The 56563-nt window shown below is 75.0% G+C and carries 53 protein-coding genes, 1 pseudogene and 1 riboswitch (2 of these 55 only partly in view); of the genes and pseudogenes, 32 read left to right on the top strand and 22 right to left on the bottom strand.

The window, feature by feature from the left end:
- Positions 1-943, top strand: partial view of an aminotransferase class V-fold PLP-dependent enzyme gene (locus QQY24_RS22630; RefSeq protein ID WP_301974534.1) — the 3' portion only. It extends 422 nt beyond the left edge of the window; only the last 943 of its 1365 coding nucleotides appear in the window; its start codon lies beyond the left edge, outside the window; it ends in the stop codon at positions 941-943.
- Between the two features lie 22 nt (positions 944-965).
- On the opposite strand, the gene QQY24_RS22635 is transcribed toward QQY24_RS22630, so the two are convergent.
- Together QQY24_RS22635 and QQY24_RS22640 are read right to left on the bottom strand one after the other, a co-directional pair.
- On the bottom strand, positions 966-1247 hold the full coding sequence (locus QQY24_RS22635) for an Lrp/AsnC family transcriptional regulator (protein WP_301974535.1): 282 nt from the start codon (positions 1245-1247) through the stop codon (positions 966-968).
- Positions 1244-1984: a rhomboid family intramembrane serine protease gene (locus QQY24_RS22640; protein ID WP_301974536.1), complete on the bottom strand. Its 741-nt coding sequence runs from the start codon at positions 1982-1984 to the stop codon at positions 1244-1246. The genes QQY24_RS22635 and QQY24_RS22640 overlap by 4 nt, the downstream gene beginning before the upstream one ends.
- A gap of 153 nt (positions 1985-2137) precedes the next feature.
- Here QQY24_RS22640 and QQY24_RS22645 point away from each other — a divergent pair, with 153 nt between their 5' ends.
- The 5 genes from QQY24_RS22645 to QQY24_RS22665 all read left to right on the top strand — a co-directional run bounded on the left by QQY24_RS22645 (position 2138) and on the right by QQY24_RS22665 (position 7523).
- Positions 2138-2377: a hypothetical protein gene (locus QQY24_RS22645; RefSeq protein WP_301974537.1), complete on the top strand. Its 240-nt coding sequence runs from the start codon at positions 2138-2140 to the stop codon at positions 2375-2377.
- A gap of 47 nt (positions 2378-2424) precedes the next feature.
- Complete coding sequence (locus QQY24_RS22650) at positions 2425-3768, top strand: NYN domain-containing protein (RefSeq protein ID WP_301974538.1); 1344 nt, start codon at positions 2425-2427, stop codon at positions 3766-3768.
- Between the two features lie 212 nt (positions 3769-3980).
- Positions 3981-5012, top strand: coding sequence for an NlpC/P60 family protein (locus QQY24_RS22655; protein ID WP_301974539.1), 1032 nt, complete (start codon positions 3981-3983; stop codon positions 5010-5012).
- A 262-nt stretch (positions 5013-5274) separates the two neighbouring features.
- Positions 5275-6285, top strand: coding sequence for an NlpC/P60 family protein (locus QQY24_RS22660; protein WP_301974540.1), 1011 nt, complete (start codon positions 5275-5277; stop codon positions 6283-6285).
- 77 nt (positions 6286-6362) lie between these two features.
- Positions 6363-7523 carry a hypothetical protein gene (locus QQY24_RS22665; RefSeq protein ID WP_301976329.1) on the top strand — a complete coding sequence of 387 codons (1161 nt, stop codon included), beginning with the start codon at positions 6363-6365 and terminating at the stop codon, positions 7521-7523.
- Positions 7524-7532: 9 nt separating this feature from the next.
- On the opposite strand, the gene QQY24_RS22670 is transcribed toward QQY24_RS22665, so the two are convergent.
- Entirely contained in the window at positions 7533-8765 is a 1233-nt protein-coding gene (locus tag QQY24_RS22670) for a glycosyltransferase 87 family protein (RefSeq protein ID WP_301974541.1), read from the bottom strand.
- A 121-nt stretch (positions 8766-8886) separates the two neighbouring features.
- On the opposite strand from QQY24_RS22670, the gene QQY24_RS22675 reads away from it, so the two are divergent.
- Positions 8887-10029, top strand: coding sequence for a glycosyltransferase family 4 protein (locus QQY24_RS22675; RefSeq protein ID WP_301974542.1), 1143 nt, complete (start codon positions 8887-8889; stop codon positions 10027-10029).
- Between the two features lie 79 nt (positions 10030-10108).
- Here the strand turns inward: QQY24_RS22675 and QQY24_RS22680 are convergent, their stop codons facing one another.
- The gene (locus QQY24_RS22680; RefSeq protein WP_301974543.1) at positions 10109-11905 is read right to left on the bottom strand and encodes a long-chain fatty acid--CoA ligase; all 1797 of its coding nucleotides are present in this window, start codon (positions 11903-11905) and stop codon (positions 10109-10111) included.
- A gap of 297 nt (positions 11906-12202) precedes the next feature.
- On the opposite strand from QQY24_RS22680, the gene QQY24_RS22685 reads away from it, so the two are divergent.
- The 6 genes from QQY24_RS22685 to QQY24_RS22710 all read left to right on the top strand — a co-directional run bounded on the left by QQY24_RS22685 (position 12203) and on the right by QQY24_RS22710 (position 17245).
- Positions 12203-13000 carry a metallophosphoesterase gene (locus QQY24_RS22685; protein WP_301974544.1) on the top strand — a complete coding sequence of 266 codons (798 nt, stop codon included), beginning with the start codon at positions 12203-12205 and terminating at the stop codon, positions 12998-13000.
- A gap of 128 nt (positions 13001-13128) precedes the next feature.
- Positions 13129-13572 (top strand): SRPBCC family protein, encoded by a 444-nt coding sequence (locus QQY24_RS22690; RefSeq protein ID WP_301974545.1) that lies wholly within the window; start codon positions 13129-13131, stop codon positions 13570-13572.
- Positions 13573-13613: 41 nt separating this feature from the next.
- Entirely contained in the window at positions 13614-14783 is a 1170-nt protein-coding gene (locus QQY24_RS22695) for an ArsA family ATPase (RefSeq protein ID WP_301974546.1), read from the top strand.
- Positions 14784-14840: 57 nt separating this feature from the next.
- The gene (locus QQY24_RS22700; RefSeq protein WP_301974547.1) at positions 14841-15344 is read left to right on the top strand and encodes a DUF5304 domain-containing protein; all 504 of its coding nucleotides are present in this window, start codon (positions 14841-14843) and stop codon (positions 15342-15344) included.
- 67 nt (positions 15345-15411) lie between these two features.
- Positions 15412-16365, top strand: a complete 954-nt coding sequence (locus tag QQY24_RS22705; RefSeq protein WP_301974548.1) for an ROK family glucokinase — start codon at positions 15412-15414, stop codon at positions 16363-16365.
- Between the two features lie 121 nt (positions 16366-16486).
- Positions 16487-17245: an endonuclease/exonuclease/phosphatase family protein gene (locus tag QQY24_RS22710; RefSeq protein ID WP_301974549.1), complete on the top strand. Its 759-nt coding sequence runs from the start codon at positions 16487-16489 to the stop codon at positions 17243-17245.
- A gap of 12 nt (positions 17246-17257) precedes the next feature.
- Here the strand turns inward: QQY24_RS22710 and QQY24_RS22715 are convergent, their stop codons facing one another.
- The gene (locus QQY24_RS22715) at positions 17258-17845 is read right to left on the bottom strand and encodes a hypothetical protein (protein ID WP_301974550.1); all 588 of its coding nucleotides are present in this window, start codon (positions 17843-17845) and stop codon (positions 17258-17260) included.
- On the bottom strand, positions 17838-18617 hold the full coding sequence (locus tag QQY24_RS22720; protein ID WP_301974551.1) for a carboxylesterase: 780 nt from the start codon (positions 18615-18617) through the stop codon (positions 17838-17840). Before QQY24_RS22720 ends, QQY24_RS22715 begins: the two co-directional genes overlap by 8 nt.
- 182 nt (positions 18618-18799) lie before the next feature.
- On the opposite strand from QQY24_RS22720, the gene QQY24_RS22725 reads away from it, so the two are divergent.
- Genes QQY24_RS22725 through QQY24_RS22735 form a run of 3 tightly spaced genes read left to right on the top strand, consistent with a single transcriptional unit; the run spans position 18800 to position 21457 of the window.
- Positions 18800-19522, top strand: a complete 723-nt coding sequence (locus tag QQY24_RS22725; RefSeq protein WP_301976330.1) for a 1-acyl-sn-glycerol-3-phosphate acyltransferase — start codon at positions 18800-18802, stop codon at positions 19520-19522.
- 37 nt (positions 19523-19559) lie between these two features.
- Entirely contained in the window at positions 19560-20780 is a 1221-nt protein-coding gene (locus tag QQY24_RS22730) for a MacS family sensor histidine kinase (RefSeq protein WP_301974552.1), read from the top strand.
- Positions 20780-21457, top strand: a complete 678-nt coding sequence (locus tag QQY24_RS22735) for a response regulator transcription factor (protein ID WP_301974553.1) — start codon at positions 20780-20782, stop codon at positions 21455-21457. The genes QQY24_RS22730 and QQY24_RS22735 overlap by 1 nt, the downstream gene beginning before the upstream one ends.
- Before the next feature lie 48 nt (positions 21458-21505).
- Here the strand turns inward: QQY24_RS22735 and QQY24_RS22740 are convergent.
- Positions 21506-22521, bottom strand: a pseudogene (locus QQY24_RS22740) (anthranilate synthase family protein); the annotation flags it as partial.
- Positions 22522-22755: 234 nt separating this feature from the next.
- Here QQY24_RS22740 and QQY24_RS22745 point away from each other — a divergent pair.
- Complete coding sequence (locus QQY24_RS22745) at positions 22756-24108, top strand: class II 3-deoxy-7-phosphoheptulonate synthase (RefSeq protein ID WP_301974554.1); 1353 nt, start codon at positions 22756-22758, stop codon at positions 24106-24108.
- A 138-nt stretch (positions 24109-24246) separates the two neighbouring features.
- Complete coding sequence (locus QQY24_RS22750) at positions 24247-24495, top strand: bacterioferritin-associated ferredoxin (protein ID WP_301974555.1); 249 nt, start codon at positions 24247-24249, stop codon at positions 24493-24495.
- 9 nt (positions 24496-24504) lie between these two features.
- Here QQY24_RS22750 and bfr read toward each other — a convergent pair whose 3' ends face one another.
- On the bottom strand, positions 24505-24984 hold the full coding sequence (gene bfr, locus QQY24_RS22755) for a bacterioferritin (protein WP_301974556.1): 480 nt from the start codon (positions 24982-24984) through the stop codon (positions 24505-24507).
- A 175-nt stretch (positions 24985-25159) separates the two neighbouring features.
- On the opposite strand from bfr, the gene QQY24_RS22760 reads away from it, so the two are divergent.
- Complete coding sequence (locus tag QQY24_RS22760; protein ID WP_301974557.1) at positions 25160-25792, top strand: sulfite oxidase-like oxidoreductase; 633 nt, start codon at positions 25160-25162, stop codon at positions 25790-25792.
- 28 nt (positions 25793-25820) lie between these two features.
- On the opposite strand, the gene QQY24_RS22765 is transcribed toward QQY24_RS22760, so the two are convergent.
- The 5 genes from QQY24_RS22765 to thiO all read right to left on the bottom strand — a co-directional run bounded on the left by QQY24_RS22765 (position 25821) and on the right by thiO (position 30981).
- Complete coding sequence (locus QQY24_RS22765) at positions 25821-26690, bottom strand: deoxyribonuclease IV (RefSeq protein WP_301976331.1); 870 nt, start codon at positions 26688-26690, stop codon at positions 25821-25823.
- Between the two features lie 90 nt (positions 26691-26780).
- Positions 26781-28709, bottom strand: coding sequence for a Stk1 family PASTA domain-containing Ser/Thr kinase (gene pknB / locus QQY24_RS22770; RefSeq protein ID WP_301974558.1), 1929 nt, complete (start codon positions 28707-28709; stop codon positions 26781-26783).
- A 116-nt stretch (positions 28710-28825) separates the two neighbouring features.
- Positions 28826-29620, bottom strand: coding sequence for a thiazole synthase (locus QQY24_RS22775; protein ID WP_301974559.1), 795 nt, complete (start codon positions 29618-29620; stop codon positions 28826-28828).
- A 3-nt stretch (positions 29621-29623) separates the two neighbouring features.
- A complete protein-coding gene (gene thiS, locus QQY24_RS22780) occupies positions 29624-29824 on the bottom strand; it encodes a sulfur carrier protein ThiS (RefSeq protein WP_301974560.1) in 201 nt (66 codons plus the stop codon).
- Positions 29821-30981: a glycine oxidase ThiO gene (gene thiO, locus QQY24_RS22785; RefSeq protein WP_301974561.1), complete on the bottom strand. Its 1161-nt coding sequence runs from the start codon at positions 30979-30981 to the stop codon at positions 29821-29823. The genes thiS and thiO overlap by 4 nt, the downstream gene beginning before the upstream one ends.
- Positions 30979-31090, bottom strand: a riboswitch (TPP riboswitch). It overlaps the preceding gene by 3 nt.
- 150 nt (positions 31091-31240) lie before the next feature.
- Here thiO and QQY24_RS22790 point away from each other — a divergent pair.
- The 5 genes from QQY24_RS22790 to QQY24_RS22810 all read left to right on the top strand — a co-directional run bounded on the left by QQY24_RS22790 (position 31241) and on the right by QQY24_RS22810 (position 35805).
- Positions 31241-32482, top strand: coding sequence for an NAD(P)/FAD-dependent oxidoreductase (locus QQY24_RS22790; protein WP_301974562.1), 1242 nt, complete (start codon positions 31241-31243; stop codon positions 32480-32482).
- A gap of 108 nt (positions 32483-32590) precedes the next feature.
- A complete protein-coding gene (locus tag QQY24_RS22795; RefSeq protein WP_301974563.1) occupies positions 32591-32956 on the top strand; it encodes an Rv2175c family DNA-binding protein in 366 nt (121 codons plus the stop codon).
- A 73-nt stretch (positions 32957-33029) separates the two neighbouring features.
- Positions 33030-33677: a thiamine phosphate synthase gene (thiE, locus tag QQY24_RS22800; RefSeq protein ID WP_301974564.1), complete on the top strand. Its 648-nt coding sequence runs from the start codon at positions 33030-33032 to the stop codon at positions 33675-33677.
- A 193-nt stretch (positions 33678-33870) separates the two neighbouring features.
- Positions 33871-34794 (top strand): methylenetetrahydrofolate reductase [NAD(P)H], encoded by a 924-nt coding sequence (metF, locus tag QQY24_RS22805; protein WP_301974565.1) that lies wholly within the window; start codon positions 33871-33873, stop codon positions 34792-34794.
- Between the two features lie 54 nt (positions 34795-34848).
- Positions 34849-35805 carry a hypothetical protein gene (locus QQY24_RS22810; RefSeq protein ID WP_301974566.1) on the top strand — a complete coding sequence of 319 codons (957 nt, stop codon included), beginning with the start codon at positions 34849-34851 and terminating at the stop codon, positions 35803-35805.
- 13 nt (positions 35806-35818) lie between these two features.
- On the opposite strand, the gene QQY24_RS22815 is transcribed toward QQY24_RS22810, so the two are convergent.
- The 5 genes from QQY24_RS22815 to QQY24_RS22835 form a co-directional block, all read right to left on the bottom strand.
- A complete protein-coding gene (locus QQY24_RS22815) occupies positions 35819-37357 on the bottom strand; it encodes an NAD(P)/FAD-dependent oxidoreductase (protein WP_301974567.1) in 1539 nt (512 codons plus the stop codon).
- A 66-nt stretch (positions 37358-37423) separates the two neighbouring features.
- Positions 37424-38029 carry a DUF4126 domain-containing protein gene (locus QQY24_RS22820; protein ID WP_301974568.1) on the bottom strand — a complete coding sequence of 202 codons (606 nt, stop codon included), beginning with the start codon at positions 38027-38029 and terminating at the stop codon, positions 37424-37426.
- A 368-nt stretch (positions 38030-38397) separates the two neighbouring features.
- Positions 38398-39027: a TetR/AcrR family transcriptional regulator gene (locus tag QQY24_RS22825; protein ID WP_301974569.1), complete on the bottom strand. Its 630-nt coding sequence runs from the start codon at positions 39025-39027 to the stop codon at positions 38398-38400.
- A 47-nt stretch (positions 39028-39074) separates the two neighbouring features.
- A complete protein-coding gene (locus tag QQY24_RS22830; protein WP_301974570.1) occupies positions 39075-41159 on the bottom strand; it encodes a YhgE/Pip domain-containing protein in 2085 nt (694 codons plus the stop codon).
- Complete coding sequence (locus QQY24_RS22835) at positions 41131-41877, bottom strand: ATP-binding cassette domain-containing protein (RefSeq protein WP_301974571.1); 747 nt, start codon at positions 41875-41877, stop codon at positions 41131-41133. Before QQY24_RS22835 ends, QQY24_RS22830 begins: the two co-directional genes overlap by 29 nt.
- 165 nt (positions 41878-42042) lie before the next feature.
- Here QQY24_RS22835 and QQY24_RS22840 point away from each other — a divergent pair, with 165 nt between their 5' ends.
- The 3 genes from QQY24_RS22840 (at position 42043) to QQY24_RS22850 (ending at position 44217) form a co-directional block, all read left to right on the top strand.
- Entirely contained in the window at positions 42043-42606 is a 564-nt protein-coding gene (locus tag QQY24_RS22840; protein ID WP_301974572.1) for an SAV_6107 family HEPN domain-containing protein, read from the top strand.
- Between the two features lie 183 nt (positions 42607-42789).
- A complete protein-coding gene (locus QQY24_RS22845) occupies positions 42790-43560 on the top strand; it encodes a methyltransferase (protein WP_301974573.1) in 771 nt (256 codons plus the stop codon).
- 276 nt (positions 43561-43836) lie between these two features.
- Positions 43837-44217 (top strand): DUF3040 domain-containing protein, encoded by a 381-nt coding sequence (locus QQY24_RS22850; protein ID WP_301974574.1) that lies wholly within the window; start codon positions 43837-43839, stop codon positions 44215-44217.
- 100 nt (positions 44218-44317) lie between these two features.
- Here QQY24_RS22850 and QQY24_RS22855 read toward each other — a convergent pair whose 3' ends face one another.
- The 4 genes from QQY24_RS22855 to QQY24_RS22870 form a co-directional block, all read right to left on the bottom strand.
- Positions 44318-46705, bottom strand: coding sequence for a DUF3488 and transglutaminase-like domain-containing protein (locus QQY24_RS22855; protein WP_301974575.1), 2388 nt, complete (start codon positions 46703-46705; stop codon positions 44318-44320).
- Positions 46702-48060 (bottom strand): DUF58 domain-containing protein, encoded by a 1359-nt coding sequence (locus QQY24_RS22860; protein WP_301974576.1) that lies wholly within the window; start codon positions 48058-48060, stop codon positions 46702-46704. The genes QQY24_RS22855 and QQY24_RS22860 overlap by 4 nt, the downstream gene beginning before the upstream one ends.
- Positions 48057-49097, bottom strand: a complete 1041-nt coding sequence (locus tag QQY24_RS22865) for a MoxR family ATPase (protein WP_301974577.1) — start codon at positions 49095-49097, stop codon at positions 48057-48059. The genes QQY24_RS22860 and QQY24_RS22865 overlap by 4 nt, the downstream gene beginning before the upstream one ends.
- Positions 49098-49339: 242 nt before the next feature.
- A complete protein-coding gene (locus QQY24_RS22870; protein WP_301974578.1) occupies positions 49340-49888 on the bottom strand; it encodes a carbonic anhydrase in 549 nt (182 codons plus the stop codon).
- 419 nt (positions 49889-50307) lie between these two features.
- On the opposite strand from QQY24_RS22870, the gene rsmH reads away from it, so the two are divergent.
- The 5 genes from rsmH to murF all read left to right on the top strand — a co-directional run.
- Complete coding sequence (gene rsmH / locus QQY24_RS22875) at positions 50308-51264, top strand: 16S rRNA (cytosine(1402)-N(4))-methyltransferase RsmH (protein ID WP_301974579.1); 957 nt, start codon at positions 50308-50310, stop codon at positions 51262-51264.
- A gap of 97 nt (positions 51265-51361) precedes the next feature.
- Positions 51362-51967 carry a septum formation initiator family protein gene (locus QQY24_RS22880; RefSeq protein WP_301974580.1) on the top strand — a complete coding sequence of 202 codons (606 nt, stop codon included), beginning with the start codon at positions 51362-51364 and terminating at the stop codon, positions 51965-51967.
- A gap of 5 nt (positions 51968-51972) precedes the next feature.
- Positions 51973-53937: a penicillin-binding protein 2 gene (locus QQY24_RS22885; RefSeq protein WP_301974581.1), complete on the top strand. Its 1965-nt coding sequence runs from the start codon at positions 51973-51975 to the stop codon at positions 53935-53937.
- 180 nt (positions 53938-54117) lie between these two features.
- Positions 54118-55638 carry a UDP-N-acetylmuramoyl-L-alanyl-D-glutamate--2,6-diaminopimelate ligase gene (locus QQY24_RS22890; protein WP_301974582.1) on the top strand — a complete coding sequence of 507 codons (1521 nt, stop codon included), beginning with the start codon at positions 54118-54120 and terminating at the stop codon, positions 55636-55638.
- Between the two features lie 28 nt (positions 55639-55666).
- Positions 55667-56563, top strand: partial view of a UDP-N-acetylmuramoyl-tripeptide--D-alanyl-D-alanine ligase gene (murF, locus tag QQY24_RS22895; protein WP_301974583.1) — the 5' portion only. 510 nt of this gene lie beyond the right edge of the window; 897 of the gene's 1407 nt are visible here — the first part of the coding sequence; the start codon lies at positions 55667-55669; the stop codon falls past the right edge of the window.

Genomic DNA, 56563 nt, shown 5'->3' on the forward strand with positions numbered 1-56563 from the left:
GACCTGCCTCGACGCCCCGCGCAGCCCCGGGCAGGCCGTGCGGACCCTGGAGCGGGCGCTGGCCGGCCGCGACGCCCACGGCCCGGCCCTGGTCTGCGTCACCGGCGCCTCCAACGTCACCGGCGAACTGTGGCCGGTCCGCGAGCTGGCCGCCGCCGCGCACGCCCACGGCGCCCGCATCGTCCTCGACGCCGCCCAGCTGGCCCCGCACCACCCGGTCGGCGTCCGCGAGCTGGACGTCGACTGGGTCGCCTTCTCCGGTCACAAGCTGTACGCCCCCTTCGGCTCCGGCGTGCTGGCCGGCCGCGCCGACTGGCTGCGCGCGGCCGGGCCGTACCTGGCCGGCGGCGGCGCCAGCCGCAGGGTCACCCGGCGCGCGGACGGGGGGGTGGACGTGGAGTGGCACGACGGCGCCGCCCGTCATGAGGCCGGCTCCCCGAACGTGATCGGCGCCCACTCCATCGCCTCGGCCTGCAAGGCCCTCACCGAGGCCGGCTTCGACGCGCTCGTGGCCCGCGAACAGCACCTCCTCCGCACGGTCCGCGCGGGCCTCGCCGAGGTGCCCGGGGTGCGGGTGCTGTCCCTCTTCGGCGACGACGCCCCGCGCGTCGGCGTGCTCTCCTTCGTGGTCGAGGGCTGGAACAGCTCCCACTTCGCCGCCGCCCTGTCCGCCGAGTACGGCATCGGGGTGCGCGACGGCCTCTTCTGCGCCCACCCGCTCGTGCGCGTCCTGCTGGGCGGCGCCCCCGGGACGCGGGGCGAGTGCGGCGCCTCCGGGGCCGCACCCGGCGAGGAGTCCCTCGACGCCGTCCGCGTCAGCTTCGGCGCGGGCACCCCCGACGAGCACGTCACCCGCTTCCTCGCGGCGGTCGGGGAACTGGTGTCCGGGGGCGCCAAGTGGCGGTACCGCACGGAGGACGGCCGCTGCGTGCCCGTGGTCTGACCCGCGCCCGCTCAGGCGGCCCTCACGAGTCCAGCCCGATCGCGAAGGCCGCCTCCAGGTCGTGCTGGGAGTACGTCCGGAACGCGACGTGCGTGTCCGTGCCCTCCACCCCGGGGATCTTGCTGATCCGCCCCGGGATGACCTCGGCCAGGTCCTCGTGCCGCCGCACCCGCACCATCGCGATCAGGTCGTAGGTTCCCGTGACGGAGAAGACCTCGCTCACCGACTCCAGCGAGGCGATCCGCTCGGCGATCTCCGGAATCCGGTCCACGCTGGTCTTGATCAGAACGATCGCGGTGATCACGGCTGTGTCTCTCCCTCGGGGGCCGGAGCAGGGGCGTCTTTCACTGTAGTCGTACGGAATCGGACCCACGCGTACCCGAAGCCGAGCCCGAAGCCGACCAGGTGGGCGAGGTAGGCCACCCCCGGTCCCCCGGTGGCCCGGCCCGCCGCCAGCCACTGCAGGGCCGCCCAGAAGGGCAGCACCACCCACGCGGGGAACCGCACCGGCAGGAAGAACAGGAAGGGCAGGAGACTGGTCACCCGGGCGCGGGGGAAAAGGTAGAGGAAGGCGCCGAGGACCGCCGAGACCGCTCCCGAGGCACCCACCAGCGACTGCCCGGAGGCGGCGTTGGCGACCGCGTAGCCCAGCAGGGCGAGGTAGCCGCAGCCGACGTAGAACAGGGTGAACTCCGCCCGGCCCATCCGCTCCTCGGTCATGGCCCCGAAGACCAGGAGGAAGAGCATGTTGCCGAGCAGGTGCACCCAGCCGCCGTGCACGAACAGGGCCGTGACCGGGGTGAGGGCCTCCTGGGCCGGCACGGCGAAGAGGTCGGCCGGGACGACCCCCCAGCGCCGGAAGTACGCGCGCCGGGCGGCGAACAGCGCGTCCCCGGAGCCGTACGCCGTGGTGAGCCCCGAGGCCGGGCCCAGGGCGAAGACCAGGCAGCACAGGCCCATGAGGAGGTAGGTCATCGGTGCCGAGGTGCCGCGCAGCGCCCTGGGGGTCCGGCCGGCCGACGTGCTCCAGTTCCCGGTCATGACTACAGAGCATGACGTAACCGGACGCATCGTCACAGACCGCCTCGCCGCCGTGAACGGACGGGCGGCGGGGACCCCCCAGGCCGTAGGGTTACGAGCCACACGCGCCGGGGAGCGGCGCGCACCGACCCGAGAAGGAAGCGGACAGTCACGATGACGGTTCCCCTGCCGACCGCCACGACACGGTGGCGCTGCACCCTCTGCGGCAACCTCACCCGTTTCGACGTGACCCGCTCGTCGAGGGTCGTCGAGTACGTCCACCTCGATCTCGCCGGTGAGCCGGTGGTCGAGGAGCGCGAGGTGGTCAGTGAGACCATCGAATCGGTGCGCTGCCGCTGGTGCAACGCGGTGGACCAGGTGGAACTCGTGGACAGGCCGGGCGCCGGCTCCTGAGCGGAGCGGCCCGGCGGAGGCATCTTCTCGGCATTGGGGTGTGACGGATGGCGGAGACCGCAGGCGGGGAGCCGGGCGACGGCGCCGCCGAGGTGCTTGACCGTCCGCTGCCCGACGGTGTGCGCCGGCGGGTCGTGCAGATCGTCTCGGACGGCTTCGGCCGGCTGACCGTGGCGGAACTGCCCGCCCAGCTCAGGCAGTACGCGCGGTTCGCGGCGAACCGGCGGGCCAAGTTCGCCGGGAACGCGATGGCGGCCGCGCTGGAGACCGACCCGCTGTTCCGGCAGCGGATCGGGGACCGGCTCAGAGAGGCGCAGCCGGAACTCGCCGGCGCCCTCGACTCCGGCTCCCCGACCCCGGCCGCGGACCCGCTCGACGTGGCGGCCGCGGCCTACGTGCTGCGCCCCGCGGGCTGGGTGAAGCTGGTCACCGCGGCCGGCGAGGAGGCCCAGCGCGCGGACGCCGAGCGGGCCGAGGAGGAGAGCCGGGCCGAGGTGGAGCGGCTGCGCGAGGAGCTGGCCCGCGCCCGCGAGCAGACCCGCTCGGAGACCGAACGGCTGCGCGTCGAGCTGGAGTCCGCCAAGCGGGAGGCGGAGTCGCTGCACCGCAAGCTCCGGGCCGCGCACAGCGACGTCAAGCGCGGGGAGGCCGCCCTGCGCAAGGTGCAGGGCGAGATGGAGGCCGTGCGCGCGGAGGGGCAGGCGCAGGTGTCGGCCGCCGAGAGCGAGTCCCGGCGGCTCAAGGCCCGCCTCGCCGAGGCCGAGGCGGCGCTGGAGTCGACCCGTCGGGCGGCCCGCGAGGGGCGCAGCGTCGAGGACATGCGGGTGCGGCTGCTGCTCGACACCCTGCTGGACGCCACCCAGGGGCTGCGGCGTGAGCTGGCCCTGCCGCCGGTGTCCGTGCGCCCCGCGGAGACCGTGGACGCGGTCGAACCGGGCCGGATGACCCCGAAGGACATCGCGGCCCGCGCCCTGTCCGAGCACGACCCCGCGATCCTGGACCAGCTGCTCGCGCTGCCGCAGGCACACCTGGTCGTCGACGGCTACAACGTCACCAAGACCGGTTATCCGCAGATGCCGCTGGAGAAGCAGCGGCTCAGGCTGCTCGGGCAGCTCTCGGCGCTCGCCGCGCAGACCGGCGCCGAGGTCACGTGCGTCTTCGACGGCGCCGAGCTGGTCGCCCCGGTGCTGCTCGCGCCGCCGCGCGGGGTGCGGGTGCTGTTCTCCAAGCCGGGGGTCACGGCCGACGAGCTGATCCGCCAGCTCGTGCGCGCGGAGCCGCCCGGCCGTCCGGTCATCGTCGCCTCCACCGACCGGGAGGTGGCCGACGGGGTCGCCCGGGCCGGTGCCCGACCGGTCGCCTCTGCGGTGCTTCTGAAGCGACTGTCCTGAAGGTCCTGCGGGCAGGCGTAATGCCCCAATTGGCCGTGTTGTTGCGCAACGTAGTGTCAATTGAGCATCACCGCACGTGTATTGAGTGCAAAGAATGCATGGAGTGACCGTCTTTTTTGGCGTCAGGATTTGAACTGATCACAGCCAGGTCACTAGGGTCAGGGCTCGAACCTCCGAACGGGTGATCACTCATAAGAAGGAGTTCATCCTCCGTGGCGTCCCACCGTCGACCCAAGCAGCCGAGCCGCACGCGTGTGACCGTGCTGACCACCGCAGCCGCCGCTGCCGTCGCGCTGAGCGCGAACGCCGCCAACGCCGCTCCCAGCGAGAAGCTGAACAAGGACGAGGTGAAGGCGAAGGTCGACAAGCTCTACGAACAGGCCGAGCAGGCCACCGAGAAGTACAACGGTGCCAAGGAGAAGCAGGAGAAGCTCCAGAAGGAGATCTCCACCATCCAGGACAACGTCGCCCGGGGCCAGCAGGACCTCAACAAGCTGCGTGACGGCCTGGGTTCGCTGGCCACCGCCCAGTACCGCTCCGGCGGCATCGACCCCTCGGTCCAGCTCTTCCTGTCCTCCGACCCGGACGACTACCTCGACAAGGCCTCCACGCTCGACCAGTTGAGCGGACAGCAGGTCGAGGCGCTGAAGAAGATCCAGGACAAGCAGCGCGAACTGGCCCAGGAGCGGGCCGAGGCCACCGAGAAGCTCCAGGACCTCGCTTCCACCCGCACCGAGCTGGGCAAGAAGAAGAAGGAGGTCCAGGGCAAGCTCGCCGAGGCGCAGAAGCTCCTCAACACCCTGACCGCCAAGGAGAAGGCCGCGCTCGCCGCCGAGCAGTCACGGGCCAGCCGCTCCTCCACCGAGCGCGTCGACCTGGGCAACGACAGCTCCGCCTCCGGCCGGGCCGCCGCCGCCTTCGCCGCCGCCCAGAGCGTGATGGGCTCGCCGTACGTGTACGGCGCCTCCGGCCCGTCCTCCTTCGACTGCTCGGGCCTGACCTCCTGGGCCTACGCCCAGGCCGGCGTCGCCATCCCGCGCACCTCCGAGGCGCAGGCCACCATCGGCGCCCACCTCTCGCTGAGCCAGCTCCAGGTCGGCGACCTCGTGTTCTTCTACGGCGACCTGCACCACGTCGGCCTGTACGCCGGCAACGGCCAGGTGCTGCACGCCCCGCACACCGGTGCGGTCGTGCGCTACGAGGCGATCGGCAACATGCCGTTCCAGTTCGGCGTCCGGGTCTGACCCCGGCCCCCGGCGGACCGCTCCGATCCCGCCGGAACACGGTCACCGGAGCGCCCGAACGGGCGAATCCCGGCGACCGGAACTGACTCCGCGCCCCGCCGGTGACCTGCGTCAGCGGCGGGGCGCCGCGGTGCGCGGCCACCGGAGGCCTTTGGCCGCGGCCCTTCCGCACGGCTACTGTCTGCCGCGTTTCCCCGGCGCGGGGGTTCCCCCGTCCCCGGCGCCGGGGGAGCGGTACCCGTCCGTCAGCAGAAGGACCGCCGTGGGGCTTCACCGCCGCCTTGCACCGCCCGGACTCGACCGGGGCGCCGCCTCCCTGTGCCTGGTGTCGGCCGCCGTCGCCGCGCTCGGCGCCGTACCGGCGCACGCGGCACCGCACGACGACACCCGGGCGGAGGTGGACCGCCTGTACGCACAGGCCGAGAAGGCCACCGAGGCCTACGACCGGGCCGGCGAGCGGGCCGGGGTGCTGCGCCGGGAGATCCGGGACGCGCAGGACCGGATCGCCCGGCAGCAGCAGCGCGTCAACGCCCTGCGCGAGCGGCTCGGCGCGCAGGCCGGTGCCCAGTACCGCGCCGGCGGCGTCGACCCGGCCGTCGCCCTGCTCTTCTCCGACGACCCGGACGACTACCTCGACAGGGCCGCCACCCTCGACCGCATCGGCGCCCGGCAGACCGGACAGCTGCGGCAGCTGCGGTCGGTGATGCGCGAACTCGCCCAGGAGCGCGCCGAGGCCGGCGGCAAGCTCGCCGAACTGGAGCGCAGCCGCAGGGCGGTCGCCGCGCACAAGCGGGCCGTGGAGGGCAAGCTCGCCCGGGCCCGGCTGCTGCTCGGCTCCCTGCCGGCCGCCGAGCGCGCCGCCTACGGCCGGGCCTCCCGCTCCGGCCGCACCGGCCTGCCCGGTCCGGCCTGGGCCGCCGTCCCCGACGCCCGCGCCGCGGCCGCGGTGGCCGCCGCCCGCTCCGCCCTCGGCCGCCCCTACGTGTGGGGCGCCAACGGTCCCTCCGGCTTCGACTGCTCGGGCCTGATGCAGTGGTCGTACGGGCACGCCGGCATCCACCTGCCGCGCACCTCGCAGGAGCAGCGGTACGCCGGCCGGCGCGTCCCGCTGTCCCAGGCGCGCCCGGGCGACCTGGTCGTCTACCGCTCCGACGCCGGCCACGTGGCGATGTACGTCGGCAACGGCCAGGTCATCCACGCCCCCCACCCGGGGGCCCCGGTGCGCTACGACCCGGTCGGCATGATGCCCGTCTCCTCCGTCACCCGGCCCTGACCCGCCGCACGCCGTACGATCGGCGGGTGACTGATCACCGGCGGGCGCGACGGACGCGGGGCGGACGGCGCACCGCGGTGGCGGGCCTCTGCCTGCTGCTCGTACCGCCCCTGTCCGGGTGCGGCGGGCCCACGGCGGCGGACCCGGCGAAGGCCCAGGTGCAACGGGTCCTCGACCGGCGGGCGGCCGCCCTGCTCCGGCACGACGCGGCGGCGTACGGCGCGACCGGCACCCGCGCCGCCTACGTCCGGCTGCGCGCGCTGCCGCTGGCGGCCTGGGCCTACCGGGTCACCTCCGTGCACCGCGACGGCTCCGGCGCCACCGCCGACGCGGACCTGCGCTACCGCGTCGCCGGCTACGACACGGCCCCGGTCGGCGTCCGCCGCACCCTCACCCTGAGCCGCTCGGCCGACGGCGGGTGGTACGTCACCGCCGACGCGCCCGCGAAGGGGGCGGGGCAGCAGTTGTGGGACCAGGGCGCGGTGACCGTCGTGCGCGGGGCCCACAGCATCGTCCTCGGGACCGGGCGCGGCCCCGGCGAACTGCGCGGGTTCGGCCGGCTCGCCGACCGCGCGGTCCCGGCCGTCTCCGGCGCGTGGGGCACCGACTGGGCGCGCCGGGTCGTCGTCCTCGTCCCGCCGTCCCTGGACGGCATGGCGCGCCTGCTGGGCTCGCCGGCCTCCGACTACCGCGGCATCGCCGCGGTCACCACCGGCGAGGCGGGCGGCGCCGGCCGGGCGCCCGCGGACCGGGTGGTCGTCAACCCGGAGGCGTACGCGCTCCTCGGCGACGTCGGCAAGCAGGTCGTGCTCACCCACGAGACGGCCCACGTGGCCACCCGCGCGCACACCACCGCCGCCACCCCGCTGTGGCTCTCCGAGGGCTACGCCGACTGGACCGGCTACCTCGCCACCGGCCGCGCGCCCGCCGCGGTCGCGCCGGAACTGGCCCGCGCGGTCCGGGACGGCCGGGTGCCGGCGGAACTGCCGGCCGACGGCGACTTCGGCTTCACCGGCGACCCGGCCCGGCTCGCCCGGGCCTACGAGGGCGGCTGGCTGGCCTGCCGGATGATCGCCGACCGGTGGGGCGGGGCCCGCCTCGGCGCCTTCTACCGGGCCGTCGGCGCCCACGCGCAGCGGGCGGGCGCGGTCCGGGAGGCGCTGCACGAGGTGCTCGGCACCACTCCGCGGGAGTTCACCGCGCGGTGGCGCGCCTACCTCCGCGCCCGGCTCGGCTGACCGGGCGCCTCAGGGGACCGGGGACCGCCCGGTGCGGGCCGGCCGCGGCGGGAAGGGGGCGGGCGGCCGGGGGACGGTGGAGCGCCACAGGGCGCGGGCCGCCAGGAGCGCGGCGGCGACGAGCAGCCCGTTGCGCACGAGCAGCAGCGTCACGCCGTACCCGTCGCTGGCCACCACGTGGGCGAAGCCGAGCGGGAACTCCAGGACAGTGACGAAGGACGCCAGCACCACCAGCACGGCGGGCGCGGTCATGCGGGTGGCGCGGAAGCACAGGCAGACGGCGGCCAGGCCGACCAGCCAGACCAGGTACTGCGGGCTGATGACCCGGCTGGTGACCGTGAACAGCAGCACCGCCGTGAAGGCCGCCTCGGCCGGGGCGGGCGGCGTGAACCGGGTCGCCCGCAGCCGCCACAGGAGCAGCCAGCCGAACGCGGCCCCGGTCAGCGCCAGCGCGGCGGTGCTGACCAGGCCGACGTACGGGCCGAGGAACTCGATCGACCCGTAGTTCAGCAGCACCTGCCCCCGCCAGCCGAAGTGCCGGGCCGCGTGGAAGACCAGGGCGCCCAGTGACTCCACCTCGGTGCCCCGCTCCCGCTGGAAGGCGAGGAAGGCGAAGGCACCGGGCATGGACACCGCGAACAGTGCCGCGAGCCCGGCCGCGGTCACCGCGGCCGACGCCCACGCCCGGCGCCGGACGGCACCCACCAGCAGCAGCGCCGGCCACACCTTCAGCAGCGCCCCCAGGGCCGCCAGCGCGCCCATCGCCCGCGGGTGCTGGGCCCCCGCGAGCAGCGCCGCCACGGCCACCGCGGTCACCATCATGTCGTAGCGGGCGTACACCGTCGGGCCGAGCAGCGGCACGCCCGCCACCCACACCCAGGCACCGCGCGGGGACCGGTCCGCACGCCGGCCCGTGTACCACCCGAGCAGGACCAGCACGGCCAGGTCGGCGAGGAACGCCAGGACGTAGAAGGCGTGCGCGTACCCCAGGAAGGGCAGGGCGGCGGGGGAGAGGACCGCGAGCGCGGCGCCGGGCGGGTACTGCCAGGTCACGTCGTCCAGCGGGAACGTCCCCGTGCGCAGCACCTCGTACCAGCCCCGGTAGGTCACCGACACGTCCGTGGTGACGTCCGGGCCGGGGAAGACGTACACCCGGAACACGAACAGCAGCAGCACCAGCCGGGTGACGGCCCAGGTGGCCGGCAGCCACGCCGCCCGGCGCCCGGCGCCCGTCGTCTCCACCTGGTCCCCCTGCCGTTCGATTCCCGCGTCGAGACCCCCATGATGTCCTGCCCGGCCGTGCGCCCGCCACGGGCCCGGCCCCGCCGGACGGCCCGGACCCCGTTCGGTAGGGTCGGCGGTGATGCACAAGACCCTGATCGTCACCAACGACTTCCCGCCCCGGCCGGGCGGCATCCAGGCCTTCCTGCACAACATGGCGCTCCGGCTGGACCCCGGCCGGGTCGTCGTCTACGCCTCCACCTGGAAGCGCGGCCGGGAGGGTGCCGGGGCCACGGCCGCCTTCGACGCCGAGCAGCCCTTCACCGTCGTCCGCGACCGCACGACGATGCTGCTGCCCACCCCCGCGGCGACCCGGCGGGCCGCCGGGCTGCTGCGCGAGCACGGCTGCACCTCGGTGTGGTTCGGCGCGGCCGCGCCGCTCGGCCTGATGGCGCCCGCGCTCCGCAGGGCGGGCGCCGAGCGGCTGGTGGCCACCACCCACGGGCACGAGGCCGGCTGGGCCCAGCTGCCCGCCGCCCGCGGGCTGCTGCGCCGCGTCGGGGAGTCCACGGACACCCTCACCTACCTCGGCGAGTACACCCGCTCCCGGATCGCCGCCGCCCTGACCCCCGAGGCGGCCCGCCGGATGGTGCAGCTGCCGCCCGGTGTCGACGAGAAGACCTTCCACCCGGACTCCGGCGGCGACGAGGTGCGCGCCCGGCTCGGGCTCACCGGGCGGCCGGTCGTGGTCTGCGTCTCCCGGCTGGTGCCGCGCAAGGGCCAGGACACGCTCATCCGGGCTCTGCCCCGCGTCCTCGCCGCCGAACCGGACACGGTCCTGCTCGTCGTCGGCGGCGGCCCCTACGAGCGGGACCTGCGCCGCCTGGCCCGGGAGACCGGGGTCGAGGCCTCCGTGCGCTTCACCGGTGCCGTGCCCTGGTCCGAGCTGCCCGCGCACTACGGCGCCGGCGACGTCTTCGCCATGCCGTGCCGCACCCGGCGCGGCGGCCTGGACGTCGAGGGCCTCGGGATCGTCTACCTGGAGGCCTCCGCCACCGGCCTGCCCGTCGTCGCCGGCGACTCGGGCGGCGCGCCCGACGCGGTCCTGGACGGCGAGACCGGCTGGGTCGTGCGCGGCGGCCGTGCCGAGGAGGCCGCCGACCGCATCGTCGTCCTCCTCCGGGACCCGGAGCTGCGGCGCCGCATGGGCGAGCGGGGACGGCGCTGGGTCGAGGAGAAGTGGCGCTGGGACCTCCTCGCCCAGAAGCTGACGGCACTGCTGTGAGCCCGCACCGCGGCGGCGCGGCACCGGTCCGCGCCCGGCCGGGGCCCGCGCCCGGGCGCTCCGTCACGCGGGCGGGCGGCTACTTCGCGTAGAGCGCCTCGATCTCGTCCGCGTAGTCCTTCGCCACCACGTTCCGCTTGAGCTTCAGCGACGGGGTGAGGTGGCCCGACTCCTCCGTGAACTGGTCGGACAGGACGCGGAACTTGCGCACCGACTCCGCCTTCGACACCGCGGCGTTGCCGTCGTCCACGGCCGCCTGGATCGCCGCGCACAGGTCCGGGTCCTCGCGCAGCGACGCCGCGGTGGAGCCCGCCGGCTTGCCGTGCTCGGCGGCCCAGCGGCCCAGGAACTCGTCGTCCAGGGTCACCAGCGCGCCCACGAACGGCCGCCCGTCGCCCACCACCATGCACTCGGCGACCAGCGCGTGCGCCCGGATCCGGTCCTCGATGACCGCCGGGGCCACGTTCTTGCCGCCGGCGGTGACGATGATCTCCTTCTTGCGGCCGGTGATCCGGAGGTAGCCGTCCTCGTCCAGGGTGCCGAGGTCACCGGTGTGGAACCAGCCGTCGGCCAGCGCCTCGGCGGTCGCGGCCGGGTTGTTCCAGTACTCCTTGAACAGGTGCTCGCCGTGCAGCAGCACCTCGCCGTCGTCCGCTATCCGGATCACCGAGCCGGGCAGCGGCTGGCCGACCGTGCCGATCTTCTGCCGGTCCCAGGGGTTGAACGCGGTCGCCGCACAGGACTCGGTCAGACCGTAGCCCTCCAGCACCGTGAAGCCGATGCCCCGGAAGAAGTGGCCCAGCCGCTCGCCCAGCGGGGCGCCGCCGGAGATGGCGTACTCGCCCCGCCCGCCGAGCACCGCGCGCAGCTTGCCGTAGACCAGCCGGTCGAAGACCCGGTGCTTGATCCGCAGGCCCAGCGACGGGCCCGACGGGGTGTCCAGCGCCTTGCTGTAGGCGATCGCGGTGTCCGCCGCCCTGTCGAAGACCGCGCCCTTGCCGTCCGCCTGCGCCTTGGCCCGGGCCGCGTTGTAGACCTTCTCGAAGACGCGCGGGACGCCGAGGACCAGCGTCGGCCGGAAGGCGGCGAGCTCGTCGGTGAGGTGCTTGATGTCCGGGACGCAGCCCAGCTTGATCGGCGCCATCATCGGTGCGATCTGCACGAGGCGGCCGAAGACGTGCGCGAGTGGCAGGAAGAGCAGGACGGAGCACTCGCCCGTGCGGAACAGCGGGCGCAGCCGCTCGACGATGTTGCCGCACTCGGCGAAGAAGCTGCGGTGGGTCAGCACGCAGCCCTTGGGGCGGCCGGTCGTCCCGCTCGTGTACACGATGGTCGCCGGGTCGTCCGCCCGGGCGAGCGAGCCGCGCTCCTCCACGGTCGCGTCGGCCACGTCCTGCCCGAGCCGGCCCAGTTCCTCCATGCCGCCGGCCTCGATCTGCCACACGTGCTTGAGGGCGGGCAGCGACTCGCGCACCGCGTCCACCGCGGCCGCGTGGGCGTCCAGTTCCACGACGCAGGCGGTCGCGCCCGAGTCCGACAGGATCCACCCGACCTGCTCGGGCGAGCTGGTCTCGTACACCGGCACGGTCACCGCGCCCGCGCTCCAGATCGCGAAGTCCAGCAGCGTCCACTCGTAGCGCGTGCGCGACATCAGGCCGACCCGGTCGCCCGGCTGCACCCCGGCGGCGACGAGGCCCTTGGCCGCGGTGTGCACCTCGGCCAGGAACTCCCGGGCCGTGACGTCCTGCCAGGCGCCGTCCACCTTGCGGGCGACGACCGCGACGTCGGGGTGCTGCGCGGCGTTTCTGCGGACGATGTCGGTCAGGTTGCCGTCCGCAGGGACCTCGTACAAAGCCGGAAGGCTGAACTCGCGCAAAACTGCTGCTCCTCATAGGGCGCCGGCGCCACGACACTGTGTGATGCGACGGTGCGGTCCAAGGCTCGGGCGAGTGCTCGGGGATCCACCTGCTGGAATCCAGAGCACGACTGGACTGCCCGGACGTTACCCGCCGGTATGGCTTCTACGACAGGGGGTCCCGGCGAGATGTTCGCTGCGTCACACAGGCCGGCGTTCCTTCGCGCACAGTAGTCCACGGCCCCGCCGACCGGCGAGTAGCCGCAGGTTGGACCGCCACTGTTCACGGCGGCCGGGCCCGTCCTACCCTTGATCGTCATGGCGCCCACATCCACCGGCAAGCGAAGCACGCGCGTCCACGTGGTCAGCGACGTGCACGGCAACGCCCGCGACCTGGCGCGGGCCGGGGAGGGGGCCGACGCGCTGATCTGCCTCGGCGACCTGGTCCTCTTCCTCGACTACGCCGACCACGCGCGCGGCATCTTCCCCGACCTGTTCGGCAAGGAGAACGCCGACCGCATCGTCGAACTGCGCACCGCCCGCCGCTTCGAGGAGGCCCGCGCCTTCGGCTCCCGGCTGTGGGCCGGCCTCGGCGCCGACCCGGCCACCGCCATCGAGGGCGCGGTGCGCAGGCAGTACGCCGAGCTGTTCGCCGCCTTCCCGGCACCGACGTACGCCACCTACGGCAACGTCGACATGCCGCCCCTGTGGCGGGAGTACGCCCGCCCGGGCACCACCGTCCTGGACGGCGAGCGGGTGGAGATCGGCGGCTGGACCTTCGGCTTCGTCGGCGGCGGCCTGCGCACGCCGATGCGGACGCCGTACGAGATCGACGACGAGGAGTACGCGGCGAAGATCGAGGCGGTCGGCGAGGTCGACGTCCTGTGCACGCACATCCCGCCGGAGGTGCCCGAACTGGTCTACGACACCGTGGCGCGCCGCTTCGAGCGGGGCAGCGGGGCGCTGCTCGACGCGATCCGCCGCACCCGCCCCCGGTACGCCCTCTTCGGCCACGTCCACCAGCCGCTGGCGCGCCGGATGCGGATCGGCGCGACCGAGTGCGTGAACGTGGGGCACTTCGCCGGGACCGGCAGGCCGTTCGCGCTGGAATGGTGACGCGGTGCCGCGGCGGGCGGGATGAAGGCGGCAGGTCGGCGGCGCGGTAGCCTTCACGCTGCACACACGTGCGCACCCGGTGCGCACGCAGACCTGTCCACCGGTCCGCACCTGGAGGAGCCACGGCGATGGCGGAACACACCAGTTCGAGCATCACGATCGAGGCCGCTCCGGCCGACGTCATGGCGGTGATCGCCGACTTCGCCCGCTACCCGGACTGGACCGGCGAGGTGAAGGAGGCGGAGGTCCTCGCGGCCGACGAACGGGGCCGCGCCGAGCAGGTCCGCCTGGTCATGGACGCCGGCGCCATCAAGGACGACCAGACCCTGGCCTACACCTGGACCGGCGACCACGAGGTCTCCTGGACCCTGGTGAAGTCCCAGATGCTCCGCTCCCTGGACGGCTCCTACCTCCTCAGGCCGGCCGGCGGGGGCGCCACCGAGGTGACCTACCGGCTCACGGTGGACGTCAAGATCCCGATGCTCGGCATGATCAAGCGCAAGGCGGAGAAGGTCATCATCGACCGCGCGCTGGCGGGCCTGAAGAAGCGCGTGGAGTCCGGGGAGAAGTAGGAGCCGCCGGGGAGCGGTACCCGGAGGTAGCGTTCACCCTCATGCGCACCCTCCTGATCACGGGCCCCGGCGGCAGCGGGCGTACCACCGTGGCCGCCGCCACCGCGTTCGAGGCCGCCCGCGGGGGCGTCCGCACCCTCGTCCTCGGCGCCGACCGCACGGACACGCTCGGCAGGGCCCTGGGATCCGCGACGGGACCGGTCCCCACCGAGGTCGCCGAGCACCTCACCGCCTGGCGGCCCGACGCCACCGAACGCTTCCGGCAGGACCTCACCGCCTTCCAGGCCCGCGCCGCCGGCGTCCTCGACCTCCTCGGCGCCACGCGCCTGGACGCCGAGGAGGCCACCCCGCTGCCCGGTGCCGAGGAACTGTCCCTCCTGCGTGCCCTGCGGGACGCCGCCCTCTCCGGGCGCCACGACCTCCTCGTCGTCGACCTCCCGCCCCTCGCGCAGGCCCTCGCCCTGCTCGCCCTGCCCGGGGAACTGCGCCGCTACCTGAGCCGCCTGCTCCCGCCCGAGCGGCAGGCGGCCCGGGCCCTGCGTCCCGTCCTCGGCCGCCTGGCCGGCGTCCCCATGCCCGCCGAGTGGCTGTACGAGACGGCGGCCCGCTGGGACGCCGGCCTGGCCGCCGTGGAAGCGGTCCTCGCCGACCGGCACACCGCCGTGCGCCTCGTCGCCGAACCCGGCCCGGCCGGCGCCGACGCCGTGCGCACCGCCGCCCTCGGCCTCGCCCTGCGCGGCCTGCGCACCGAGGCCCTGATCGCCAACCGGGTCCTGCCCGACACCGCCCCGGACACCTGGCTCGCCGGACTCCTCGCCCAGCAGCGCAAGGCGCTCGCCGAGTGGCAGCCGCACGGCGTCCGCCCCGTGCCCCACCTCGGCCGCGACCCGCACGGCACCGACGACCTCGCCGCCCTCGCCGTGCCCGGCGCCGGATCCGCGCCCGCCCCGGTCCGGTGGCCCGTCACCGACCGGCTCGCCGAGGACGGCGTCCTGGTCTGGCACATCCCGCTGCCCGGCGCCGTGCGCGAGGAGCTGGACCTGATCCGGCGCGGCGACGAACTCGTCATCACCGCCGGTCCGTTCCGCCGGATCGTCCCCCTCCCCGGTGCCCTGCGCCGCTGCACCGTCGCCGGCGCCGCCCTGCGGGAGGCCGAACTGCGCATCCGCTTCGCCCCCGACCCGCGGCTGTGGCCGGGCACCGGGGGATGAACCGGTCATCCCGGTTCGGGTAACGTCTGAGGGGCGAACCGTAGTCAGGAGTCCGCCATGAGCGAAGAGCGCCCCGCACCCGACCCCTTCGAGGACGCCGGACGAGAGCGGGCGACCGACGCCGACGCCTGGGCCACGGCCTGCGCCGAGGACCTCGACGCCGAGAAGGCCCGCCGCCGCGCCGAGCAGGGCCCGCCCCCGGGCTCCGCCGCCGAGGAACTGAGGAAACTGGTGGACACGGTGGCCGACCGGCTGTCCGGCCTGCGCTCCCCGCTCCTCGGCGCCGTCGCCGGACCCGCCGCCCAGCAGGCCGTGCGCCAGGCCGTCCAGCAGGCGAAGGCCGCCGTGGAGCCCGTCGTGGAGCGCAACCCGGAGGTCTTCGGCCACCTCGCCGCCGCCGGCACCGAGCTGCTGGCCGCCTACCGCCTGGCCGTCCGGGCCCAGGAGCGCCGCTGGACCGCCGGCGCGGCCGGCCCGGCGGACGCCGGCACCGGCGGGGGGAGCGACGACCGCGACCGCGGTGAGGGAACCGGTCCGGGAGAACGCATCGACCTGGACTGAAGCCCTTTGACGGCGGGGCCTCGGGTACGGTTGGCCGTAGCGGGGCTCGACCGAAACTGAGGGATTCATGGGACTCACCATCGGCGTCGACATCGGCGGCACGAAGATCGCGGCCGGCGTGGTCGACGAGGAAGGCAACATCCTCTCGACCTTCAAGGTGCCGACGCCCGTCACGCCCGAGGCCATCGTGGACGCCATCGCCGCGGCGGTGGCGGGGGCGCGCGCCGGGCACGAGATCGTCGGCGTGGGCATCGGTGCCGCCGGTTACGTCAACCGGCAGCGCTCCACGGTGTACTTCGCGCCCAACATCGACTGGCGCCAGGAGCCGCTGAAGGAGAAGGTCGAGGCCCGCGTGGGCCTGCCGGTCGTGGTCGAGAACGACGCCAACGCCGCCGCCTGGGGCGAGTACAGGTTCGGTGCCGGCAAGGGCCACCGCAACGTCATCTGCATCACGCTCGGCACCGGCCTCGGCGGCGGCATCATCATCGGCAACAAGCTGCGCCGCGGCCACTTCGGCGTGGCCGCCGAGTTCGGCCACATCCGGATGGTCCCCGACGGCCTGCTGTGCGGCTGCGGTTCGCAGGGCTGCTGGGAGCAGTACGCCTCCGGCCGCGCCCTGGTCCGCTACGCCAAGCAGCGCGCCAACGCCACCCCCGAGCGGGCCGAGGTGCTGCTGGCGCTCGGCGACGGCACGCCCGACGGCATCGAGGGCAAGCACATCTCCGTGGCCGCCCGCCAGGGCTGCCCGGTCGCCGTGGACTCCTACCGCGAGCTGGCCCGCTGGGCCGGTGCCGGCCTCGCCGACCTGGCCTCGCTCTTCGACCCGTCCGCGTTCATCGTCGGCGGCGGCCTCTCCGACGAGGGCGACCTCGTCCTCGACCCGATCCGCAAGTCCTACAAGCGCTGGCTGGTGGGCGGCAACTGGCGCCCGGTGGCCGACGTGATCGCCGCCCAGCTCGGCAACAAGGCGGGCCTGGTGGGCGCGGCCGACCTGGCCCGGGAGCCCGACCCGATCATGTAGGGGCGTCGCCGTCCCGGGGGCGCGGGGAACGGTGCGACGAGCCGCGCAGCGGCGTCGGCCGCGCACGCACCCCGCGCCCCACCCCTCGGGCGCCCCGGCCCCCGCGCGTAAATTGACGGGCATGGCAACCCCCGTGCTTCCGCTTCCCGACTCCCGCACCGAGCCCGACGGTTCGGCGGTGGTCCGCGTCCTCGGCTACAACGTCCGCTCGATGCGGGACGACACCGAAGCCCTGGCCAGGGTCATCACCGCGTGCGCCCCCGACCTGGTCCTCGTGCAGGAAGCCCCCCGCTTCTTCCGCTGGCGCAAGAAGCTCGCCCGCCTCGCGGCGGCCTCCGGCCAGGTGGTCCTCACCGGCGGGGGCACCGCGGCCGGCCCGGCGATCCTCTGCTCCCTGCGGGCCACCGTGGAGCGCACGGAGGACGTCCTGCTCCCGCTCACCCCCGGCGAGCACCGGCGCGGCCTCGCCACCGCCGTCGTCCGCTTCGGCGCGGTCCGCCTCGGTGTGATCAGCTGCCACCTCGGCCTGCGCGAGGACGAGCGCCACGCCCAGGCCGGCCTGCTCCTCGACCGCCTGGCCGGACTGGGCGCGGACCACGTCGTCGCGGGCGGCGACCTGAACGAGCGCCCCGGCGGCCGTGCGTTCGACCGCCTGGCCGCCGGCCTCCAGGACTGCCGGGCCACGGCTCCCTGGGGCGGCGAGCACACCTTCAGCGCCACCGAGCCCCGCCGGCGCATCGACGCCCTCTTCGCCACGAAGGGCATCGAGGTCCTCGGCTGCGGGGTGCCGCTGGACCAGCCGGGGGTCACGCGGGCGGACCTGGGGGCGGCCACGGACCACCTCCCGGTGCTGGCCGCCCTCAGAATCCCGGCGTCCTGACGGGCGCACGGCTCAGACCACCGCGCCGCGCCCGGGGTCGTCGTCCTGGTCCTCGTCCGTGCGCATCCGCGTGACCAGCGTGACGAACCCGCCGAGGAACCCGCCGATCCCGAGCGTCGTCAGCCACCAGGTCATCTGCCAGCCGAGCACCACGGCCAGCAGGAGCAGCACCGGGCCGCCGACGACGCCCAGCCAGGCGAACCGGGCGGTGGTGTCGGCCGCCGGCAGCGGCGGCGGCTCGGGCGGTACGAAGTGGCCCTCGTCGTCCTCCCCGAAGTCGTCCTCGGAGGGCTCCGGGGGCCGGTGGTCGCGCGGCCCCACACCGGGCGCGAACGAGACCGAACTGCCCAGCGGCCGGGGGGTCGGCCGGGCCGGAGGACCGTCCGTGGCGTCCGTGCCGTCCGCGGTGTCCGTGGTGCTCTCGGGGTTCTTTTCCAGCAGCGCGAGGTCCTCGACCGGCTTGAAGGGCTTGGCGCCCGGCGGGTCCGGCGGCTCCTCGCCGTATCCGGCGACGATGGCGCGCCAGACGGCGTCCTCGTCGAACGGCACCCCCTGCTCGTCCGGCTCGCGGTCCTCCCGGTCGGAGTCGTGCTCAGCCAACTGCGGCCGTCCCTTCCTTGCCGACACTGGGTGCGAGCCGGCCGATGAAGGCGAGGCTCTCCTCGAAGATCCGGTCCGCGTCATGGTCCAACGTCGCGACGTGGTAGCTCTGTTCCAGCACGACCTCCTTCACGTCCGTGGACGACACCCGGCTCAGCACCCGCGCCGGGTCGGCCGCGGGGACCACGTGGTCGTGGGCGCTGCGCAGCAGCAGCAACGGCTGGGTGACCCGGGGCAGCTCGCCGTCCAGCCGGCGCAGGAACACCCGCAGGGAGTGCGCCGCGTGCAGCGGCACCCGGTCGTACCCCAGTTCCACCGCCCCGCTCCTGGCGATGTCGCTGGTGATGCCCCTCGTCGTGCGCACCAGGTGCCGGGCCACCGGGAGGGCGTGGGCCGACAGGCCGTGCACACGGTTGGCCGGGTTGACGGCCACCACGCCCGCGACCCGGTCGCCGTGCCGGGCCGCCAGCCTCAGGGCCAGCGCCCCGCCCATCGACAGGCCCGCCACGAACACCCGCGAGCAGCGGTCGCCGAGCAGCCGCAGTTCGCGGTCCACCTCCGCGTACCAGTCCTGCCAGCCGGTGACCTGCATGTCCTCCCAGCGGGTTCCGTGGCCGGGCAGCAGCGGCAGGGAGACGGTGAGGCCGTGCGCCGCGTGGTGCTCCGCCCAGGGGCGCAGTGACTGGGGCGAGCCGGTGAAGCCGTGACAGAGGAGGACGCCCACCTCCGCGCCCTCGTGGCGGTACGGCTCGGCTCCGGGGAGAACCGGCACCTTCGGGCTCCTGTTCCTGGAAGGGCCCCTCCCGTCCCCGGGAGCGGCGCGCAGAACTGACGGATGTGGTTCACCGTACGCGACCGCACTGACACCGACCAGGGTCGTCGGCCCCCCGGGCGGTGGTCCGGGTTATGGTCTGACCGACGGACACGGGAGGCACGCGGGTGTTGTACGGCACGATGAAGGTCGCCATCGGGGGGCCGCTCAAGGTCGCCTTCAGGCCCTGGGTGGAGGGACTGGAGAACATTCCGGCCGAGGGCCCCGCCATCCTGGCGAGCAACCACCTGTCCTTCTCGGACTCGTTCTTCCTGCCCGCGGTCCTCGACCGCAAGGTCACCTTCATCGCGAAGGCCGAGTACTTCACCACCCCCGGTCTGAAGGGCCGCCTCACCGCGGCCTTCTTCAAGGGTGTCGGGCAGCTCCCGGTGGACCGCTCCGGGGCGCGCGGCGCCGGCGAGGCGGCGATCAGGAGCGGCATGGAGGTGCTGGAGCGCGGTGAGCTGTTCGGGATCTACCCGGAGGGCACCCGTTCGCCCGACGGACGCCTGTACCGGGGCAAGCCCGGCGGCCTGGCGCGCGTGGCGCTCGCCACCGGCGCCCCGGTCGTCCCGGTCGCGATGATCGACACCGAGAAGATCCAGCCGCCCGGCAAGGTGGTGCCGAAGCTGATGCGGCCGGGCATCCGGATCGGCAAGGCGCTGGACTTCGGCCGCTACCAGGGCATGGAGCACGACCGGTTCGTGCTGCGCGCGGTGACCGACGAGGTCATGTACGAGATCATGAAGCTCTCCGGCCAGGAGTACGTCGACATGTACGCGACCGCCGCCAAGCGGCAGCTCGCGGAGGCGGCGAAGGCGGCCAGGGAGAGCGAGAAGGCCGAGAAGGCCCAGGCCGGGGGCTAGGGGCCCGCGGGCGGGAGCGGGGGATCGGGGGCGGGGCGTGCCCAGGGGCGAGCGGGTCGTGAGGATGTCGGTCGAACTGCCGCTGTGGCGTGCGCTGGCCGGCTACCGGGTGCTGGCGATGCTCTACGCCATCGGCCTGTGCGCCACCGCGTACGGCCACTTCGTGCGCCCCTGGATCGCCGTCGCCTACTACGCCGTCCTGGTCGTGTGGACCCTGGCCACGCTGCCCAGGGTGGCGGACGCGGCCAGGTGCACCAGGGGCCTCCTCGCCGCCGACCTGGCCGTGGCCCTCGCCGGTGTCCTGCTGACCCCGCTCGCCGACGACCACGAGCGGATCGCGGGCGGCGGCCCCACCCTGCCGTCGATATGGACCGCGGGCTCGGTGCTGGCCTTCGCCGTCAAGGGCGGCTGGCGCTGGGCCGCCGTCGCCTCCACGGCCGTCGCCGCCGCCAACCTGGTCGAGCGCGGCGGCCCCGCCCGGGACACCGTGCACAACGTCGTCCTGGTCTGGGTGGCGTCCATCGCCATCGGCTACGTCGTGGAGGTCGCCCGGGCCTCCGAGCGCACGCTCGCCCGTGCCCTGGAGATCGAGGCCGCGACCCGGGAGCGGGAGCGGCTGGCCCGCGACATCCACGACGGCGTGCTGCAGGTGCTGGCGATGGTGCAGCGGCGCGGCGCGGTCCTCGGCGGCGAGGCGGCCGAGCTGGGACGGCTGGCCGGGGAGCAGGAGGTGGCGCTGCGCACGCTGGTCTCCGGCGGGCTGCTGCCCGTCCCCCGCCCGCCGCGGGGGACGGGCGCCGCGGCGGCCGCCCGCGCGGCCGGGGAGCCGGACGACGACGGCCCGCTCGACCTGCGCACCCTGCTCGCCCCTCACGCGGGCGCCCGGGTCGCCCTGGCCGAGCCCGGAGCGCCGGTGCCGCTGCCGCCGGCGACGGCCCGGGAGCTGGCCGCGGCGGTGACGGCGGCGCTGGACAACGTGCGCCGGCACGCGGGGCCGGGCGCGCGGGCCTGGATCCTGATCGAGGACGAGCCGGACGCCGTCGTCGTCACCGTCCGCGACGACGGGCCCGGCATCCCGGAGGGCCGGCTCGCCCAGGCCGAGGGCGAGGGCCGGCTGGGCGTGGCCCAGTCGATCCGGGGGCGCCTGCGCGACCTGGGCGGCAGTGCCGAGCTGGTCTCGGTCCCCGGCCAGGGCACGGAAGTCGAGCTGACGGTACCGAGGAGCGCCGAGCGGGCGCGGGGGAGGGCGGAGCGCTGATGACACAGCGGCAGGACCCGATCAGGGTCATGGTGGTCGACGACCACCCGATGTGGCGCGACGCGGTCGCGCGGGACCTGGCCGAGTCCGGTTTCGAGGTGGTCGCCACCGCCGGCGACGGCGAGCAGGCGGTCCGCCGGGCCGGGGCGGCGGCCCCCGACGTCCTCGTGCTGGACCTCAACCTGCCGGCCAGGCCCGGTGTCCAGGTGTGCAAGGAACTGGTCGCCCGCAACCCCGCCCTGCGCGTCCTGGTGCTGTCCGCGAGCGGCGAGCACGCCGACGTCCTGGAGGCGGTGAAGTCCGGCGCGACGGGCTACCTGCTGAAGTCGGCGTCCACGGAGGAACTGCTCGACGCGGTGCGCCGCACGGCCGCCGGCGACCCGGTGTTCACGCCGGGGCTGGCCGGACTGGTGCTCGGCGAGTACCGGCGCCTGGCCTGCGAGCCCGCGCCGGCGCCCGGCGCCGGCGGTCCGGGGGCGCCCCGGCTCACCGGGCGGGAGACGGAGGTGCTGCGGCTGGTGGCCAAGGGCCTGAGCTACAAGCAGATCGCCGAACGCCTCGTCATCTCCCACCGCACGGTCCAGAACCACGTGCAGAACACCCTCGGCAAACTCCAGCTGCACAACCGGGTGGAGCTGGTCCGGTACGTGATCGAACGCGGCCTCGACGACGAGTAGCGCGGGGGGCGCCGTGCCCGCGGCGGGCACGGCCGCCGGGGCCCCCGGTCACCCCGCCGTGCGCGCCCCGCGCAGCGCGCCGATCAGTTCCCGCACGACCGCCGCCCCGTTCAGGGTCAGCACCGACTCCGGGTGGAACCGCACCCGGCGAACCCGGGACCCCGCAGGGCGTGCACCTCGCCGTTCCCCGCCCGGCTCACCTCCACCCCGCGCGCGGCCAGTTCCAGGGCCGCCTCCTCGTCGCAGCGCGCCACGAAGCTGGGGTAGAAGCCGACGGTCTCCGCCCGCCCGAACAGGCCGACCGGGACCTGCGCCCCCTGGTACGGCACCTGCTTGCGGACGATTCCCAGCCCCAGCTCGGCCGCGATCAGCTCGTGCCCGAGGCAGACCCCGAGCACCCCGTGCCGGTGCTCGCGCACCACCGCGGCGGTCAGGTCCCGCAGGAGGCGCATCCTCGGGTCGGCGGGGTCCGAGGGGTCCCCCGGGCCGGGGCCGAGCACGACCGGCCCCTCGTGCCCCAGTGCCGCGCGCCGCAGCCCCGGCTCGTCGTACCGCCGCACGGTCACGTCCAGCCCGCCCGAGCGCAGCACGTGCGCCAGCATCGCCGTGAACGTGTCCTCGCCGTCCACGACCAGGGCGTGTCCGGCCGGTCCGGGCGCCGGCTCCCGCATCCGCAGCCAGAACGGCGCGAGCCGGGCGCGCCGCCCGTCCAGCGCGGCCCGCACCCGGGGATCACCGGCGAGGCGGGGGCGCTCCCGCTCCGCGCGCGGCCGGGACGGCCGCACCCCGAGCGCGGCCGGGACGCCCACCGCCTTCGCGTGGGTCTCGGCCACCTCGCCCGCCGGGTCCGAGCCGCGCACGAGGGTCGCGCCGACCGGGACGCGCAGCCGGCCGTCGGCGAGGATGTCGGCGGTGCGGATCAGGATGGGGGAGTCCAGGGTCTGCGCGCCCCCGGGGCCGCGCCCGAGCAGCGCCAGCGCGCCCGCGTAGTAGCCGCGCCCGCCGGTCTCGTGCCGCTCGATCACCCGGCAGGCGTTCTGCACCGGCGACCCGGTGACGGTAGAGGGACGGGACTTCCGAGAACGCCGAAGGCCGCCCCTCGGGCGGCCTTCGCGAAGTCTTGGGTACGCGCAGTCAGCGGGCCGCCGGAGAAGCGGTCCACCACCAGGTGTTCTGGAGCGGCTGCGTGAACATGGCGCGAACCCTACCCCACCGCACGCCGTCCACCGGACCATCACGTCGTCTCACCTTTCGGGCCGGGCCGAAATCGGACGACACGACCCCGTAGTGTTTACGGGGTGACCGTGAACGCTAAGACCAGCCCGAGCGCTGGCAACACCTGGCGAGACCTGCCCGCGGCGCAGCAGCCCGAGTACCCCGACCCCGAGGCTCTGCGCGCAGTGATCGCGGAGCTCGAGTCGTATCCGCCGCTCGTCTTCGCGGGCGAGTGCGACCAGCTGCGCGCCCGGATGGCGGCCGTCGCCCAGGGAGAGGCGTTCCTCCTCCAGGGCGGCGACTGCGCGGAGGCCTTCGACGCGGTGTCCGCCGACCAGATCCGCAACAAGCTCAAGACGTTGCTCCAGATGGGCGCCGTCCTCACCTACGCGGCCTCGGTGCCGGTGGTGAAGGTGGGCCGGATCGCCGGCCAGTACTCCAAGCCGCGGTCCAAGCCGACCGAGACCCGTGACGGCGTGACGCTGCCGGTGTACCGGGGCGACTCCGTCAACGGCTTCGACTTCACCCCCGGGTCCCGCATCCCGGACCCGGAGCGGCTCAAGCGGATGTACCACGCCTCGGCCTCCACGCTGAACCTGGTGCGCGCCTTCACCACCGGCGGCTACGCCGACCTGCGCCAGGTGCACGCCTGGAACCAGGACTTCGTGAAGTCCTCGCCCTCGGGCCAGCGCTACGAGCAGCTCGCGCGGGAGATCGACAACGCGCTGCACTTCATGCGGGCCTGCGGCACCGACCCGGAGGAGTTCAAGACCGTCGAGTTCTTCTCCTCGCACGAGGCGCTGCTGCTGGACTACGAGTCGGCCCTCACCCGCGTCGACTCCCGCACGGGGCAGCTGTACGACGTCTCGGCGCACATGGTGTGGATCGGCGAGCGCACCCGGCAGCTGGACCACGCGCACGTCGAGTTCGCCTCCCGGATCCGCAACCCGATCGGCATCAAGCTCGGCCCGTCCACGACGGCCGAGGAGGCGCTGCAGTACGTCGAGCGCCTCGACCCCGGCCGCGAGCCGGGCCGGCTGACCTTCATCGTCCGCATGGGCGCCGACAAGATCCGCGACAAGCTCCCCGAGCTGGTCGAGAAGGTCACGGCGTCCGGCGCGGTGGTGGCCTGGGTGGCCGACCCGATGCACGGCAACACCTTCGAGGCGGCCTCCGGGCACAAGACCCGCCGCTTCGACGACGTGCTGGACGAGGTCAAGGGCTTCTTCGAGGTCCACAAGGGCCTGGGCACCCACCCGGGCGGCATCCACGTGGAGCTGACCGGCGACGACGTCACCGAATGCGTGGGCGGCGGCGACGAGATCTTCGTCGACGACCTGCACCAGCGCTACGAGACGGCCTGTGACCCGCGGCTGAACCGCAGCCAGTCCCTCGACCTGGCGTTCCTCGTCGCGGAGATGTACCGGGACCAGTGACGGCACCCCGGGGCGCGGATCACACCCGGTCCGCGCCCCTCGTGCTGTCGTGCTCCCCGAACGGCGGGTAAGGTTAGGTTTGCCTCACCGGGAATGGGGTGGCAGTGACCGGGCGACCCCGTCGGGAGGTGGATCCGCATGTTCGTCTGCAGCTGTTTCGGCGTCACCGAGGCGCAGGTCGAGCAGCTCGCGCGGGACGGTGCCCGCACCCCCCGCCAGATCGCCTCCGCCTGCAAGGCGGGCACCGACTGCGGCTCGTGCGTCCGCCGCATCCAGGCCGTCCTCGGCCGGGGCTCGTGCCCGCACCGGGAGCCGGCCGGCCGGGACCGGCCGGTTCTCGCGGCGCTCGACGCGCGGTCCGGCACCGCGGCCGGCGAAGCCGCCTAGGGGTGGGCGTCAGCCCTCCGGCTGCTCGATCACCTGGGCGAGGTAGAGCGCCTCGCCGAGCTTGTCCACCAGCTCCAGCTGCGTGTCGAGGTAGTCGATGTGCAGCTCCTCGTCGGCGAGGATGCCCTCGAAGACGTTCGCCGACGTGATGTCGCCCTTCTCGCGCATCACCCTGACCCCCCGCCTGAGCCGGTCGATCGCCTCGACCTCGACCAGCCGGTCGGCCTCGAACATCTCCCGGACGGTCTGCCCCACGCGCACGTGGAACAACCGCTGGTAGTTGGGCGGCCCCTCCAGGAGCAGGATCCGGTCGGTGAGCGCCTCGGCGTGCTTCATCTCGTCGAACGACTCGTGCCGCGTGTACCTGGCGAGTTTCGTCCAGCCGAAGTTCTCCTGCATCTTCGCGTGCAGGAAGTACTGGTTGATCGCGGTCAGCTCGCCGGTGAGCTGCTCGTTGAGCAGTTCGATGACCTCGGGGTCGCCCTGCATCGCAGCGGCTCCTTCCACACGGGAAAACGGGAGGGGTACGCGGCGGCATGATCGCACCGGTGGTGAGGATCGTCCAGTAAGTGCGTACTCGGTGCGTACGTCACGGACTGCCGCCGTTCGTCCCGTTCGCGGGAGGGGGGCCGGGGCACCGCCCGGGGTCTGTCAGGATGGATACATGGGGCATCCGGTGGAGCGCGCGTCTGGGGCAGCGGCAGGATCCGGGCTTCCGCCGGGGCAGCGGCTCCAGCGCGGCTGGCCGGTCACGCACTACGGGCCCGTGCCGAAGTTCCGGTCCGAACGCTGGGAGTTCCGGGTCTTCGGCGCCACCGCCGACGGGGACAAGCACACCTGGAACCACGAGGCGTTCACGGCCCTGCCCTACACCACCGTGGTGGCCGACCTGCACTGCGTGACCAAGTTCAGCATGCTCGGCGCCGAGTGGGGCGGCGTCCCGGCGCGCGCCGTCCTGGACCTGGCACCGCCGGCGCCCGGCGTCACCCACGTGATGGTCTGGGCGGAGTACGGATTCAGCGCCAACCTCCGCCTGTCGGACTTCGCCTCCGACCGGACGATCTTCGCCACCCACAGGGACGGCGAACTGCTCACCGCCGAGCACGGCTTCCCGGTCCGCCTCGTCGTCCCCCACCTGTACGCCTGGAAGGGCCCCAAGTGGGTCCGCGGGGTCGAGTACATGACCACCGACCGCCGGGGCTTCTGGGAGGAGCGCGGCTACCACAACATCGGCGACCCCTGGAAGGAGCAGCGCTACTCCTACCAGGAGGAGCCCGGGGAGGGACCCGAACTCTGAGGCCGGGACCGCTCTGGCCGCGGCCCGCTCAGCCGTCCCGGAGCTTCTTCAGCCGGTCCACGTCCGCCGCGTGGCCCTCCTCGCCGCCGGGCGTCTCGATGACCAGCGGGACGCCGTCGGTCGCCGGGTGGGACATCAGCGCACGGAACGGGTCCTCACCGATGTGACCGGTGCCGATGTTCTCGTGCCGGTCCTTGTGCGCACCGGCCACGTCCTTGGAGTCGTTGGCGTGGATCAGCTTCAGCCGGCCCGCGCCGACCGTGTCCACCAGCAGGTTGAGGGTCCGGTGCATCCCGGCCGGACCGGTCAGGTCGTGCCCGGCGGCGAAGACGTGGCAGGTGTCGAGGCACACGCCGAGCTTCGGGTGGGCGTCCAGCGCCGCGAAGTACGGCCCGAAGTCCCAGGTGCGCGAGCACAGCGAGGCACCCTGCCCGGCGGTCGACTCCAGCAGCAGGAACGGGTCGTCGTCGCAGGTCAGCTCGTCCAGCAGTGGCAGCAGACGCTCCCGCACCTGCCGCAGCGCCACCTCCCGCGCCCGCCCGCCGGTGGCGCTGCCGGTGTGCACGACCACGCCCAGCGCGCCGATCTCCCGGCCGCGCCGCAGGGAGTGCCGCAGCGACTCCACCGACCGCTCCACCGTCGCCCCGGTGTGCGAGCCGAAGTTGATCAGGTACGGCGCGTGCACATACGCCGGGATCCCCTCCTCGGCGCACGCCTGCCGGAACGCCTCGTCCTGCTGCGGCCTCCCGGCGGGCGTGGCCCACCCGCGCGGATTGGCGACGAAGACCTGCACGGCCTCCGCCCCGATCCGCCGCGCGTACGCCAGCCCCGTGGAGTGCAGGCCGCCGGCCACGGGGACGTGGCTGCCGACGGGGTTGCGGGAGCGGCCGGCGGGCACGGCGACGGAGGGCGGGGGGCCGGCGGGCGGTGCGGAAGGGGACGGCTGGCTTGTCACCCGTCCAGGGTGTCATGCCGCGCGGGGGTGCCGTCAGCGGATGGTGATCGTGACCGTCGACCCCTTGGCCGCCTTCCCACCGGCCGCCACCGACTGCTTCCTCACCGTGTCGCCGAACAGCCCGAGCAGCCCGCGGTCCTCGTGGACCTTGAAGCCGGAGGCCTCCAGCAGTTCCCTCGCCTCGTCCGCGCCCGCCCCGACCACGTCCGGCACCTCGACCATCTCGGGGCCCCTGGACAGGGTCAGCGTCACCGTGTCGCCCTCCGCGGCCCGGCCGCCGGCCGCCGGGCTCTGCCGGGCCACCCGCCCCTTGCCGTACGCGGAGTCGACCCGTCCGGCGGAGACCTCCGCCTTCAGGCCGGCCTCTGCCAGCTCCCGTGCGGCTGCGTCCGGGTCCTCGCCGGCGACGTCCGGCACGTCGACCGGACCGCCCTTGCTGACCCGCAGCGCGATCGCCGACCCCGCGTGCCGCTCGGTGCCGGCCGGCGGATCGGTGCCGATCACGGAGCCCCGGGCGACGCGGTCGCTGAACGCCCGGCCGACCATGCCCGGCTCCAGCCCGTCCGCCTTCAGCCGGTCCTGCGCCTCGGCCAGCGGCACGCCCCGCAGGTCGGGCACCTTCACGGTCCGGGGGCCGCGGGAGACGGTGAGCGTCACCGAGTCGTGGCTGCGGATCCGCGCCCCGGCCGCGGGGTCGGTGCCGATGACCGTGCCCCGCTGCACCGTGTCGCTGTACTCCCGCTCGACCTTGCGCACCTCCAGCCCGGCCGTCTCCAGCCGCGCCCGCGCCTGGGACTCCGTCTTGGTCAGCAGCGGCGGGACCTCGGTGAACTGCCCGGAGTTGATGTACCAGGCCCCGGCACCCACCCCGAGGACCACCAGCAGGGTGGCGACGACGGTGACGAGTCCGCGCCGGGGCCGCGCCAGCCGCCGCCGCGGCGGCACCGGCGGGACCTCCAGCCGGCTGGTGTGCCGGACGGCCGCCCGCGGGTCGTCCTCGCCGTCGACGGGCAGCGGCCGGGGCACGGTCAGCGAGCGCGGGATCACGCTCGTACGGTCCTCGGCGTTGTCGTGCCCGGCGGACAGCGCCTGCGGTGGCGGGGCGTCCAGCTCCTCGTCGGTGAGACCGGCGCGCGCCCGGAGCACCTCGCCGAGCAGACCGGCCGCGTCCTGCGGCCGGTCGTCCGGGGTGCGCGCGGTGGCCGAGGCGACCAGTTCGTCCAGCACCCCCGGCAGCCCCGGCACCAGCGCCGAGGGCGGCGGCACGTCCTGGTGGACGTGCTTGTAGAGGATCTGCGCGGGGGAGTCCCCGGCGTGCGGCTTGCCGCCGGTCAGCATCTCGTACAGGACGACGCCGCAGGCGTACACGTCGACGCGCGGGCCGGCGGCACCCTGCTCGACCTGCTCGGGCGCGAGGTACGACACGGTGCCCAGCACGGCGCCGGTGGTGCTGGTCACCGAGTCCACGGACCGCACGAGCCCGAAGTCGGCGACCTTCACCCGGCCGTCGTCCCCCACCAGCACGTTCTCCGGCTTCATGTCCCGGTGCACGAACCCGGCCCGGTGCGCGGCGCCGAGCGCGGCCAGCACCGGCTCCAGGATGTCCAGCGCCGCCCGCGGCTGCAGGGCGCCCCGCTCGCGCAGCACGTCCCGCAGGGTGCAGCCGGCGACGTACTCCATCGCCAGGTACACGTACGGCCCGTCGGTGCCCTGGTCGAAGACCTGCACCACGTTGGGGTGCGCCAGCCGGGCGACCGACTTGGCCTCCCGGATGAACCGCTCCACGAACGACCCGTCGGAGGCCAGCGCCGGGTGCATCACCTTGAGCGCGAGGACCCGGTCCAGACGGGTGTCCAGGGCCCGGTAGACCGTGGCCATCCCGCCGACCGCGATCCGCGCCTCGACGCGGTAACGGCCGTCGAGCACCTGCCCGACGAGGGGGTCCTGAAGGGTCGTATCCACGCAGGCGAGTCTACGAGGACGTGCCGGCCGGCTCCCCGGCGCGACCGGCTCGGCCGCCCCACTGCAGCCGACCTGTGACGCTTCCCCCGGAACCCGGGCAGGATCCCGGGCGCCGCTCAGAACGCGGGGCGCTCCGGATCGAGCGCGGCCAGGCCCTCGGCGGGGGACGACGCCCGCGCGAAGTGCCGCCGCGGGATCCGTCCGGCCAGCCGGGCCATCCTGCCCGCCTCCACCGCCCGCCGCATCGCCGCCGCCATCAGCTCGGGCTCCTGCGCCCGGGTCACGGCGGACGCGAGCATCACCCCCGCGCACCCCAGCTCCATCGCCAGCGCCGCGTCCGACGCCGTGCCGGCCCCCGCGTCCAGGATCACCGGCACCTGCGCCTGCTCCACGATCAGCTGGAAGTTGTGCGGGTTGCGGATCCCGAGCCCGGACCCGATCGGCGAGCCCAGCGGCATGACCGCCGCACAGCCCACGTCCTGCAGCCTCCGCGCGAGCACCGGGTCGTCATTGGTGTACGGCAGCACCGTGAACCCGTCGTCGACCAGCGTCTCCGCGGCCTCCAGCAGCTCCACCGGATCGGGCAGCAGGGTCCGCTCGTCGGCGATCACCTCCAGCTTGACCAGGTCCGTGCCGAGCGCCTCCCGGGCCAGCCGCGCGGTCAGCACGGCCTCCCCGGCGGTGAAGCAGCCGGCCGTGTTCGGCAGCACCCGGATGCCCAGCCGCTCCAGCACCGACAGCACCGAGCCGCGCACGCCGGGGTCGACCCGCCGCATGGCCACGGTGGTCAGTTCGGTGCCCGAGGCCACCAGGGCCCGCTCCAGCACCTCCGGGCTGGGCGCGCCGCCCGTGCCCATGATCAGCCGGGAGCCGAGGGGCACACCGCCGAGGACGAAGGGGTCGTCGGTCATCGGTCAGCCTCCCTGGACGGCGGTGAGGACTTCGACGCGGTCGCCCTCGGTGAGGACGGTGGCCGCCCACCGCGCGCGCGGGACGACCGTTTCGTTGACGGCGGCGGCCACCCCGGAGGGCGCCGCGGTCAGGGAGCGGACGAGGCCGTCGAGAGCGGTGCCCGCGGCGACCTCCCGGCGCTCGCCGTTGACGGAGACGTTCATGTGGGCAGCTCCGTGAGGACGGCGCCGAAACGCTTCGGCGTGAACGGGCGGGCCTCCTGCGGCAGCTCACCGGTGAGCAGCGCGTGCGCCAGGGCGTCACCGGTGACCGGGGTGAGCAGCACCCCGTTGCGGTAGTGCCCGGTGGCCAGCAGCAGCCCGTCCAGACCGCAGGGGCCCAGCAGCGGCGCGTTGTCCGGGGAACCGGGGCGCAGTCCGGCCCGGGTCTCGGTCAGGGGCAGCTCGGTGATCCCCGGCACCAGCTCGTGGGCGTCGCGCAGCAGCGCGTACACGCCGCCGGCCGTCACGGTCGTGTCCCAGCCCAGCTCCTCGCTGGTCGCGCCGACGACCAGCTCGCCGTTCTCCCGGGGCACCAGGTAGACCTGGCTGCCGCGCACCACGGCCCGCACGGTGCGGCTCAGGAACGGCGCGTACCGGCGCGGCACCGTCAGCCGCAGCACCTGGCCCTTCACCGGCCGCACCGCGGGCAGGACCTCGTCCGGGACGCCCGCCAGGCGCCCGCTCAGGCTCCCGGCCGCCAGCACCACCTGTCCGGCGGCCAGCCCGGTGCCGTCCGCCGTGGTGACACCCGAGGCGCGCCCGCGCACCACGTCGAGGCGCTCGGCCCAGGACCGGTGGAACACCACCCCGGCCCGCTCGCAGGCGGCCAGCAGCGCCGCCGCGAGCCGCCGCGGGTCCACCTGGTGGTCGCCGTTGACCCGCAGCCCCCCGCGCACCCCGGGCGCGAGCATCGGCTCCAGCCGCCGGCACTCCCGGCCCGACAGCCACACCGACTCCAGGCCCGCGCGCCGCTGGAGGGCGTGCAGTTCGCGCAGCTGGGCGCGGTCGTCGGCGTCCAGCGCGACGGCGAGCGTGCCGCAGCGGCGGTAGCCGAGGTCGTGGCCGGTCAGCCCGGTCAGCTCGGCCGTGAAGTCCGGCCAGCGGCGGACGGACTCCAGGTTGAGGGCGAGCAGGGTCTCCTCGCCGTAGTGCAGCTCCGAGACCGCGGCCAGCATCCCCGCCGCGACCCGCGCGGCCCCGCCGCCGGGCTCAGGGTCCACCACGGCCGCGGCGAGCCCGCGCTGCGCGGCCCGCCAGGCCGTGACCAGGCCGATGATCCCGCCCCCGATGACGAGGACGTCGGACGTACGTGACGACATGGGCGTCCAGCCCCTCCCTTCGCCGGCATGACCCGGATCAGGTTCGTACGGTCGGAGGCCGCCAGCCTCCCTCTCAGCCCGGTGCGTCCGGGCTCCCGCGAGTGCTCGTGCGTGGCCACCCTAGCCCGCGGGGCGCGCCACCCGTAAGGGAGCCCGCCCCCCGGGCGGCGGCCGGCGGGACGTCCGGTGCGAGCGGTGCGGAACGGGTCACGGAGCACGCCCGCTGACGCACGGTGCGTCACCTGGCTATGGTGACCGGGTGAGCGAGCAGACACCGCACGAGGGCGCGGCACCGCAGCGGCGCGTGGTCGTCGCCGGCGCGGGCATGGCCGGGGTGCAGACCGCGGTCGCCCTGCGCGAGCAGGGCTTCACGGGCACCGTGACCCTGATCGGCGCCGAGCCCCACCAGCCCTACGACCGGCCGCCGCTGTCCAAGGCCGTGCTGCTCGGCAAGGCCGAGGGCTCCGCCTTCGACGTCGACTTCGACGCACTCGGCATCGAACTGCGGCTCGGCTGCGAGGTGCTGGGCGTGCGCCCCGCCGACCGCGAGCTGGACACCGGGGCCGGTCCCGTCCCCTACGACGTGCTGGTCCTGGCCACCGGTGCCGAGCCGATCCGGCTGCCGGGCACCGAGGGTGTGCCCGGCGTGCACCTGCTGCGCACCCTGGACGACGCCGAACGGCTGCGGCCCGTACTGGCCCGCCAGCACGACGTCGTGGTCGTCGGCGCCGGCTGGATCGGCGCCGAGTTCGCCACGGCCGCCCGCGAGGCGGGCTGCGCGGTGACCGTCGTGGAGGCCGCCGACCGGCCGCTGGCCGGCGCGCTGCCCGCCGAGGTGGCCGCGCCCATGGCGGCCTGGTACGCCGACAGCGGCGCCGACCTGCGCACCCACGCGCGCGTGGAGCGCGTCGAGGCCGGCGCGGTGGTGCTCGCCGACGGCACCCGGCTGCCCGCCGGCGCCGTCGTGGTCGGCGTCGGCGCCCGTCCCGCCACCGCCTGGCTGGCCGGCTCCGGCATCGAACTGGGCGCCCACGGCGAGGTCCTGGCCGACGACCGGCTGCGCACCAGCGCCGAGGACGTGTACGCGGTCGGCGACTGCGTCTCCTTCCCCTCCGCCCGGTACGGTGCGCGGCTGCTGGTCCACCACTGGGACAACGCCCTGCAGGGCCCCCGCACGGTGGCCGCGGACATCCTCGGCGAGACGCCCCGGACCTACGACCCGGTGCCGTACTTCTGGTCCGAGCAGTTCGGCCGGTTCGTGCAGTACGCCGGCCACCACGCCGGCGCCGACCGCACGGTGTGGCGCGGCGACCCGGCCGGGCCCGCCTGGACGGTGTGCTGGCTGCGCGAGGACCGGCTGGTCGCCCTGCTCGCGGTCGGCCGGCCCCGCGACCTGGCCCAGGGCAGACGGCTGATCGAGGCGGGCCGCCGCATGGACGGGGACGCGCTGGCCGACCCGGCCCGGCCGCTGAAGGAGACCACCGCCGACGGCGGGGCCTGACACGGCCGCCGGACCCCGCCCGTCCCGCGTCGGCGGGACCCGGGGCGTGTCCGCCGGGTGGCCCGGTCCGGTTTCCGGCTGTCGGCGGGGGATGGCAGGCTTGTTCCCGTGACCGAGATTGACGCAAAGATCGATGCTCTCGTCCCCGCCTGGCTCACCCTCCCCGACATCGCCGAGGTGCTCGGCGTCGAGGTGACGCGTGTGCGGCAGCTGGTCAAGGACGGCCAGCTGATCGCCGTGCGCCGGGGGGAGAACCGGGCGCTGCACGTCCCCGCCGCCTTCATCGACGGGGACAAGGTCGTCAAGGGCCTGTCCGGGACCCTGACGCTCCTGCGGGACGACGGCTTCACCGACGAAGAGATGCTGGAGTGGCTCTTCACCCCCGACCCGACCCTGCCCGGCACCCCCGCGCAGGCCCTGAGCGAGAATCGCGGCACGGAGGTGAAGCGCCGCGCCCAGGCGCTCGCCGTCTGACCGGCCCGCACCACCGGTGGCGTACGGGCCCGGCCCGTACGCCACCGGCACACCGACCACGGGGGACCCAGCGATGTCCGACACCGCCCGCGCCCGGCTCGCCGGCGCCCGCCTCTACCTGTGCACGGACGCCCGGCGCCGCCAGGGCGACCTCGCCGCGTTCCTCGACGCGGTCCTGGCCGGCGGTGTCGACGTGGTGCAGCTGCGAGACAAGGGCATGGAGGCCGCCGAGGAGCTGGAGCACCTCGCGGTGTTCGCCGAGGCCTGCGCCCGGCACGGCAAGCTGCTCGCGGTCAACGACCGGGCCGACGTCGCCCACGCCGCCCGCTCCGACGTCCTGCACCTGGGCCAGGGCGACCTCCCGGTCCCCGCGGCCCGCGCCGTCCTCGGCCCCGACGTCCTGATAGGCCGTTCCACGCACGCCGAGCCCGAGGCCGCCGCGGCGGCCGTCCAGGAGGGCGTGGACTACTTCTGCACCGGCCCCTGCTGGCCCACCCCCACCAAGCCCGGCCGCCCCGCCCCCGGCCTCGGCCTGGTCCGGTACGCCGCCTCCCTCGGCACCGCCCGGCCCTGGTTCGCCATCGGCGGCATCGACCTGGACAACCTGGACGAAGTGCTGGAGGCGGGCGCCCGCAGGGTCGTCGTGGTCCGCGCGATCACCGAAGCCGACGACCCCGGGGCCGCGGCGGCGGAGTTCGCCGAGCGGCTGCGGCAGGTCTAGGGCCCTCCGTTCGGAGCGGGCCGGAGCGGGCCGGACCGGGGAGCGGGGTGCGGTGCCGGACCCCGCGAGTCCGGCGGGATCCGTGAGGGAGGACCCCGGGCGGGCTGTCCAAGGGATGGACGGGAAACCGGCAATCAGGGCGAAATCCCGCCGTTCTGTTGGGGGACCGTCCGCCCCTGGCTAACCTGCGGGTATGGCCCTCGGAACCGCATCCACCAGGACGGACCGCGCACGCACCGTGCGTGAGATCCTCGCCGCCGGCAAGACGACGTACTCGTTCGAGTTCTACGCGCCGAAGACCCCCAAGGGCGAGCGGAACCTGTGGAACGCGCTGCGCAGGGTCGAGGCGGTGGCCCCCGACTTCGTCTCCGTCACCTACGGGGCCGGCGGTTCCACCCGCACGACCACGGTCAGGGAGACCCAGCAGATCGTCGTCGACACGACGCTCACGCCGGTCGCCCACCTCACCGCGGTCGACCACTCCATCGCCGAACTGCGCAACATCATCGGCCAGTACGCGGACGCCGGTATCCGCAACATGCTCGCCGTGCGCGGCGACCCGCCCGGCGACCCGATGGGCGCGTGGGTGCCGCACCCCCGGGGACTGACGTACGCGGCCGAACTCGTCCGCCTGATCAAGGAGTCGGGCGACTTCTGCGTGGGCGTCGCCGCCTTCCCGGAGATGCACCCGCGCTCCACCGACTGGGACACCGACGTCGCCCACTTCGTCGACAAGTGCCGTGCGGGCGCCGACTACGCCATCACGCAGATGTTCTTCCACCCGGAGTCCTACCTGCGGCTGCGCGACCGGGTGGCGGCCGCCGGCTGCGACACCCCGGTCATCCCCGAGGTCCTGCCGGTCACCAGTGTGAAGATGCTGGAGCGCCTGCCCAGACTCAGCACCGCAATGTTCCCGGACGTCCTGAAAGAGCGGATCCTCACAGCCAAGGACGATCCCGCGGCGGTACGCTCCCTGGGTATCGAGTTCGCCACGGAGTTCTGCGCCCGGCTGCTGGCCGAGGGAGTGCCCGGACTGCACTTCATCACGCTGAACAACTCCACGGCGACGCTGGAAATCTACGAGAACCTGGGCCTGCACCACCCCCCGCAGGCCTAGACCGGCGCACCGCGGTACGACACACTGCGAGCGGTTATTGGGAGAGGGGCGTACATGGGCTGGACGGTCCTCTACACGGCGTTCGGCGTCGTCGCACTGTGGCTGCTCGGCGAGGTGCTGCTGCAGTACAAGGCGCGCCTGCGCTGGCGGCTGCTGGCCTTCGCCGGCTTCCTCGGGGTCGTGCTCGGCGTGCTGATGCCGTCCGTGATCGTGATCGGCGTCGGCGCGATCGCCTTCGCGACCGGCCAGACCTACGTCACGCTGTCCTTCCGCCGCGGCTTCGCCGCCGGCTGGGCGGTCAAGCGCCCCGAGGCCGGCAGCGGCGGCAGCAAGCGCCGGCGCGGCAGGGCCGGGCGCCACGACCCGACCCTGGAGGTCTCCGACCTGCGGGCCGCCGGGGACGCCGGCCGGGACGAGCCGGCCCGCACCGCCGACGGCTCCGGCTCCGGCGGCACCGGCGGCTATGACGACCACGGCGGCTACGGCGACGACGGCGACGACGTCTTCGCCCCGGGCCGCCCGGCCGCCGGGGCGACCGCCGTGTACGCACCCCAGCCCCTGCCCGAGGACACCGGCTCCTACGGCGTGTACGGCGACGCCTCCGCCGCCGCCCCGCCCCAGGACGCCGGCTACGCGACGGCCGCCCAGGGCACCGGCCAGGCCCACGCCTACGACCACTCGGGCTACGGCGGGCAGACGTACGGCTACGACACCGGCGACCAGCAGGGCTACGCCAACTACTCCGACCCGTACATCGGCACCCAGGCCTACGGCGGTGACGCGTACGGCACCGGCTACGACCAGCAGTACGCCCAGCAGGCCCACGCCCAGGACCCGTACGGCACCGGCGGTTACGGCGAGACCCCGGCCGGCGGGGTGTGGGTCCCGCAGCAGCGCACCGACGAGGCCTACGGCGGGGAACTCCCGCAGGAGCAGCCGTACCCGTACCAGGGCGACGGGCAGCAGCAGCCGTACCCGGGCGCCGGGTACGACGAGCAGTACCGCTTCTGAGGCCCGGGCCGGCTCACCGGGAGCCCCGGAAGTCCGGTCCCTCCACGATCAGCCCCGCCACCAGCGCGCCCGACATCCCCGCGTGGGGGAGGCCGCCGCCGGGGTGGGACCAGCCGCCCACCCGGTACAGGCCCGGCAGCCGCGTGGTGTTGGACGGGTGCAGGAAACGGCCCCCGGCGGCGGCGAGCGCCGGCGGGGGCACGGCGCCCGCCGGGGCGCCGGTGTCGGCGGCACCGTGGCCGGGGGTGCGCACCTCCCGCCACAGCAGGCGCTCGCGGAGCCCCGGAACCACGCGCTCGGCGGCCTCCACCACGAGGTCGGCGAACCGCCCGGCGAACCGCCCGTCACCCCAGTCGGCGTCCGTCGGCACGGTGGCGGACAGGGTGACCGACTCGTGCCCGTCCGGGCTGAGCGCGGGGTCGCCGGGCCGCAGCACGGTCACCGTGGGACGGGAGGGGGCGTCGCCGCCCGGCGAGGCCAGGAAGTCCAGTTCCGACCCGCGGTCGGGGGCGTGGACGACCGTGCGGTGTGCGGCGCCGGCCTCGCGCCCGCCGCGCAGGGCCAGCAGGACGGTGAACCGGCCGGGACAGCCGGTGACCGGGTCGAAGCGCGCGTCGCCCTCGTCCTCCGGCGGACGCTCCGTCAGGGCCCGCAGCCGCTGCGGGGACAGGTTCGCCACGACGTGGTCGGCCTCGGCCGCCGTCCCCGCCCGCCCGCCGGAGTCCCGGGAGGCGTCCCCGGCCAGCTCCACGCCCGCCGCGCGCCCGTCCCGCTCCAGGATCCCGGTCACCTCGGCGCCGAAGACGAACTCCACCCTCCGCCGCAGGCACCGCTCGTACACCGCGCGCGCCAGCTCGCGCATCCCCCCGCGGACGTACCAGAGGCCGAAGGCGTGCTCCATGTACGGCAGCACCGCCGCGCTCGCCGGGGCGGTCCGCGGATCGAGGCCGTATGCGAGCGCGAAGCTCTCCAGCAGGCTCGCCAGGCGCTCGTCGCGCAGCTCCCAGGCACCGATCTCGGCCAGCGTGCCCGCCCGCCGCGTCCGCAGCAGCCGCTTGTGCGGGACCGCCGGGTACGGCTCCCGCCCGGCCAGCACCTGCCAGTTCGGCCACAGCGGCTCCTCCAGCAGGGGCCGGCGCGTGCGGTCCCAGGCCTCGCGGGCCCGTACCAGGAAGTCGCCCCACCGCTGCCCGGCCCCCGCGCCCAGCGCCTCGTCCAGCGCCGCGACGACGCCCCCGCGCGAGGCGTTCGGCAGGCTGACCTCGGTGCCGTCCGCGAAGACGTGCCGTGCGGCCGGGTCGACCTGGACCAGCTCGACGCAGTCCTCCAGGGGCTCCCTGCCGGTCTTGACGAACAGGTCGCGGTACACGGCGGGCAGCGGCAGCAGCCCCGGACCGGTGTCGAAGCCGAACCCGTCCCGCTCGAAGCGGCGCACCGCACCGCCGTACGTCCGCGTACGCTCGTACACCACCACCCGGTGGCCCGCGACGGCCAGCCGGGCGGCGGCCGCCATCGCGCCCATCCCGGCGCCGATCACCGCAATCCGTGCCATGCCCGCGACCCTATCGACCGCCACCGGTCGTCCGGTCCGCGGGCGGTGCGCGGTGTGCGCCGGAGCTCAGCCCCAGGACCCGGGCGCCCGCCGCCGCTCCTCCCGCCGCCGGGCCCGGCGCCGCAGGAAGCGCCGGATCCGCGAGACCAGGAACAGCAGCACCACGAGCCCGGCGGCGAGGAACACCGCCGCGACGACCGACGCCGCCACCGGATGGAAGACCGCGAACGAGACGACCGCGCCGACCCCGAGGTCCTCGGCGGTGCTCAGGACGATGTTGCTGAACGGCTCCGGCGAGGTGTTGACCGCCATCCGGGCGCCGGCCTTGACGCCGTGGCTGGCCAGCGCCGTCGAACCGCCGATCACACCGGCCACCACGTCCGGCAGCGAGCCGCTCTGCCCGGCCAGCAGCGCCCCGACCCAGGCGCCCGCGGCCGGCCGGACCACGGTGTGCACGGAGTCCCACACCGAGTCGGCGTAGGGGATCTTGTCGGCGACCGCCTCGCACAGGAACAGCACGCCGGCCACGGCCAGCACCTCGGGGCGCTGCAACGCCTGCGGGACGTCGTCGCCCAGCCCCGTCACGCCGAACAGGCCGAGGAGCAGCACCACCGCGTAGGCGTTGATGCCGCTGGCCCAGCCGCTGGTGAACACCAGAGGGAGCACGGACACGGACGCGATGGTAGCCAGGCGGGGGGCCGGGCGTCCCGGGCACGGGCACGGACGTCTGAGTACCCCTGCTCAGACGGCGGGATGAGTACCCGCGCGGATGGGCGGCGACCGGCGGGGAGGGGAGAGTGGGGGCACGGCAGGGAGCGCGGCCCGGCACCGCCGGCACGGGGCGGCGGAACGGCGCCCGCGCCCCGGCCGCTCCTCGCGCCGGTCCGCCGGCGGAAGCGAGGAGGGAAGCGAGGAGGGGAGCGGGGAAGTGCCGGGGCACCGGGGAGCGGGAGTCCGGGGGCACCCGGGAGCCCGGGGGAGACGGGGGAGGGCGCGGGCCCGGTCGCGGAGCCGCGCCCTCCCCGTGTCCGCCCGGCGGCTCAGCGCTTCCCGCTCACGCGTCCCTGGAGCAGCAGGGACAGGGCTGCGTGGACGTCGTCCAGGGAACGCTCCGGCTGGAAGGACTTCCAGTCCAGGGCGGCCACCAGGACCATGCCGACCAGGGCGGCCGCCGTCAGCTGGACGTCGATCTCCGCGCTGAACTCGCCGGCCGCCACCCCGTCGCGCAGCACGTCCTCGACGACGGCGACGGCCTCCCGCCGGACCACCGTCAAGGTGGACTGCCAGGCGCGGTTGGTGCGCCACAGCTCCGCCACGTACAGCTGGGTGAAGGCCGGGTAGCGGTCGATGAAGACCAGACCCGCGCGGATCATCGCGTCCAGCGCGTCCACCGTCGCCCCGCCCTCGCGCGCGGCCCGCTCGGCGGCCTCCCTCAGCGACGCGGCGAGCAGGCCCACGCCGTGCCGCAGCAGTTCCTCGAAGAGGACCGACTTGCTCGCGAAGTTGTAGTAGACCGTGCCCTTCGCGACCCCGGCCCGGTCGGCGATCTCGTCCACCGTGGTCGCGGAGAAGCCCTGCTCGGCGATGAGCGTGACGGCCGCCTCGTAGAGCCTCTGCCGGGTCGCCTCGCGACGGCGCGTTCCGCCGGTCGTGGCGCTGCTGCTTTCCATGGCCCCGATTGTCACAGGTGCGCGCGCGTGCGGGGGCTGCTCCGGGCTCACAGGGTCAGCTCCGGGTGCAGCCGGTCAAGGGTCCACACCTGGCGGCGGCGGGCCGTGAGCGCGGTGAGGGCGAGGGCGCCCGCGGTGAACGCGGCCAGCACGCCGCACGCCGATCCGACCGGGCCGAGCCCGCCGCCCGTGATCAGCCGGCGCAGGGCCTCCACGACGTAGCTCATCGGCAGGAACGGGTGGATCGCGGCGAAGAAGCCCGGACTGGTCTGCACCGGGTACGTGCCGCCCGCCGAGGTCAGCTGGAGCATCAGCAGTGCCAGGACCAGGATCCGGCCGGCCGCGCCGAAGCGGGCGTTCAGCCACTGCACGATCGCCGCGAAGCAGGCGGTGACCAGGAACAGGAAGGCCAGTGTGCCGGCCGCCCGCGCCATCCTCAGGCCGATCGCCCAGTGCAGCACGGACATCAGCGCGGCCACCTGCAGCACGCCGACCGCGGCCACGGGCAGCCAGCCGGCCAGCGTGATCCGCCACGAGGGCGAACCGGCGGCCAGGGCGCGGCGGTTGAGCGGCGGGATCAGCATGTAGGCCACCATCGCGCCCACCCACAGGGACAGCGGGATGAAGTACGGGGCGAAGCCGGTGCCGTAGTTGGGTGCCTGGTGCAGGTCGTGGGAGGCCAGCCGGACCGGGTCGGCCAGCACGCCGGTGCGCCGGTCGCGGTCCCGCTCGTCGTAGTCGGGGATCCTCTCGGCGCCGTCGTGCAGTCCGCCGGCGAGCTTCTGGGAGCCGTCGGCCAGTTTGTACAGGCCGCCGTCGAGCGTCCGGGCGCCCGACTCGGCGGTGCCGACGCCCTTGTCCAGTTTCACCGCGCCGGTCTCGGCGGTGCCCAGCCCGCCGTGCAGCTTCTTCGCTCCCGCGGCGACCTTGTTCGCGCCGTCGTTGAGCTTGTTGACCCGCTCGACGGCGTCCTCGACGTCCTCGGAGAGGTGCGGTGCCCGGTCGGCGAGGGCCCGGGCCTGGGTGCGCAGGGTGCCGAGGTCGTCCCTCATCGTCCTCAGGTCGCCGTCCTGGTCGGCGACCAGCGCGTCCAGGTCGTCGGCGACGTCGGCCACGTCGGCGGCGGCGCCCTTGGCCTTCTTCAGGTCGGGGCAGGCCGCGTCGGGCGGGGCCGCGCCCGCGCAGCGCGCCCGGTAGACCTCGTCCAAGGCGTTCGAGGCCGTGCGGGCGGTCCTGGCGGCGCCCGGCGCGAGCTTCACCAGCGCGTCGAGGTTGTCCTGGACCGTCCTGGCCGAGTCGGCGACCAGCCGGGCGGTGTCCCCGATGGACTTCTCGTTGTCCTTCAGGAACGGACCGACCCTGTCGTGGACGCCGTTGACGGTGTCGGCGAGCGTCTGCGTGCCGTCGGCGACCCGCCGCGAGCCGTCCTCCAGGTCGCCGGCGCCCTTGTCGAGCTTCTTCAGCCCCCGGGCCAGTCCGCCGCTGCCGCTCCTGGCGTCCTTCAGGCCGTCCGCGAGGTCCTGGGAGCCCTTCTCCGCCTTGCCCAGGCCGCCCTCGAGCCGGTCGGCGCCCCTGGCGGCCGTGACGGTCCGGTCGTGGATGTCCGAGAACGAGACGAAGATCTTGTCGAGGAAGGACCGGGACGCCTTGGTGGAGGCGGCCGAGCGGACCTCGTTGAAGACCGTCCGGGAGATCTGGCCGACGATGTAGTTGTTCGCGTCGTTCGTGCGCACCCGGAGCGCGCCGGCCCGCGGGGAGTCGCCCGCCCCGGAGGCGATGCGCGCGCTGAGGTCGGCCGGCACCGTCAGGGACAGGTAGTAGGTGCCGTCCTCGACGCCCCGCCGGGCCTCGGCGTCGCTCACCTCGTGCCACGCGAAGGTCCGGCTGTCGCGCAGCCCGTCCACGATGTCGTCGCCGGCGGTGATCCTCTTCCCGTCGGCCGTGGCGCCCTCGTCCTCGTTCACCAGGGCCACCGGGATGCGGTCCAGGCGGCCGTACGGGTCCCAGAACGACCACAGGTAGAGGGCGCCGTACAGCAGGGGCAGCACGAGCAGCGCCACCAGTGCGGCGCGCGGCAGCCTGCCCCGCCCGAACCGCCTCAGCTCAAGCGCGGCCAGCCTCGGCGAACGCATCGGCCTCCTCCTTCGGGTCGTTGTCGTCGGTGCTGCGGCGGGTGGGGACGGCGACGCAGTCCCCGGGCGCGGTGCGGCACACGGCGACCACCGTCGTCCCCGCGCGCGTGATCGACCGCAGCAGTTCCCAGGCCTCGGCGAGTTCGGCGGCCGAGAGCCCCAGGTCGACGTCGTCGACGCCGAGCAGCCCGGGGCCGCCGACCAGTGCCAGGGCGACGGACAGCCGCAGTTCGTCCAGCCGCTGCAGGTCGCGCACGGCCGTCCGGGGACCCTTGGGCAGCCGTGCCGGGTCGAGTCCGGCGGCGGCCAGGGCCGCGTCCACCCGCGGCCGCGCCTCCCGGGCGCGGCGTGCGCGGGGCCGCAGGGCCTCGCGCAGGGAGCCGCCGTAGCGGCGCTCCAGCAGGGCGCGTTCGCGCAGGTGCTCGCCGACGGTCAGGGCCGGCTCCAGGTCGGTCACCCCGGCCACGTGGGCCACGGCACCGATCCGGCGCACGGCCGCCATCCGCCGGGGCAGGGCGAACCCGCCCACCGCGGCCACCCCTTCGGTGGGCTTCATCCGTCCCGTGAGCGCGAGCAGCAGGCACGTGCGGCCGGAGCCGGACGGTCCCTCGACCGCGATCAGCGAGCCGGGCTCCGCGTCGAGGGAGACGCCCCGGAAGGCCCATCCCCGCGGCCCTTCGACCCCGAGGCCCTCGGCCGTGACACGTACGCCGTCCACCTGTCCCCCTGTTGCTCCACCGCTTTGCACTGACTGGTCAGTGCAAAAATACTCCCGGGTTCGGGATCAAGGCAAAAGGCCAGGTCAGAACGGATTGTCAGTGCCATACCCCACGATGGGGACATACGGCACCCATGCCGTTACCCAGACGACAGGAGGTTCGTCATGGCCAACTCGTCCGCAGCCGCCGCCCGCCGGCGCCGCGCCACCGGCCCTGCCCCCTCACTGACCGGCCCGGCGAGCGACATACACCCCGTACTCCGCCGGGCCACGGCCCCGCCCGCCGCCCTGGACCTGCTCGCCCAGGCCCACGCCGGCCTCGACGAGGCGGCCGCCCTGGAAACGCCGAACGAGCGCTACGCGACGGCCCACCTCGCCGCCCTGCGCACCGCCGCCGCCGTACTCGCCGCCCGCGGCCGCCCCGAGTCCTCCCCGCGCCGCCGCGCCCGCATCCGCAGCGCCTGGGAGGTGCTGCCCGAGATCGCCCCCGAGCTGACCGAGTGGAGCGCGCTGTTCGCCTCCGGCGCCGCCCGCCGGGCCCGCGCCGAGGCGGGCATACGGGGTGCGGCGAGCCGGCGGGACGCCGACGACCTCGTGCGCGACGTGGCGATGTTCCTCCGCCTCGTCGAGCGGATGCTGGTGCTCCAGCCCGTCCTGCCCCAGCCCCGCCAGGACGGCGGCGAGCCGGACGGCCCGGCCGGCCGCGGCGGCCTCCCCGACGCCGGCTGACCGGCCGCCGTCCCGCCGTGCGGGCCGCGCCCGTCCGCGTGCCGCCGCGATGACCGGGCAGGGCACCGGAGGCAATAGGGTGGAGGACGCCTGCCGCCTTCCCTCCCCCCGCACCCGGGCCGGGGAGGCACCCCGTTCGCGCCGCCGGGCAACAGGCGGTGCCGCGCCGAGGAGTCAACTGCCGTGCCGGACCCGATGCGCCCCCGCGCCTCCCTCCGTACCGCCGTGGTCTGGGAGGTCCTCCAGGACGCCTTGGACCGCCGGGTCAAGGCCACGGGGCGGGACTCGCTGGACGTGCTCGACACCGGAGGCGGCAGCGGCAACTTCGCCGTGCCCGTCGCCCGCCTCGGCCACCGCGTCACCGTCGTCGACCCCAGCCCGAACGCCCTGTTCGCGCTGGAGCGCCGCGCCGCCGAGGCCGGCGTCGCCGACCGGGTCCGGGGCGTCCAGGGCGACGCCCACGGCCTGTTCGACGTCGCCGAGCGCGGCGGCTACGACGCCGTGCTGTGCCACGGCGTCCTGGAGTACGTGGACGACCCCGCCGAGGGCGTCCGCAACGCGGTGGCCGCGCTGCGCTCCGAGGGCGTCGTCAGCCTGCTCGCCGCGGGCCTCGGCGGCGCCGTCCTCGCCCGGGCGCTCGCCGGCCACTTCACGGAGGCCCGGCAGGCCCTCCAGGACCCCGACGGCCGCTGGGGCGCCGGCGACCCGGTGCCGCGCCGCTTCACCGCCGAACAGCTCACCGCGCTGGCCGAGGGCGCGGGCCTGAGGGTCGGCGCCGTGCACGGCGTACGGGTCTTCGCCGACCTCGTGCCGGGCGTCCTGGTGGACACCGAGCCCGGCGCGCTCGACGCCCTGCTGAGGCTGGAGGCCGCCGCCGCCGAGCTGCCCGCCTTCCACTCCGTGGCCACCCAGCTCCACGTGCTCGGCGAGACACCGGGCGCCGGCGGTGCCTGAGCGCCCGCGCGGACCCGTCCCTGATCAGGCCCTCGGCGGCGGATGGAGTACACCACACGCCGCCCGATCGAGCGGTTTGCGCCGTATGATCGAGGTGCACCGCTCGGCATGACGGGTCGGCCGCCGGGGAATGGAAGCCTCAGCGAGTCGGGACGGCCATGACGGATTCCGGTTGGCCAATTGGCGCAGAGGGGCGGGTTTCACGGGGGCGATTCCCTGCCTATCCTGAAGGGACCCCCCGGATCGCCCCGGCGACCGCACGATGAGGAGGACTCCGTGCCGCTCTCGGAGCACGAGCAGCGCATGCTCGAGCAGATGGAGCGAGCGCTGTACGCCGAAGATCCCAAGTTCGCGTCGGCGCTCGAGGGAAACGGGCTGCGGACGTACACCCGGCGGCGGGTCTACCAGGCGGTCGCGGGCTTCCTCGTGGGTATCGCGCTCCTCATGGCCGGAATGGTCGCACAGCAGATCTGGGTCAGCGTGGTGGGTTTCCTCGTCATGCTGGGCTGTGCCGTACTCGCCGTCACGGGCTGGCGCAAGGCGCCGAAGCCGGGTGAACAGCCCGCCGGAGTTCCCCGCCGGCTGCGGCCGAAGCGGTCCGTGATGGACCGGATCGAGCAGCGCTGGCAGCGCCGCCGCGACGAACAGGGCCGGTGACCGCGCCGCGGCCCGCGCCCGCCACAGCAGACCCGCGTGAGGGGTGGCCACCGGCCGGTGGCCACCCCTCACGCACGTCTCGCCCCTGCTGACCCGACGGTCACCCCTGCTGACCCGACGGCCTGCGCGCCCCCGGCCGGACCTCCGCCGCCCGGGCCCGGAGCGCGGCCCACCGGGCCGACACCGCCCACAGCACCCGCAGGGCCGAGCGCGGTGCGAACCGCGCCCGCAGCCGCGCCCACCGGCCCACCGCACCGCTCAGCCCGGCGGCCGCCCGGCGCACGTCCTCCGCCAGGCCGGCCGCCGGCCGCGGCCGGGGCGCGTACAGCACCTGCTCCACCGCGTCCGCCACCCGGTGCACCGCGGCCCCGGCCGCCGGATCGAGCCGGCCGAGCCGGACGATCCGGGCCGCCGCCGCGCGCGGGGTCTGCGACCGGTCCGGCACGATGCCGACGTCCCAGGCGCTGTCGGTCAGCTCCTGCCAGGCCGCCAGCGCGTGGGCCGCCGCGCCCGCGCCGGTCCGCGGGTGCCCGCCCAGCCGCACGGACCGTACCCGGGCCCGCCACAGCATCGGCGACATCGGGAGCGTGAGGACGGCCAGCGCCCCCAGCCCGAGCAGCGCGTACCACAGCCCGCGCGGCAGGCCACCGCCCGCGCCGCGCGAGGCCGCCCCCGCGGACGGGCTGTCGCAGGCCGCGGGCCCGGCCGGGCGGCCTGCGCAGTCCTCGCTCGGCGAGGCCGCCGCCGAGGGTGCCGAGGAGGCGTTCTTGGACGGCAGGGCCTGGTCCGGCAGGGAGGTGCCGGGCGCGACCGGCACCGTGTACGACGGCACGGTGCCCCGGGACGGGGTCGGCTCGAAGCGGGTCCAGCCCACCCCCGCGAAGTACAGCTCGGGCCAGGCGTGCGCGTCCTTCAGGGTCACCGCGACCGTGCCGTCGGCTCCCGGGGTGCCGGGCGCGAAGCCCACCGCGACCCGGGCCGGGATGCCGAGGGTGCGGGCCATCGCGGCCATCGCGAAGGAGAAGTGGACGCAGAAGCCCTGCTTCTTCTTCAGGAAGTTCGCGATCGCGTCCGCACCGGTGCCGACCTCCACCCGGGTGTCGTACTGGAAGCCGCCCGTGACGGAGAAGTAGTCCTGGAGCTTGACCGCCTCCTCGTAGTGGTCCGCCGAGCCCGCCGTGACCGCCCTGGCGGTCCGGGCCACCACGGCCGGCAGCCTGGAGGGCACCTCGGTGTACGCGCGCTTCAGGCCCGCCGGCGGCTCCGGCGCGGCGGCCAGCTGGGCCGCGGTCGGCTGCACGTCCAGGCTGTCCACCCGGTAGGTCTGGCCGTGGGTGTCCTGGCCGTGGTCGCCGACGAGCGTCATGCCGACCGGTTCGTACCGCCAGGCGCCGTCGATCCGCACGCTGCTCGGCGGGTACGGCATCGGCAGCCAGGCCTGGGCGTACCAGTCCGCCGCGGTCACCGTCGTCCGCACGGTGGTGCGCTTGACGTCCCGGCTCAGCCCGGCGGGCGCGGGGAGGACGTCCGGCACCCCGACGACCGGCCGCCGCGCCGGCCGCCACGTGGTGCCGTCGAAGTCGTCCAGGGAGACGATCCGCAGGTACAGGTCCGAGATGTCGTCCGAGCTGGTCCTCAGGGACAGCACCTGGCGGTCGGTGTCCACGTTCAGGCTGTCGCGCAGCGACACCAGGGGGCTGACCGCGGAGGGCGCGCGGCCGTCGCCGCGGCCCGTCCCGACCCCCGTGCCGGCGCCGTCCAGCAGGCCGCCCCGCATCGCGGGCAGGGCGAGCGGCACCACCAGGGCGACCCCGAGGGCGACCGCGCCGATCCGCCGGCCGGTGCGCACCGGGGTCACCGGCCCGCCCCCCGGCCCGCCCGGCGGGCGGGCCGGGGGGCCGAAGACCCGGCCCCACTGGGCCAGCCGGTCCCGGCCCTCGGCCAGCAGCAGCATCAGGTAGCCGGCCGCCGCGACCAGGAACCACAGCCAGTCGGCGCCGCCGTCGGACAGTCCGGCGGCCACCGAGTACAGCGCGAGCAGCGGCAGCCCGGCCGGGGCCGCGCTGCGCAGGGTCACCGCGAAGACGTCCACCAGCAGGCCGACCAGCAGCACCCCGCCGATCAGCATCAGCTGGATGCCGTCGGTGAGCGGAGCCGGGATCGCGTACCGGCCGACGTCGTCCGAGCCCTGCCGGAGCAGGTCCGCCAAGTGCCGGAGGGCGTCCGGGCCCGGGACCACGCCGGCGAACGACTGTTCCCGGGCGAACACCAGGGTCAGCAGCATCAGCGTGGCCAGTGCCTGCACCGCCACCGCCGGCGGGCGCGGCAGCGGCGCCCGCCGGACGGCCATGCCCACCCCGCTCTGCACGGCGACCAGCAGGACCGCCTCGAACAGCCAGGTGGGCTGGTCCACCAGGGGCAGCAGTGCGCACGAGGCCATCAGCGTGGCCGCGGCGGCGCACAGGGCCAGCCGTGCCCGCCCGCTCATCCCCGACCCTCCCCGCCCACGGCGGCCAGGCCCGAGCGCTCCCGGTCCGCCTGCCGCCACAGGTCGTTCAGCGCGGCGCCGCGCGGCACGCCCAGCACCGTCCAGCCGGCCTCGCGCAGCATGCGCAGCCGCTCCCGGTGGGGGTCGCCCGGAGCCGGCACGTCCGCCGCCTCCCGCGTCCAGGTGCCGGGGTCCAGCACGAAGGCGACCGCGCCGCCGCGCCGGCCCATCCGGGCGACCGTGGCCGCCTGCTCCTCGTCCAGGTCGCCCAGGAAGGCGACCAGCAGTCCCCCGTTCCCGCCGCGCAGCACGTCGTGGGCCCGGGACAGGTCCGTGCCGTCGGAGTGGTCGATCACCGCGAGGGTGTCCAGCACCAGCCCGGCCGTGTCCGCGCTCCCCTGGCCGCCTCCCGCGAACCCGTCGCCGCCTGCCCCGGGCACCGACGTGCCGTCGTCGGTCAGCAGCCGCACCGTGAAACCCCGTTCGAGCATGTGCACCAGGACCGACGCGGTGCCGGAGACGGCCCACTCGAAGGCGGAGCCGGGGCCCGCGCCCTCGTAGGCGATGCCCCGGGTGTCCAGCAGCACGGTGCAGCGCGAGCGCCGCGGCTGCTCCTCGCGGCGCACCATCAGCTCGCCGTGGCGCGCGGTGGAGCGCCAGTGCACCCGGCGCAGGTCGTCGCCGTAGCGGTACCCGCGCGGGATCACGTCGTCGTCGCCCGCCAGGGCCGGCGCACGCCGGTGCCCCCCGCCGTGGCCCTCGGCCCGGCCGCTGAAGCGCACCGGGGCCAGCGGCTCCACGTGCGGGACGACCGTCAGCGTGTCGGACGCCGAGAAGGACCGGGTCAGCTCGCACATCCCGAACGGATCGGCGAGCCGCAGCTGCAGCGGGCCCAGCGGATAGCGGCCGCGCAGGTCCGAGCGGACCCGGTAGGACACCTCGCGGCGGCCGCCCGGCTCCACCCGGTCCAGGACGAACCGGGGCCGCGGGCCCAGGACGTAGGGCACCCGGTCCTGGAGCATGAGCACGCCCGTGGGCAGCCGGGAGACGTTCTCCATCCGCAGGTGCACCCGGGCCTCGGCGCCGGCGGGCACGCGCGCGGGGGAGAGCCGGCGGCTGCCGGTGACGCGGTGGCGGGTGCGGTGCAGCACCGCCGCGCAGAGCAGGGGCAGGACGGCCAGCAGCAGGCCGACCCGCAGCAGTTCGCCCTGGCCGAGCACGTAGGCGCAGACGGCCGCCGCGATCCCGGCGGCCAGGAAGGAGCGCCCGCGGGTGGTGAGCCCCGCCAGGGCCGTGCGGACACCGCCCGCCCGCCCGCCGTCGGCCTCCGCCCGCCCGCTCCCCGCGGGCATCACGACCTCCGCGGGGGCTGCTGGGGGCGGGCCGGCACGGTCCGGCCCAGCCCGCCGAAGCCGCTGTGCTGCTGCGGCGCCGTCGGCACCGGGGTGTGCTGGAGGATCTCCAGCACCACCTGCTCGGCCGTGCGCCGGTTCAGCTGGGCCTGGGCGGTGGGCAGCAGGCGGTGGGCGAGGACGGCGACGGCGAGCGCCTGGACGTCGTCCGGCAGCGCGTAGTCCCGGCCGCCGAGGGCGGCGGACGCCTTGGCCGCGCGCAGCAGGTGCAGCGTCGCGCGCGGGGAGGCGCCGAGCCTGAGGTCGGGATGCGTGCGGGTGGCGGCGACCAGCTCCACCGCGTACCGCCGGACCGCCTCCGAGACGTGCACCCCGCGCACCGCGTCGATCAGCTTCACGATCTCGTGCGCGTGCGCCACCGGTTGCAGGTCCTCCAGCGGGGAGGCGGCGCCGTGCACGTCCAGCATCCGCAGCTCGGCCTCGGCGCTCGGGTAGCCGACGGAGACCCGGGCCATGAAGCGGTCGCGCTGGGCCTCGGGCAGCGGGTAGGTGCCCTCCATCTCCACCGGGTTCTGCGTGGCGACCACCATGAAGGGGCTGGGCAGTTCGTACGTCTGCCCGTCGACGGTGACCTGGCGCTCCTCCATGGACTCCAGCAGCGCCGACTGGGTCTTGGGCGAGGCGCGGTTGATCTCGTCGCCGATCACGATCTGCGCGAAGACGGCGCCCGGCCTGAACTCGAAGTCCCGCCGCTGCTGGTCCCAGATGGACACCCCGGTGATGTCCGAGGGCAGCAGGTCCGGCGTGAACTGGATACGCCGCACCGAGCAGTCGACGGACCGGGCCAGCGCCTTGGCCAGCATCGTCTTGCCCACCCCGGGGACGTCCTCGATCAGCAGGTGTCCCTCGGCGAGCAGCACGGTCAGCGAAAGCCGTACGACCTCGGGCTTGCCCTCGATCACACCCTCCACGGAACTGCGGACACGCTCCACCGTGGCGGTCAGATCATTGAGGCTCGCTCGATCGTCATAGGTCGTCACCCGGCCCTCCTCGGCCCGTTCTCACCGGGCCGGCGCCCTGCGACGCGCGACCGGCCCACCCCGGCAATACGCGGGCACCGCGCGGAAGGGGTTCCGCGCGCCGCCGCACTCCGCATTCTCGCTGCCGTTACCGATTCGTGTCACTCGCCCGTGGACAACCGCCCGCGCGGGCGTCCGGGCCGCCGGGCGGGCGTCCGGCCCGGGCCGGCGCCGTCGGCCCGGGACAGCTCACGAGCCGGGGCTCAGGACGGGTCGATCTCGCGCAGCAGGCCGGTGCGCACGTCGAAGACGAAGCCGCGCACGTCGTCGGTGTGCAGCAGGAAGGGCGAGGTGCGCACCCGGCGCATGGACTGGCGCACGTCCTGGTCGACGTCCCGGAAGGACTCCACCGCCCACGCCGGACGCTGTCCGACCTCCATCTCCAGATCGTGCCGGAACTCCTCGGTGAGGGACTCCAGACCGCAGCCGGTGTGGTGGATCAGCACGACGCTGCGGGTGCCCAGCGCCCGCTGGCTGATGGTCAGGGAGCGGATCACGTCGTCGGTGACGACACCGCCCGCGTTGCGGATGGTGTGGCAGTCGCCGAGTTCCAGGCCGAGCGCCGCGTGCAGGTCGAGCCGGGCGTCCATGCAGGCCACGACGGCGACGTGCAGGACGGGGCGGGCGTCCATGCCGGGGTCGGCGAACGCGGCGGCGTAGCGCTTGTTGGCCTCGATCAGGCGGTCGGTCACGGTGCCGTCGTCCGTCATGGCGTCTTCGGGCCCGGGGGAGGTTGCTGCGGAAGTCGTCATGGTGAAGACGTTACTGGCCGTACGTCGTCCCGGCCCGCTGCGGGAGGGGACAAAGAACGCCGTTGCGGCTTGTTGTGAGCTAACCCACATGGGGGACGAACGTGCTCCGGACGGGCGATCGCCCGCCGTTCGCCGCACCGCCCGGCACGCCCCGCGCGACGCGCAGGCCGGTTGATTGACCGCGAGACGGGGTGGACTAAAGTGACGCGAAGCGGGAGGCGCGGCTCTCCCCGCTGGTGAAACCCAGGAGACCCCGGCACCCGCCCGGTCCGTCTCCCCACGTGCGCGGCGCGTACGTACGGCTCGGCCTCCTCCCGTTCCCGGTCGGCTGACGCTTCCGGCGCCGGCAGGCCCCCCGTCACCCGGCGGGCGGGGACCCGGCGGTGCGTGCGGCCCGCGCCGGATCCTGAGAGGCCCCCTTGAGCCAGAGTCGACACGTCCCGGTGATGCTCCAGCGGTGCCTGGACCTGCTGGCACCCGCCCTGGAGCGGCCCGGAGCGGTGGTGGTCGACTGCACCCTCGGCCTCGGCGGCCACAGCGAGGCGCTGCTGACCCGGTTCCCCGGCGCGCGGCTGATCGGCCTGGACCGGGACAAGGAGGCGCTGCGCCTGGCCGGTGAGCGGCTGGCGCCCCACCAGGACCGCGCCACCCTCGTGCACGCCGTCTACGACGAACTGCCCGGGGTGCTCGACCGGCTCGGCACCGCCCGCGTGCAGGGCGTCCTGTTCGACCTCGGCGTGTCCTCCATGCAGCTGGACGAGGCCGGCCGCGGCTTCGCCTACGCCCAGGACGCGCCCCTGGACATGCGCATGGACCAGACGACCGGCGTCAGCGCCGCCGAGGTCCTCAACACCTACCCGGCGGGCGAGCTGGTGCGCATCCTGCGCGCCTACGGCGAGGAGAAGCAGGCCAGGCGGATCGTCTCCGCGATCGTCCGCGCGCGCGAGGAGGAGCCCTTCACCACCAGCGCGCGGCTCGTCGAACTGATCCGCGACGCCCTGCCGCAAGCAGCCAAGCGCACCGGGGGCAACCCGGCCAAGCGCACCTTCCAGGCGCTGCGCATCGAGGTCAACGGCGAGCTGTCCGTGCTGGAGCGGGCCGTTCCGGCCGCCGTGAGGGCCCTCGGCGTCGGCGGACGCATCGCCGTGCTGTCGTACCACTCGCTGGAGGACCGCCTGGTGAAGCAGGTGTTCGCGGCCGGCGCCGCCACCACCGCCCCGCCGGGGCTGCCCGTCGTGCCCGAGCGCTACCAGCCCCGGCTCAAGCTGCTGACGCGTGGTGCCGAACTTCCCACCGAGGAAGAGATCGCCGAGAACCGCCGGGCCGCCCCCGCCCGGCTGCGCGGTGCCGAGCGCATCAGGGAGGACGCGGAGTGAGCGCATGGGGCCGGCCGGGTTCCCGGACCCGCCGCAGGGCCAGTCGGACCCGCCGGCGGGTGGCGCCGGGGGCGGAGGCGGGGGCAGGAGAGGGCCAGTGCGCAGGAAACCCGAACTGAAGGGGAGGGCGGCCCGGCTGGCCGGGCTCCTCCCCGCCGGCCGCGCCCGTGCGGCCCGCACCCCGTTCGTCCTCCTCGTCGTCCTGCTGCTCGGCGGCGGCCTCATCGGGCTGCTGGTGCTGAACTCCGCGCTCAGCGCGGGTTCGTTCGAACTGGACGACCTGCAGAAGCGGACGAAGACCCTCACCGACGAGGAACAGGCCCTCCAGCGGGACATCGACGCCTACTCGTCCCCCGACGCCCTCCAGCGCCGCGCCCGGGAACTGGGCATGGTGCCCGGTGGCGCCCCGGCCTTCCTCGGCCCCGACGGCACCGTCAAGGGCGTGCCCGGCCCCGCCCCCGAGTCCGCCGCGTTCACCGACCCGGCCGGCCTGCAGGACATGATCCCGGTCCCGGGCCCGGACGCGCCCGCCGCCACCGGCCCGACACCCACCGGCCCGGCCGGGCCGTCCGGCGGCCCCGTCCCCTCGGCGTCCGCGCCGACGGCGCCCTCGGACCCGGTGACCGCCCCGGCCCCGGCGATGGCGCCGCTCGCCCCCCTCCAGCCCCTCCAGCCCGCCCCCACCCCGACCCCCGGCAGGTGACGGAAGTGTCCGACAGGGAACCGCCCCGCCGCCGCGTGCCCGGCCCCGCGAAGCCGCCCCGGCCGCGGGGCGCCGTCCGGCGGCAGCCCGGGCCCGGCGCCCGTCCGGCCCGCCGCCCCGGCGGAGCCCGGCCCCCGGCCCCGCCCGCCCTCCGGCTCGGCAGCTCCCGGCCCCGGCTGCGCCTGGTCGGCCTCGCGCTCGCCCTGGTCTTGATCGCCTTCGTGGTACGGCTGCTGCAGGTCCAGGCCGTCGACGCGAGCACGTACACCGCGAAGGCCGAGCAGAACCGCTACGTCGTGCACACCCTGACCGCAGAGCGCGGCAGGATCACCGACCGCAACGGCGTGGCCCTCGCCGTCAGCGAGGACGCGTACGACATCACGGCCGACCCCACGCTGTTCAGCGCGAAGCAACTGAAGATCGACGACGGGCCCGAGCGGGCCGCCGCGCTGCTCGCGCCGATCCTCGGCCAGGACCAGGCGGCGCTCGTCAGGAAACTCAGGCCCGCGAACAAGGAGTCCCGCTACGCCGAGCTCGCCTCCCGCCGCACCCCGCAGGTCTGGAAGCAGATCAAGGACCTGAAGGCCGCGCTCGCCCAGAAGGCCGGGACGGACCCCCGCACCGTCAACGTGCTCGCCGGCGTCTTCGCCGACCCCAGCAGCCAGCGCGTGTACCCCAACGGCGACCTCGCCGCCGGGATACTGGGCTGGGTCAACGCCGACGGCACGGGCGGCGGCGGCATCGAGCGGAAACTGGACAAGCAGCTGTCCGGCAAGGACGGCAAGGTCCGCTACGCCCAGTCCGGGGGCCGCCAGGTGCCCACCGCGGGGTCCACCGAGACCCCCGCCGTGCCCGGCAGCGACGTGGAGCTCACCCTCGACCGCGACATCCAGTGGGCCGCGCAGGACGCCATCACCGAGCAGGTGGAGAAGTCCCGGGCGGACCGCGGCTACGTCATCGTCCAGGACACCCGCACCGGCCGGGTCCTGGCCATGGCCAACTCGCCCGGCTTCGACCCGAACGACCTGGCGAAGGCCGACGGCGACGCCATGGGCAACGCGGCCCTCCAGGACGCCTACGAACCCGGCTCCACCGCCAAGGTGATGTCGATGGCGGCCGTCCTGGAGCAGAACGCGGCCACCCCGCTCACCCACGTCGTCGTGCCGAACCGGCTGCACCGCGGCGACCGGCTCTTCCAGGACGACGTCGACCACGCCACCTGGTACCTCACCCTCAACGGGGTGCTCGCCAAGTCCAGCAACATCGGCACGATCCTCGCCACCGGCCAGCTCGGCAGGACCCAGGCCGAGGCCAACGAGGTCCTCTACTCCTACCTGCGCAAGTTCGGCATCGGCAGCTACACCGGGCTCGGCTTCCCGGGGGAGACGCGGGGCATCCTCGCGCCCCCCGGGAAGTGGTCCACCTCGCAGCAGTACACGATCCCTTTCGGCCAGGGCTTCTCCATCAACGCCATGCAGGCCGCCTCCGTGTACTCGACGATCGCCAACGGCGGCGTCCGGGTGGAGCCCACGCTGGTGCGCGGCACGAAGGGCCCCGACGGGCGCTTCGACCCCGCCCCGAAACCCAAGAGGACGCGGGTGATCAGCGAGAAGACAGCCCGGACGCTGGCCCGGATGCTGGAGTCCGTCGTGGACGACGAGCAGGGCACCGGCATCAGGGCCCGCATCCCCGGGTACCGGGTCGCGGGCAAGACGGGCACGGCCAACCGCGTGGATCCGGCCACCGGCAGGTACCACGGCTACACCTCGTCGTTCGCCGGCTTCGCGCCCGCGGACAAGCCCCGCGTCACCGTGTACTGCGCCATCCAGAACGCCACCTCCGGCAGCTACTTCGGCGGCCAGATCTGCGGCCCCGTCTACAAGCAGGTGATGGAGTTCGCCCTCAAGACCCTCCAGGTCCCGCCGACCGGGGCCCGGGCCGCGAACCTGCCCGTCACCTACCGGCCCTGACCGGCCCCGCCCCGCACCACGGAACGACCACCAGGAACGAGCCCCGTGACCATGATCACTCCCGATTCCGGGAACCAGGACGCCCGGGAGCCCTCACTTCGCCCCGGGGCCGGTACGCCCGGTACGCTCACCGCCGTGCCACACGCTGATCAGTCCCAAACCACCCAGAAGGGCGTTTCCGTGACATATCCGGGGCCGCCGCGACCGGTTCAGGTCTCCGCCACACCCCTCGCGGAACTGGCCGATCAGCTGGGTGCCGCCGCTCCGCGCGCCGCCGCCGGGATCACCGGGATCACCCACGACTCGCGCGCCGTCCGCCCCGGCGACCTGTACGCCGCCCTGCCGGGCGCCCGCCTGCACGGCGCCGACTTCGTCGCCCAGGCCGCCGGCCTCGGCGCCGCCGCCGTGCTGACCGATCCGGCCGGCGCCGGGCGCGCCGCCGCGACCGGCCTGCCGGTGCTCGTCGTGGACGACCCGCGCGCGCGGATGGGCGAGCTGGCCGCCACGCTCTACGGCCACCCGGGCCGCGACCTGCTCCAGATCGGCATCACCGGCACCTCGGGCAAGACCACCACCGCCTACCTCGTCGAGGGCGGCCTGCGGACGGCCCGGTCCACCGGGCTCATCGGCACCGTCGAGACGCGCATCGGCGGGGAGCGCATCAAGTCCGAGCGCACCACCCCCGAAGCCACCGACCTGCAGGCCCTCTTCGCCGTCATGCGCGAACGCGGCGTCGAGGCGGTCGCCATGGAGGTCTCCAGCCACGCGCTGGTCCTCGGCCGGGTCGACGGCTGCGTCTTCGACGTCGCCGTCTTCACCAACCTCAGCCCGGAGCACATGGAGTTCCACTCCGGCATGGAGGACTACTTCCAGGCCAAGGCGCAGCTGTTCACGCCGGCGCGCAGCCGGCTCGGCGTGATCAACGCCGACGACGAGTACGGCCGCCGCCTCGCGCGCGAGGCGACCGTCCCGGTCGTCACCTTCTCCGCCGAGGGCCGCCCCGACGCCGACTGGCGCGCCGGGGACGTCCGCATCGGCCCCATGGACGCGACGTTCACCGTCACCGGTCCCGGCGGCGAGCGGGTGAGCGCCAGGTCGCCGCTGCCGGGCCCCTTCAACGTGGCGAACACCCTCGCCGCCGTCGTCGCGCTCGCCGCGGCCGGCCTCGACCCGCAGGCCGCCGCCGACGGCGTCGCCGCCGTACCCGGCGTCCCGGGCCGCCTGGAGCGGGTCGACGCCGGACAGCCCTACCTCGCGGTCGTCGACTACGCCCACAAGACGGACGCCGTCGAGTCCGTGCTCCGGGCGCTGCGCAAGGTCACCAAGGGCCGGGTGCACGTCGTCCTCGGCTGCGGCGGCGACCGCGACCGGACCAAGCGGGCCCCGATGGGCGCCGCCGCCGCCCGGCTCGCCGACACGGCCGTCCTGACGTCCGACAACCCCCGCTCCGAGGACCCGCTCGCCATCCTCGCCACCATGCTCCAGGGCGCGGTCTCCGTGCCCGCGCACGAGCGCGGCGAGGTGCTCCTCCTGCCGGACCGGGCCGCCGCGATCGCCGCCGCCGTGGGCCGCGCCCGGCCCGGCGACACGGTGCTGGTCGCCGGCAAGGGCCACGAGCAGGGCCAGGACGTCGCCGGCGCGGTCCGCCCCTTCGACGACCGCCAGGTCCTTCGCGAAGCTATCCAGAAGACCCAGGGATGAAAATCCAGAAGACCCAGGGGATGAACTTGTGATCGCCCTCTCCCTCGCCGAGATCGCAGCAGTCGTCGGCGGGCAGACGCACGACATACCGGATCCGTCCGCGCAGGTCACGGGACCGGTCGTCCGGGACTCCCGGGAGGTGGTGCCCGGCAGCCTGTTCGCCGCCTTCGCCGGCGAGCGCGCCGACGGCCACGACTACGCCCGGGCGGTCGTGGAGGCCGGAGCGGTGGCCGTGCTGGCATCCCGGCCCGTCGGCGTGCCCGCGATCGTCGTGGAGGACGTCCAGGCCGCCCTCGGCGCCCTCGCCCGGCACGTCGTGGGCCTGCTCGGCGCCACCCTCGTCGCCCTGACCGGCTCCGCCGGCAAGACCAGCACCAAGGACCTCATCGCCCAGGTGCTGCGGCGCAAGGCGCCGACCGTGTTCACGCCCGGCTCGCTCAACAACGAGATCGGGCTGCCGCTGACCGCCCTGTCCGCCACCGCGGAAACCCGTTTCCTGGTCCTGGAGATGGGTGCCCGCGGCATCGGCCACATCCGCTACCTCACCGGCCTCACCCCGCCGCGGATCGGCCTGGTGCTCAACGTCGGGACCGCCCACATCGGCGAGTTCGGCGGCCGCGAGCAGATCGCCCGGGCCAAGGGCGAACTGGTCGAGGCCCTGCCCGGGGACGGGACCGCCGTCCTCAACGCCGACGACCCGCTGGTGCGCGCCATGGCCGCCCGTACCAAGGCGAAGGTGGTCCTTTTCGGAGAGTCGGCCGAAGCGGACGTACGGGCCGAGAACGTGCGACTCACGGACAGCGGACGGCCCTCCTTCAGGCTTCACACACCCTCCGGTGCGAGTGATGTGACCATGCGCCTGTACGGTGAGCACCACGTGTCGAACGCGCTCGCCGCGGCCGCCGTCGCCCATGAGCTGGGCATG

This window comes from Streptomyces sp. TG1A-8 (assembly GCF_030499535.1).
In the GTDB taxonomy this organism is placed as follows: Bacteria; Actinomycetota; Actinomycetes; order Streptomycetales; family Streptomycetaceae; genus Streptomyces.

What these genes read in the sequence shown, in the direction of transcription:
- QQY24_RS22640 (WP_301974536.1), bottom strand. Translation starts at nt 1,984, where the DNA reads ATGACCGGGAACTGGAGCACGTCGGCCGGCCGGACCCCCAGGGCGCTG.
- QQY24_RS22645 (WP_301974537.1), top strand. Translation starts at nt 2,138, where the DNA reads ATGACGGTTCCCCTGCCGACCGCCACGACACGGTGGCGCTGCACCCTC.
- QQY24_RS22650 (WP_301974538.1), top strand. Translation starts at nt 2,425, where the DNA reads ATGGCGGAGACCGCAGGCGGGGAGCCGGGCGACGGCGCCGCCGAGGTG.
- QQY24_RS22675 (WP_301974542.1), top strand. Translation starts at nt 8,887, where the DNA reads ATGCACAAGACCCTGATCGTCACCAACGACTTCCCGCCCCGGCCGGGC.
- QQY24_RS22685 (WP_301974544.1), top strand. Translation starts at nt 12,203, where the DNA reads ATGGCGCCCACATCCACCGGCAAGCGAAGCACGCGCGTCCACGTGGTC.
- QQY24_RS22690 (WP_301974545.1), top strand. Translation starts at nt 13,129, where the DNA reads ATGGCGGAACACACCAGTTCGAGCATCACGATCGAGGCCGCTCCGGCC.
- QQY24_RS22695 (WP_301974546.1), top strand. Translation starts at nt 13,614, where the DNA reads ATGCGCACCCTCCTGATCACGGGCCCCGGCGGCAGCGGGCGTACCACC.
- QQY24_RS22700 (WP_301974547.1), top strand. Translation starts at nt 14,841, where the DNA reads ATGAGCGAAGAGCGCCCCGCACCCGACCCCTTCGAGGACGCCGGACGA.
- QQY24_RS22705 (WP_301974548.1), top strand. Translation starts at nt 15,412, where the DNA reads ATGGGACTCACCATCGGCGTCGACATCGGCGGCACGAAGATCGCGGCC.
- QQY24_RS22710 (WP_301974549.1), top strand. Translation starts at nt 16,487, where the DNA reads ATGGCAACCCCCGTGCTTCCGCTTCCCGACTCCCGCACCGAGCCCGAC.
- QQY24_RS22725 (WP_301976330.1), top strand. Translation starts at nt 18,800, where the DNA reads ATGAAGGTCGCCATCGGGGGGCCGCTCAAGGTCGCCTTCAGGCCCTGG.
- QQY24_RS22735 (WP_301974553.1), top strand. Translation starts at nt 20,780, where the DNA reads ATGACACAGCGGCAGGACCCGATCAGGGTCATGGTGGTCGACGACCAC.
- QQY24_RS22750 (WP_301974555.1), top strand. Translation starts at nt 24,247, where the DNA reads ATGTTCGTCTGCAGCTGTTTCGGCGTCACCGAGGCGCAGGTCGAGCAG.
- bfr (WP_301974556.1), bottom strand. Translation starts at nt 24,984, where the DNA reads ATGCAGGGCGACCCCGAGGTCATCGAACTGCTCAACGAGCAGCTCACC.
- QQY24_RS22760 (WP_301974557.1), top strand. Translation starts at nt 25,160, where the DNA reads ATGGGGCATCCGGTGGAGCGCGCGTCTGGGGCAGCGGCAGGATCCGGG.
- QQY24_RS22775 (WP_301974559.1), bottom strand. Translation starts at nt 29,620, where the DNA reads ATGACCGACGACCCCTTCGTCCTCGGCGGTGTGCCCCTCGGCTCCCGG.
- thiS (WP_301974560.1), bottom strand. Translation starts at nt 29,824, where the DNA reads ATGAACGTCTCCGTCAACGGCGAGCGCCGGGAGGTCGCCGCGGGCACC.
- thiO (WP_301974561.1), bottom strand. Translation starts at nt 30,981, where the DNA reads ATGTCGTCACGTACGTCCGACGTCCTCGTCATCGGGGGCGGGATCATC.
- thiE (WP_301974564.1), top strand. Translation starts at nt 33,030, where the DNA reads ATGTCCGACACCGCCCGCGCCCGGCTCGCCGGCGCCCGCCTCTACCTG.
- metF (WP_301974565.1), top strand. Translation starts at nt 33,871, where the DNA reads ATGGCCCTCGGAACCGCATCCACCAGGACGGACCGCGCACGCACCGTG.
- QQY24_RS22810 (WP_301974566.1), top strand. Translation starts at nt 34,849, where the DNA reads ATGGGCTGGACGGTCCTCTACACGGCGTTCGGCGTCGTCGCACTGTGG.
- QQY24_RS22815 (WP_301974567.1), bottom strand. Translation starts at nt 37,357, where the DNA reads ATGGCACGGATTGCGGTGATCGGCGCCGGGATGGGCGCGATGGCGGCC.
- QQY24_RS22825 (WP_301974569.1), bottom strand. Translation starts at nt 39,027, where the DNA reads ATGGAAAGCAGCAGCGCCACGACCGGCGGAACGCGCCGTCGCGAGGCG.
- QQY24_RS22830 (WP_301974570.1), bottom strand. Translation starts at nt 41,159, where the DNA reads ATGCGTTCGCCGAGGCTGGCCGCGCTTGAGCTGAGGCGGTTCGGGCGG.
- QQY24_RS22840 (WP_301974572.1), top strand. Translation starts at nt 42,043, where the DNA reads ATGGCCAACTCGTCCGCAGCCGCCGCCCGCCGGCGCCGCGCCACCGGC.
- QQY24_RS22855 (WP_301974575.1), bottom strand. Translation starts at nt 46,705, where the DNA reads ATGAGCGGGCGGGCACGGCTGGCCCTGTGCGCCGCCGCGGCCACGCTG.
- QQY24_RS22870 (WP_301974578.1), bottom strand. Translation starts at nt 49,888, where the DNA reads ATGACGACTTCCGCAGCAACCTCCCCCGGGCCCGAAGACGCCATGACG.